This window comes from Streptomyces malachitofuscus, from assembly GCF_055571035.1.
In genome coordinates, this window is sequence record NZ_JBVIGA010000016.1 from 98,865 (window position 1) to 156,535 (window position 57,671).

Annotated in this window: 44 protein-coding genes and 2 pseudogenes (1 of these 46 only partly in view); 22 read left to right on the forward strand and 24 right to left on the reverse strand. The window is 70.9% G+C overall.

The features are described 5' to 3' along the window. Nucleotides 1–166: 166 nt before the first annotated feature. Nucleotides 167–745, reverse strand: coding sequence for a TetR/AcrR family transcriptional regulator (locus ACZ44S_RS23340; protein WP_466932033.1), 579 nt, complete (start codon nt 743–745; stop codon nt 167–169). Nucleotides 746–910: 165 nt separating this feature from the next. Between ACZ44S_RS23340 and ACZ44S_RS23345 the strand changes: the two genes are divergently transcribed. The 4 genes from ACZ44S_RS23345 to ACZ44S_RS23360 all read left to right on the forward strand — a co-directional run bounded on the left by ACZ44S_RS23345 (nt 911) and on the right by ACZ44S_RS23360 (nt 4,933). Next, nucleotides 911–1,672 (forward strand): SDR family NAD(P)-dependent oxidoreductase, encoded by a 762-nt coding sequence (locus ACZ44S_RS23345; RefSeq protein ID WP_466932035.1) that lies wholly within the window; start codon nt 911–913, stop codon nt 1,670–1,672. Nucleotides 1,673–1,884: 212 nt separating this feature from the next. Next, entirely contained in the window at nt 1,885–2,073 is a 189-nt protein-coding gene (locus ACZ44S_RS23350) for a hypothetical protein (protein WP_466932037.1), read from the forward strand. A 292-nt stretch (nt 2,074–2,365) separates the two neighbouring features. Beyond that, entirely contained in the window at nt 2,366–3,724 is a 1,359-nt protein-coding gene (gene efeB, locus ACZ44S_RS23355) for an iron uptake transporter deferrochelatase/peroxidase subunit (RefSeq protein ID WP_466932039.1), read from the forward strand. A 309-nt stretch (nt 3,725–4,033) separates the two neighbouring features. Next, nucleotides 4,034–4,933 (forward strand): hypothetical protein, encoded by a 900-nt coding sequence (locus ACZ44S_RS23360; RefSeq protein WP_466932041.1) that lies wholly within the window; start codon nt 4,034–4,036, stop codon nt 4,931–4,933. A 1,048-nt stretch (nt 4,934–5,981) separates the two neighbouring features. Here ACZ44S_RS23360 and ACZ44S_RS23365 read toward each other — a convergent pair. The 7 genes from ACZ44S_RS23365 to ACZ44S_RS23395 form a co-directional block, all read right to left on the reverse strand. Next, entirely contained in the window at nt 5,982–7,361 is a 1,380-nt protein-coding gene (locus ACZ44S_RS23365; protein ID WP_466932043.1) for a hypothetical protein, read from the reverse strand. Between the two features lie 177 nt (nt 7,362–7,538). Beyond that, nucleotides 7,539–8,558 (reverse strand): CU044_5270 family protein, encoded by a 1,020-nt coding sequence (locus ACZ44S_RS23370; RefSeq protein WP_466932044.1) that lies wholly within the window; start codon nt 8,556–8,558, stop codon nt 7,539–7,541. Next, nucleotides 8,555–9,160 (reverse strand): RNA polymerase sigma factor, encoded by a 606-nt coding sequence (locus ACZ44S_RS23375; protein WP_466932234.1) that lies wholly within the window; start codon nt 9,158–9,160, stop codon nt 8,555–8,557. The genes ACZ44S_RS23370 and ACZ44S_RS23375 overlap by 4 nt, the downstream gene beginning before the upstream one ends. Before the next feature lie 449 nt (nt 9,161–9,609). After that, nucleotides 9,610–10,170, reverse strand: coding sequence for a hypothetical protein (locus tag ACZ44S_RS23380; RefSeq protein WP_466932046.1), 561 nt, complete (start codon nt 10,168–10,170; stop codon nt 9,610–9,612). 111 nt (nt 10,171–10,281) lie between these two features. After that, on the reverse strand, nt 10,282–11,568 hold the full coding sequence (locus ACZ44S_RS23385) for an ABC transporter permease (RefSeq protein WP_466932049.1): 1,287 nt from the start codon (nt 11,566–11,568) through the stop codon (nt 10,282–10,284). Continuing rightward, entirely contained in the window at nt 11,565–12,302 is a 738-nt protein-coding gene (locus ACZ44S_RS23390; protein ID WP_466932051.1) for an ABC transporter ATP-binding protein, read from the reverse strand. The genes ACZ44S_RS23385 and ACZ44S_RS23390 overlap by 4 nt, the downstream gene beginning before the upstream one ends. Next, complete coding sequence (locus tag ACZ44S_RS23395) at nt 12,299–13,738, reverse strand: efflux RND transporter periplasmic adaptor subunit (protein WP_466932053.1); 1,440 nt, start codon at nt 13,736–13,738, stop codon at nt 12,299–12,301. The genes ACZ44S_RS23390 and ACZ44S_RS23395 overlap by 4 nt, the downstream gene beginning before the upstream one ends. Before the next feature lie 265 nt (nt 13,739–14,003). Here ACZ44S_RS23395 and ACZ44S_RS23400 point away from each other — a divergent pair, with 265 nt between their 5' ends. Together ACZ44S_RS23400 and ACZ44S_RS23405 are read left to right on the forward strand one after the other, a co-directional pair. Beyond that, nucleotides 14,004–14,726, forward strand: a complete 723-nt coding sequence (locus ACZ44S_RS23400; RefSeq protein WP_466932055.1) for a response regulator transcription factor — start codon at nt 14,004–14,006, stop codon at nt 14,724–14,726. Beyond that, on the forward strand, nt 14,713–16,464 hold the full coding sequence (locus ACZ44S_RS23405) for a sensor histidine kinase (RefSeq protein WP_466932057.1): 1,752 nt from the start codon (nt 14,713–14,715) through the stop codon (nt 16,462–16,464). Before ACZ44S_RS23400 ends, ACZ44S_RS23405 begins: the two co-directional genes overlap by 14 nt. A 68-nt stretch (nt 16,465–16,532) precedes the next feature. On the opposite strand, the gene ACZ44S_RS23410 is transcribed toward ACZ44S_RS23405, so the two are convergent. Continuing rightward, on the reverse strand, nt 16,533–20,060 hold the full coding sequence (locus tag ACZ44S_RS23410; RefSeq protein ID WP_466932059.1) for a M28 family peptidase: 3,528 nt from the start codon (nt 20,058–20,060) through the stop codon (nt 16,533–16,535). 241 nt (nt 20,061–20,301) lie between these two features. Further along, nucleotides 20,302–21,762, reverse strand: coding sequence for a helix-turn-helix domain-containing protein (locus ACZ44S_RS23415; RefSeq protein WP_466932061.1), 1,461 nt, complete (start codon nt 21,760–21,762; stop codon nt 20,302–20,304). Nucleotides 21,763–22,025: 263 nt separating this feature from the next. Here ACZ44S_RS23415 and ACZ44S_RS23420 point away from each other — a divergent pair, with 263 nt between their 5' ends. Next, nucleotides 22,026–23,318, forward strand: a complete 1,293-nt coding sequence (locus ACZ44S_RS23420) for a sensor histidine kinase (protein WP_466932063.1) — start codon at nt 22,026–22,028, stop codon at nt 23,316–23,318. Beyond that, complete coding sequence (locus ACZ44S_RS23425) at nt 23,278–23,952, forward strand: response regulator (RefSeq protein WP_466932065.1); 675 nt, start codon at nt 23,278–23,280, stop codon at nt 23,950–23,952. The genes ACZ44S_RS23420 and ACZ44S_RS23425 overlap by 41 nt, the downstream gene beginning before the upstream one ends. Nucleotides 23,953–24,269: 317 nt before the next feature. On the opposite strand, the gene ACZ44S_RS23430 is transcribed toward ACZ44S_RS23425, so the two are convergent. Together ACZ44S_RS23430 and ACZ44S_RS23435 are read right to left on the reverse strand one after the other, a co-directional pair. Next, nucleotides 24,270–24,476: a hypothetical protein gene (locus tag ACZ44S_RS23430; protein WP_466932240.1), complete on the reverse strand. Its 207-nt coding sequence runs from the start codon at nt 24,474–24,476 to the stop codon at nt 24,270–24,272. Nucleotides 24,477–24,494: 18 nt separating this feature from the next. After that, nucleotides 24,495–24,630, reverse strand: a pseudogene (locus ACZ44S_RS23435) (IS256 family transposase); the annotation flags it as partial. A 285-nt stretch (nt 24,631–24,915) separates the two neighbouring features. Between ACZ44S_RS23435 and ACZ44S_RS23440 the strand changes: the two are divergent. The 3 genes from ACZ44S_RS23440 to ACZ44S_RS23450 are packed head-to-tail and all read left to right on the forward strand — an operon-like array spanning nt 24,916 to nt 28,722. Further along, on the forward strand, nt 24,916–25,350 hold the full coding sequence (locus ACZ44S_RS23440; RefSeq protein WP_466932067.1) for a hypothetical protein: 435 nt from the start codon (nt 24,916–24,918) through the stop codon (nt 25,348–25,350). A gap of 25 nt (nt 25,351–25,375) precedes the next feature. After that, entirely contained in the window at nt 25,376–26,170 is a 795-nt protein-coding gene (locus ACZ44S_RS23445) for an ABC transporter ATP-binding protein (RefSeq protein ID WP_466932069.1), read from the forward strand. Next, nucleotides 26,167–28,722, forward strand: a complete 2,556-nt coding sequence (locus tag ACZ44S_RS23450) for an ABC transporter permease (protein WP_466932071.1) — start codon at nt 26,167–26,169, stop codon at nt 28,720–28,722. The genes ACZ44S_RS23445 and ACZ44S_RS23450 overlap by 4 nt, the downstream gene beginning before the upstream one ends. 286 nt (nt 28,723–29,008) lie before the next feature. Here the strand turns inward: ACZ44S_RS23450 and ACZ44S_RS23455 are convergent, their stop codons facing one another. The 4 genes from ACZ44S_RS23455 to cseB form a co-directional block, all read right to left on the reverse strand. Continuing rightward, nucleotides 29,009–30,109: an endonuclease/exonuclease/phosphatase family protein gene (locus tag ACZ44S_RS23455; RefSeq protein WP_466932072.1), complete on the reverse strand. Its 1,101-nt coding sequence runs from the start codon at nt 30,107–30,109 to the stop codon at nt 29,009–29,011. A gap of 6 nt (nt 30,110–30,115) precedes the next feature. Next, nucleotides 30,116–31,207, reverse strand: a complete 1,092-nt coding sequence (locus ACZ44S_RS23460) for a D-alanyl-D-alanine carboxypeptidase family protein (protein ID WP_466932236.1) — start codon at nt 31,205–31,207, stop codon at nt 30,116–30,118. 76 nt (nt 31,208–31,283) lie between these two features. Next, a complete protein-coding gene (locus tag ACZ44S_RS23465) occupies nt 31,284–32,528 on the reverse strand; it encodes an ATP-binding protein (protein ID WP_466932074.1) in 1,245 nt (414 codons plus the stop codon). Between the two features lie 15 nt (nt 32,529–32,543). Beyond that, nucleotides 32,544–33,233 (reverse strand): two-component system response regulator CseB, encoded by a 690-nt coding sequence (gene cseB / locus ACZ44S_RS23470; protein ID WP_466932076.1) that lies wholly within the window; start codon nt 33,231–33,233, stop codon nt 32,544–32,546. 437 nt (nt 33,234–33,670) lie between these two features. On the opposite strand from cseB, the gene ACZ44S_RS23475 reads away from it, so the two are divergent. Further along, nucleotides 33,671–34,417, forward strand: a complete 747-nt coding sequence (locus tag ACZ44S_RS23475; protein ID WP_466932077.1) for a molybdopterin-dependent oxidoreductase — start codon at nt 33,671–33,673, stop codon at nt 34,415–34,417. Next, complete coding sequence (locus ACZ44S_RS23480) at nt 34,401–35,114, forward strand: cytochrome b/b6 domain-containing protein (protein ID WP_466932078.1); 714 nt, start codon at nt 34,401–34,403, stop codon at nt 35,112–35,114. The genes ACZ44S_RS23475 and ACZ44S_RS23480 overlap by 17 nt, the downstream gene beginning before the upstream one ends. On the opposite strand, the gene ACZ44S_RS23485 is transcribed toward ACZ44S_RS23480, so the two are convergent. Then, nucleotides 35,060–35,740: a TetR/AcrR family transcriptional regulator gene (locus ACZ44S_RS23485; protein ID WP_466932080.1), complete on the reverse strand. Its 681-nt coding sequence runs from the start codon at nt 35,738–35,740 to the stop codon at nt 35,060–35,062. The genes ACZ44S_RS23480 and ACZ44S_RS23485 overlap by 55 nt on opposite strands. Before the next feature lie 140 nt (nt 35,741–35,880). On the opposite strand from ACZ44S_RS23485, the gene ACZ44S_RS23490 reads away from it, so the two are divergent. The 3 genes and pseudogenes from ACZ44S_RS23490 to ACZ44S_RS23500 form a co-directional block, all read left to right on the forward strand. Beyond that, nucleotides 35,881–36,651 (forward strand): siderophore-interacting protein, encoded by a 771-nt coding sequence (locus tag ACZ44S_RS23490; protein ID WP_466932082.1) that lies wholly within the window; start codon nt 35,881–35,883, stop codon nt 36,649–36,651. Nucleotides 36,652–36,714: 63 nt separating this feature from the next. Continuing rightward, nucleotides 36,715–37,116, forward strand: a complete 402-nt coding sequence (locus ACZ44S_RS23495; RefSeq protein WP_466932084.1) for a hypothetical protein — start codon at nt 36,715–36,717, stop codon at nt 37,114–37,116. Continuing rightward, nucleotides 37,113–37,407 (forward strand): annotated as a pseudogene (locus ACZ44S_RS23500) (hypothetical protein); the annotation flags it as partial. The gene ACZ44S_RS23495 and the pseudogene ACZ44S_RS23500, both read left to right, overlap by 4 nt. Nucleotides 37,408–37,589: 182 nt before the next feature. Here ACZ44S_RS23500 and ACZ44S_RS23505 read toward each other — a convergent pair. Then, nucleotides 37,590–38,774, reverse strand: coding sequence for a serine hydrolase domain-containing protein (locus ACZ44S_RS23505; protein ID WP_466932086.1), 1,185 nt, complete (start codon nt 38,772–38,774; stop codon nt 37,590–37,592). A gap of 230 nt (nt 38,775–39,004) precedes the next feature. Here ACZ44S_RS23505 and ACZ44S_RS23510 point away from each other — a divergent pair, with 230 nt between their 5' ends. Next, a complete protein-coding gene (locus ACZ44S_RS23510; RefSeq protein WP_466932088.1) occupies nt 39,005–39,739 on the forward strand; it encodes a DJ-1/PfpI family protein in 735 nt (244 codons plus the stop codon). A gap of 38 nt (nt 39,740–39,777) precedes the next feature. Here the strand turns inward: ACZ44S_RS23510 and ACZ44S_RS23515 are convergent, their stop codons facing one another. From ACZ44S_RS23515 to ACZ44S_RS23535, 5 genes are all read right to left on the reverse strand, one after another. After that, nucleotides 39,778–40,566: an ABC transporter ATP-binding protein gene (locus tag ACZ44S_RS23515; protein WP_466932090.1), complete on the reverse strand. Its 789-nt coding sequence runs from the start codon at nt 40,564–40,566 to the stop codon at nt 39,778–39,780. Continuing rightward, on the reverse strand, nt 40,566–41,666 hold the full coding sequence (locus tag ACZ44S_RS23520) for a FecCD family ABC transporter permease (RefSeq protein WP_466932092.1): 1,101 nt from the start codon (nt 41,664–41,666) through the stop codon (nt 40,566–40,568). Before ACZ44S_RS23520 ends, ACZ44S_RS23515 begins: the two co-directional genes overlap by 1 nt. After that, entirely contained in the window at nt 41,667–42,728 is a 1,062-nt protein-coding gene (locus ACZ44S_RS23525; protein WP_466932094.1) for an ABC transporter substrate-binding protein, read from the reverse strand. It lies immediately after the preceding gene. A 190-nt stretch (nt 42,729–42,918) separates the two neighbouring features. After that, nucleotides 42,919–43,605 (reverse strand): sigma-70 family RNA polymerase sigma factor, encoded by a 687-nt coding sequence (locus ACZ44S_RS23530; protein ID WP_466932096.1) that lies wholly within the window; start codon nt 43,603–43,605, stop codon nt 42,919–42,921. Between the two features lie 21 nt (nt 43,606–43,626). After that, nucleotides 43,627–44,472 (reverse strand): hypothetical protein, encoded by an 846-nt coding sequence (locus ACZ44S_RS23535; protein WP_466932098.1) that lies wholly within the window; start codon nt 44,470–44,472, stop codon nt 43,627–43,629. Nucleotides 44,473–45,306: 834 nt separating this feature from the next. Here ACZ44S_RS23535 and ACZ44S_RS23540 point away from each other — a divergent pair. The 5 genes from ACZ44S_RS23540 to ACZ44S_RS23560 all read left to right on the forward strand — a co-directional run bounded on the left by ACZ44S_RS23540 (nt 45,307) and on the right by ACZ44S_RS23560 (nt 54,096). After that, a complete protein-coding gene (locus ACZ44S_RS23540; RefSeq protein WP_466932100.1) occupies nt 45,307–47,328 on the forward strand; it encodes a BTAD domain-containing putative transcriptional regulator in 2,022 nt (673 codons plus the stop codon). Next, on the forward strand, nt 47,304–48,653 hold the full coding sequence (locus ACZ44S_RS23545; protein ID WP_466932102.1) for an RICIN domain-containing protein: 1,350 nt from the start codon (nt 47,304–47,306) through the stop codon (nt 48,651–48,653). Before ACZ44S_RS23540 ends, ACZ44S_RS23545 begins: the two co-directional genes overlap by 25 nt. A gap of 73 nt (nt 48,654–48,726) precedes the next feature. After that, entirely contained in the window at nt 48,727–49,368 is a 642-nt protein-coding gene (locus tag ACZ44S_RS23550) for a type VII secretion system-associated protein (protein WP_466932104.1), read from the forward strand. A 172-nt stretch (nt 49,369–49,540) separates the two neighbouring features. Continuing rightward, nucleotides 49,541–52,855 (forward strand): right-handed parallel beta-helix repeat-containing protein, encoded by a 3,315-nt coding sequence (locus ACZ44S_RS23555; protein ID WP_466932106.1) that lies wholly within the window; start codon nt 49,541–49,543, stop codon nt 52,853–52,855. Next, nucleotides 52,852–54,096 carry a S8 family serine peptidase gene (locus tag ACZ44S_RS23560; protein ID WP_466932108.1) on the forward strand — a complete coding sequence of 415 codons (1,245 nt, stop codon included), beginning with the start codon at nt 52,852–52,854 and terminating at the stop codon, nt 54,094–54,096. The genes ACZ44S_RS23555 and ACZ44S_RS23560 overlap by 4 nt, the downstream gene beginning before the upstream one ends. Before the next feature lie 222 nt (nt 54,097–54,318). On the opposite strand, the gene eccCa is transcribed toward ACZ44S_RS23560, so the two are convergent. Further along, nucleotides 54,319–57,671, reverse strand: the 3' portion of a protein-coding gene (gene eccCa, locus ACZ44S_RS23565; protein ID WP_466932110.1) for a type VII secretion protein EccCa. Its footprint extends 706 nt past the window's final position; the window shows 3,353 of its 4,059 coding nt (coding positions 707–4,059); its start codon lies off the right edge, out of view; it ends in the stop codon at nt 54,319–54,321.

Genomic DNA, 57,671 nt, shown 5'->3' on the forward strand with positions numbered 1-57,671 from the left:
CGCACGGAAGAAAAGACGGTCCGAGATTAGAAATTCAGGACCCAATGTCGGAAGAAAAGAAAGGGAGACCCGCACCCAATCTGTTCATTTTGGATTTCCCCCCCCCCCCCCCCCCCCCGGCCGCGGGCTCGCACGGAGGCGAGCCCGTCGGCGCTTGCGGGGGGCATCAGTCCGCCGTGCCGTACCTGAGTCCGTCGAAGGTGAGGTCGAGGAGGCGTTCGGCCTGCTCGCGCTCCTCGGGCTTTCCCGAGGCAAGGGCGACGCCGGTGAGAGCGGCGAACATGACGGCCGGGCTGACGTCCGACCGGATGGCCCCAGCGGCCCTCGCGGCGTCCATGAGCAAGGTGAGGGCGGTCATGATCAGCTCGCGGCTGTGGGCGTAGGGGTTGACGCCGGAGTCGACGACGGCGCGGAGGGCCTCTGCCATCCCCAGTTTCGCGGTGGCGTAGTCGATGAAGCGCCCCATCCAGGCGCGGAGCGCCTCGCGTGGCGGCATGGCCGCCAGGAGTTCGCCGGCGGCGTCGCACAGCCGGCTCAGCTCGTTGCGATAGGCGGCCTCGATCAGCGCCTCCCGAGTGGGAAAGTTCCGGTAGAGAGTGCCCGAGCCCACGCCCGCTTCCTTGGCGATGCGCTCAAGGTGCGCCTCCAGCCCTTCCTCGGCGAAGACGCGCACGGCCGCGGAGAGGATCTTCTCCCGGTTGCGCCGCGCGTCGGCCCGCAGCGGTCGCCCGGTGTCTGCAGTCACGGGATGGCCCTTCCTCGTCAGAAGTAAGTGGCGGCGCCTCCACTCTTGCTAAGTGGCGGCGCCTCCACTTACATTCGGAGAACCGGCGGCGCCTCCACTTACGAGTGTAGAGCACATACCGCCGTCGTCCGCAGGGTGCGGGCGAACCACTCAGAGGAGAAAACGATGAGCCTCCCTCTCGAAGGCAAGGTCGCCGTCATCACCGGCGGCGCGTCCGGCGTCGGCCTGGGCATCGCCCAGGAACTCGTGGACCAGGGCGCCCGCGTGGTCATCACCGACCTGCAGCAGAAGCCGCTGGACGAGGCCGTCGCCACGGTCGGCCCGAACTCCTCGGGCATCGTCGCCGACGTCACCAAGCTCGCCGACATGGAGGCGATGTACCAGGAGGTCATCGCGCGCCACGGACGCCTCGACGCGGTCGTGGCCAACGCCGGCATCGGCGCCCACGCCCCGCTCGGCGCAATCACCGAGGAGCAGTTCGAGCGGACCTTCAACGTCAACGCCAAGGGCGTCCTGTTCACCATCCAGCCGGCGATCCCGCTGCTGCCGACCGGCGGCACGGTCGTCATCATCGGCTCGACCGCCTCCATCCAGCCCCCGGCCGCCATGAGCCTGTACGGCGGCGCCAAGGCCGCCGTACGCGCCTTCATCCGCTCCTGGATCCAGGACATCAAGGGCACCGGCATCCGCATGAACGTCCTCAGCCCAGGCGCCGTGGACACCGAGTCCCTGCGCCGCGCCCTCGGCATGGCGCAGGGCGCCGACGCCGTTGCCGCCGCGGTCCAGAAAATGGGCGAAGGCAACCCCACCGGCCGGATCGCCGACCCCCGCGAGATGGGCAAGGCCGTGGCCTTCCTCTCCGGCGACGCCTCCAGCTTCATCACCGGCGTCGAACTCTTCGCCGACGGCGGCATGGCCCAGGTCTGAGCGGCCAAGCAGTCGCGCGCCCGGCGACCGGGCCCGCCTGGCGCGCGTCACCCCGGCCGCCATCCCCTTCCCGGGCCCCGGTTTCGACCGGGCTCCTCCCGCCGACCCGCACACGCCCGCGAGCCCCCACCCTCTCTATCGGGGTTAGGCCAGGCCTCCCCGCACACCGCTCACACTCCGCCGGCCCTGGAGGACCGGCACCGGACCCCGCCATGTGGACAACGCAGCGCTTCCCTGCCGCCGTACCGCTGACTTCGTCCGCCCAATCGCCAGCCACGCCGCAGCGCAGCAGCCGGGCGGCGTTCGGCATCATGATCGTGCTGGTCGGGCAGCTGATGCTCACCCTCGACGGCACGGTCGTCGACGCGCCCTGCCCCGCATCGGCACTGGTCTCAACCTGAGCCCGTCCGCGTCAACGCCTGCACCCTCGCCTGCGGCGGGGCTGATGCTGACGGGCGGTCGGCTCGGAGACACCTACGGCCGGCGTCGCGTCTTCTTCAAGGCCTGAGCGTCTTCACCGCTACTCGGCGGCTTCGCCGGAGTGCCGACCTGCTGATCGCCGCCCGCACGGCGCAGTGCACCGGAGACCGCCTGGTTCTGACTGAGCAGCACCGAGCCGTAGGGCACACCCCTGTCCGCCTCGGATTCAACACTCCGTGGCAGAGGAGCGTATTCCACAGTGAACGTCGTCTCATGCGCACTCGGCGGACCGTCGTCGCCCGGCGGGCCGCCGGACACGCAGATTGGTTGGCCCGCGCCGTGTCCGAACAGCCCTCACCCGTGGATCCCGACAGGAAGTCCCGTCATCCGTCCCTTCCGGTCCGTGTGAAGGGCGCGTCGGGTGTGTCACGCCGTCAGCTGCTCGGCACGGCCGGCGCCACCGGAATGCTGCTCGGCGCCGCGGGCGGGGTGGCGGGGCACGCAGCGGCCGCACCCGGGAACGTCACGCCGCTCACCGCGCTCGGCTCCGACCGGTCACCGTTTCACGGCACGTATCAGTCCGGCATCACCAGTGAACTTCAGTCACGCGGTCATCTCCTCTCGTTCGATCTCGCGGCCGGAGCCGGCCGCAGGGAGGCCGCCGCACTGATGCGCCGGTGGTCGGCGACGGCCGCGCGGCTCATGGCGGGCGAGCCGGCCGGTGACGGGAACCTCGACGTGGCCCGGGATGCGGGGCCTTCCTCGCTGACGGTCACCTTCGGCTTCGGTCACTCCTTCTTCGACCGGACGGGACTGCGGCGTCAGCGGCCCCGCGCGCTGGACCCGCTGCCCGACTTCTCCTCCGACCGGCTCGACAAGGCCCGCAGCAACGGCGACCTGTGGGTGCAGATCGGCGCGAACGACGCGCTGGTCGCCTTCAACGCCATGCGCGTGATCCAGCGGAACGCGGGCTCCGCCGCCCGTGTGCGCTGGCAGATGAGCGGCTTCAACCGTTCCCCGGGCGCCACCGTCCGTCCCATGACGGCCCGCAACCTGATGGGCCAGATCGACGGCACCCGCAATCCGCGCCCGGGCGACGACACATTCGAGAAGAGCGTCTTCGTCCCCGCCGACGGCGAGCCGGACTGGATGGCGAACGGCTCCTACGTCGTTGTGCGCCGCATCCGCATGCTGCTCGACGACTGGGAGAAACTGTCGCGCGAGGACCAGGAGAAGGTCATCGGGCGGCGCAAGTCCGACGGGGCGCCCCTGACCGGGGGCACCGAGACCACCGCGATGGAACTGGAGAAGACCGACGCCGACGGAAACCTCGTCGTCCCCATCAACGCCCACGCCCGGGTCAGCCGGCCCGACTACAACCAGGGCGCGACCATGGTACGCCGCATGTTCTCCTACCACGACGGCCATGACAAGGACGGCAAGCAGGACGCGGGCATGCTGTTCATCTGCTGGCAGGCGGACCCCTTGCGCGGCTTCGTACCGGTGCAGCGCCATCTGGACCGCGGCGACGCGCTGTCGCAGTACATCCGGCACGAGGCGAGCGGCCTGTACGCGGTTCCGGGCGGGGCGGCGGACGGCGAGTACGTGGGACAGCGACTGCTGGAGGCATGAGCCACACACAGCGTCGGACGCCGCCGTGGAACCCGCTCGCACCATCCGTAAGCGGAGTCGTCCGCTCCAGCCCTCGGTGGACCGACGCGGTACGGGAGGGCGTGTGCAACTGCGCCGCTCAGGTTCCGTGCTGGAGTACTGGCGGGGCAGGCCGTCGCGGGACGACGTCGGTTCGGCGCCGCTGCTCTGCCGCAAGGGTGGTCCGCGGCCCACGGGACTTACGCAAGCCGAGGTCGAGCGGGCTACGCCGGGGCCGGTGGGTGCAGAAGATCAGGTCAGGGAGTGATGCGTTCCTCCACGGATCTGCTGATGCGGCTGACGGACCTGCTGTGCGTGCTGCCGGACCAGGACCGCATCGCCTACCTGAACCTGTACGGCGGCGAGCCGATCCATCCGGCCGCGCCGCCGTCCGTAGACGCTGCCGGCCGAGGCTCGCGACCTCCTGCTGGACGAGCCCCCCGTCCGCTGCGGCATCCCCGGCGTGGAGAGGGGACGGCGCACGTGACGGACGCGCACACCTCCGGCGACGTGCCCCTCACCGTGCTGTTCCGGTCCGCCGCGCAGACCTCGTCCGATGTCCAAGGAAACGTGATGCATGTCTTACTGCCCGATGACCCGGTATTCCTCGCTCGGTTCTTCATGCTCGACAAGCCCTTCGCCGAACTGGACGGCCTGTACGCGGAGTGGATCGGCGCAAAGCGGGCCAACGTGGTGCGCACCGCCTACGACAGCTGGACGGACCTCGCGCGGCTCCTGCCCCCCGTCCTGCAGTGGGCATTCCCTGTCGATGGGGGAGGCCCGCAGGGTTACACCCTGGTCGACCCGCTGGGCCGTCGGCTGCCGAGCATGTACATCCTTGAGGACGGAGACGGTCATCTGGAGCGGCTGGTGGCCTGCCTGCGTATGCTGTCCGGGGCTCAGGTGTGGGACGCCGACGATCCGCTCACTTTGGCCCTGAACGATCTGGCCGAGACCTACACCGACTGGGTCGATGGCCTCCGCCGCGTGGTAGGGGTGCTGAGCCTCCATGTTCCGCCGCCCCTGCTGGAGATCTTCCGGAGTGCCGCTCCGGCCGGGCCGAACCTGGCGCTCGCTCTCGACGCCGACCAGGCCGACAGCTACCGTGAGTTGTCCTCGCGGATCGTGTACGCTCTCAGCGCCGGTGACCAACTGGGCTGCACCATGCACCAAATGCTCTACGTCCCGTGAGCTGCGGCTGTTCTCCCGCACTTCGTTACTCGACATCTCGAAGCGTGGATAACGGCCGCGCCCGGGAAGAACCGCAAGTCAGCAGGACGAGTGACCTGCGTGTTCAACGCCAGGCTGAGACGAACGTCAGCAAGGGCAAGCGCCACACCGGCCGCAGTTCCGTACTCGTTGATTCCGGTGCACGGATACGGCATCGCCACGGGGCAATGGAGGCGCGGATGCTCGACTCCCACGGGACAGGTACGGCCCCGCTGATGCCCGCCAGCGCGGCCATCCGCCACGGCGCGCGGCCGGTCCTTCTCGCCGAGACCACCGTCTACCGCGCCGCGTGAGGAGAGCACGTTGCGCTCCTGAACGACCGCTCTGCCCCAGCCGTGGCCGGTCTGAGGCACGGACGCCGCCACCCGGCCGGTCCCCGCCGCGCGCTATCGCGTCCGCGCCCTGCGACCTCTCCTACCGAGTGCCGTACTTGACCGTCCACTTCTGATTGCCCGACCCGTTGCACGGCGCAATCGACTCGACAGGCCGAGGGCAAGGGTGCCGATGTATGCGGCGGTACGCCTCAACAACGGGTTGTCCGATCTGGGATCGCCAGCGGATGTGGACGCTTCTCCCCTCAGCGGGAGCAGCTGCGCTCACCTCCCACAACGGCGCCTGACAGCAACTGGTTCGATACACAGGTGTGTCGGCGCTCCGTTGGATACCTCGGCACTGCGCGCGCAGCGGAAGGCTTCCCCGGCCTTGCACGAGGTGGCGGTGGCTGGTTCTCGAGGGCCCTCCCGGCCGGGCCGGATGTCGCGAGAGGCACCGAATCGGAGCGGAGAGTCCCGGCCCGGTCGCGTTCCCCTGTCGTCGACCTGCGCCGGTCCTGGCGTACCGGTGGTCCAACAGCTTGTCGGGGTCCGCCGGAGGGAAGGCCGGACACTGATGCGCGGGACGGCTGATGACGGCTGCTGTGCCGTCCGTGGTGCCGGGCTCGGGGCGTTGAGCCACGTGACGCAGGTCATACCGAAGACGATCCGCACGGGTGCGCGGACGCCGGTGACGGTCACGGACGCACTGCGACGGACCAGCCCGGGTTGTAGGTGCCGGGAACCTGCCACACCGGCCAGTCCTTTGCCCAGCTCGGCGGCTGCGTCCGGCGCAGCACCACGGCGTCGGGCAGGCCGAGGGCGGTCATGGCCTCCGATCCGCAGCCGGCCGTGTACGCGATGGGAATGGCCAGGCTGTTCCCTCTGATGGTGCACGGAGCACGCACTCCGTGCTCGGCGAGCACTTCCGCGATCAGCGGCCAGTCCGAGCGGGCCCGTTGCTGAATCTCGGCATGGGTGTGGGCGAGCAGCACCTGCACGATCACATGGCTGACGATCACTACGGTGAGGACAGTGGCGAGGAGTCGCGAGGTGCGAGCGCGGTCCGTCAGGGCGAGAAGGCCGACGGCGGCGGGAAGCGCCAGCAGGGCGTAGCTGGGAAACAGGAAGCGGGGTGCGGCATAGGGCACCAGGAACAGATAGGGCAGGGCCACCGCCAGGGCGACGGCCACGGCCAGCTGAAGCGGGGCCGGACGGCGCATGGTCCGCAGACCGAGGGCGGCCAGCGCGGGCAGCAGGACCCACCACAGGAAGACCGGGGAATCGATGCCGTCGCTTGTGCACGGGCGGCAGAGCAACGGGCCGTCGAGCGCCGTGAAGTGATCGTCCAGCGACAGGACGGGCTGCATACGACCCTGTATGTCGCTTGCTTCGGCAAGTCGTTGCGCAACCCCGCCGAACCGGATGTAAGCCTCGACGATCCATGGCACGGCACCCGCAGCGGCCCCTGCGGCAACCGCCGCGATGCGGCCCCAGCCGCGCCACAAGGGCACGATCGAGGCGGCGAGCACCAGCGGTACAGCCAAGGCCGCTCCGTCATTGGGGCGCATGAGTGTCACCACCGCCACGCCCGCCGCCACGCCCACGCACCGCGAACGCAGAAAGCACCCCACCGCTCCGCACGTGCCCATGGCGGCGTAATGGTTCGGCATGGCGGAATTGGCGTAGAACAGCACGGCCCACAAGCTCGCGTACGTTCCCGCCCCGGCCCACACCGCGGCAGGGCGGCGCACGACCCTCAGCCACGGGCAAAAGCCCAGGTAGAGCGCACCGGCCGCCAGCAGCGCCATCCAGATGCGCAGCAGTACCGTCGACCCGCTCCACGAGGCGACCGGGAACAGCAACAAGGGCACGCCGCGCGTCCTGGGCGCGCTGAAGGGGACGCCCGGTCCGAAGGGACCGAAGCGGGAGGCGTAGACGATCTCGTCCCAGCCGAGCGGCAGGGTGAGGGGAACCAGAGCCGCCGACAGCAGGAGGAAGGCCAGGCAGACGGCCACCAGCCTCCGGTGGGCCCGGCGGCCGGGCCGGAGCACCGTCGGAACGGGGATACTCAGCAAAGTCCTCCTCATCAGCGGCTCGGCAGTCAGCGGGAGTGGGTGCTGTGCCCACGCGGCAGGGGCACAGCACCTACGCCCTCGCGCCAGGGAACAGCACCCACTCGCACAACGGACTCCGCCGGGAACTGGTTCAGTCCACCGTTTGTCGGCGACGTCCCGGAACGCCGTACCGGGCGCTCACTCCGGAACGTCACCGGTTTTGTCGACGATGGCGGTCTTGAGGAGAGCCGAGCTGTCCAGGAGCGTTCCGGCCTTCGCATAGGACGCGTCCTTGGTCAGACGCGTGCGGTGACCGAGGTAGGCGTAGTCCTCCTTGTTGAAGACCCACTCGGTGACGACGCCGTTCTTCTCGTCGCTCCGGGCGATGCCCAGGCCCTGGCGGCCGAGGGCGTCCGCGGCCTGCGGGGCCTCGGTGACGCCGGGGATCTTCGCCGCCGCCCGATAGAGGGCGGCGGCGGTACGCGGTGGCATCACACGGTCGAGGAGATCCCCGATCTGCTCGAAGACGGCCTGGTCGCGTTCCCTGTCGTCGGTCTGCGGGGTCTTGGCGTAGAGGTGGTCCAGCAGCTTGTCGGGGTCGGTCGGCAGGGAGCCGAGCCACTCATAGGTGGGTCGGCTGAACCCGGCCGGTGTACCGGCCGTGTCCCCGAGCTCGGCGTTGAGGCGTGTGGTCTCGCCGTCGGTCCGGATGACGCCCTGCGTCCTGACGGGCTCGGGGTTCTGGGAGAGCCACAGTTCGTAGTCGTGCAGCGGGCCGACGACGGCCTTGCCACTGGAGAGATCGGCCTCGCGGACCTTGGCCATCACGTAGGAGAACTGATCGTCCCGCACAGTGGGGGCGTCACGCTTTCCAGCAGCGTCGGAGATCTGGTGCAGGAGGGCGGACACGGGCTGCATGTCCGCGGTCGTACTGGAGGACGTGCCGGCGGCCGGCTCGTTGAGGGCGATTCCCGCGGTCACGATGCCGGCCAGGGCCAGCGCGGTCACTGGCGCCAGGAATACGGGGCGCAGCAGCCGGCGGGCCGGCCGGGCGGGGGTGGTGGCCTGGTCACGGTCGATGTGTCGCATCAGGATGTCCTTGTGATGGAGGTGCTGCTCGCGCGGAAGGTCCCAGTCGGCCGGGGCCGGCAGCAGACGGGCGATCTCGTCACGCTCGTCGGACGGCTCGGGGGAAGCGGAGTTCGTCCTGCCGTTCATGTGAGTTCCTTCCGCGCGGGCACGGCCGCGAACGCGGCCGCACTTGTCATCTCTCCGCGGGCGGTGGGCGGTTCCATGTTCTCCTCGGTGAGCCGGGCGAGCTTCTTGCGGGCGCGGGAGAGACGGGACCGCACAGTGCCGACGGAGAGGCCCAGGGCCTCCGCCGTCTGCCGGTAGTCCAGGCCCGACCACACACACAGGGCGAGCACCTCCCGCTCATGGCGCCGCAGCCGGCCGAGGGACGCCTGGACGGCCCGCAGCCGGCGCACGTCGTCGATGCGCCCGACCGCCTGCGGCGCGAAGTCCTCCATGGGGGCGGGTCGGGGCTGACGGGCCAGGAACAGCTGCCGTCGGCGCACGCCACGCCGGACGTTGTCCGCCTTGTGGGTGGCGATGCCGAGCAGCCACGGCAGCAGGGTGCCACCGTCCTCCAAAACCTTGGCGCGGTTGCGCCACGCGGCCAGGAACGTCTCGGACATGATGTCCTCGGCCGTCGACCAGTCACCGGTCATCCGCAGCGCATGGTTGTACACAACGTCGGCGAACTCCTCGTACAGTTGGGCGAACGCCTCGCGGTCGCCCCCACGTACACGGCGCCGCACGTCGTTGTCTGAGTCCTTCACACCCTGTTCTCTCCGTGACACCACATGCATTCCAGTGACCTACGTCACGTGCGACGGCGGCCGGACGCTGTCTGGCGAGAGCAGTACAAGCAGTCTGCGTCGCGGTGCTTCGCCACGTCGGCCGCCCTCATGCACGACTGCCGCGACAGCCCAGGGACCCCGCCAACACCAGCTCACCCTGGTGGCGCGCTGCCACGGCAGTAGCCTGCCCGACCCTCAAGGCATACCTGTTCGAGTGCCAGCGGGAGAGTTCTCGATCAGGCGGAAACGGACGCGAACGTCACCGGGTCGATGCCGGCGAGCGGCTGCGGGGAGCCCACCGGCGTCTTGGAGACAGTGGCCTTCGAGGCGGGACGGCCTCGGCGGGACCGGCGACCGCTTCACCGTGTTGATGGAGCGCGTCGCCACCACTGCCCACAGCTGGATGGCTAATTCACGACGAACGCCTCTGCCTCGCACTTCTTGACCCACTTCGCCTTGCTTTCCGGGGGGAGCCCCTCCTCGAAGGCGAAGACGCCGGGCTCGTCGGGTGTCGCCTGGACCTTCAGGCCATGGGCCCGCATACATGCCAGCCATTTGTCGTACTTATCATGATATTCAGGGTCATTCCGGGCGGCCCGTTCGGGAAGGGTCTCGGGCTCCTTGCCGCCGCACACCTTGTTTGCGGCCCTGATCTTCGCCGGGTCCTCCTCGAGGATCCCCTTGTAGGTGCCCTCGTACTCACCCCCGTGGTTCTTCGCCATCTTCAGGCCCTGCTTCGCCAAACAGTCGTAATAGACCTGAACCAGCCTCCATTCCTCCTCCTCAGACGTGTCGGGGCGAATGAGAGGCCGTTCGGCCTTCGCCGGCTGCCCCGGCTCCTTCGTGCCGTCGCCCGGCTCGTCCTCTCGGGTCACGCTCGCGACGTCCTTGCTTCCGGCCTCGCCGGACGACTCCGAATCCCCGTCGCAGGCCGTGAGCAGGGTGAGCGAGGTCAGCGCGATGAGCACGGTGAGCACGGTGAGGCGACGGACGAGACCGGTCGGGCGGGGCCGGGTGATGGTGTGCATGGTGGGATCAACTCCTGCTGTCGGGACCTCATCAGAAGGCGGATCGGTGGTTCAGGTAGTGGCCAGCGCCGTTGTGGGCGACAGCCGGGAGGCGCGGACCGCCGGGTACACGCCGGCCATGACGCCGATGAGCACAGCGCCGCAGAATCCTCCGGCCACCGCCTCCAGGGGGATCACAGCAGGCCAATCACGGAAGGCCGCGTAGCCGACGGTCGCCAGTACGCCGACGACGACGCCGGTGAGTCCGCCGAGGCCGGACAGCACGACCGATTCGGTCAGGAACTGTCCCCGAATCTGCCCCCGGTTGGCGCCCAGGGCGCGTCGCAGTCCGATCTCGCGGCGGCGTTCGAGCACCGAGATCACCATGGTGTTGGCGACTCCGATGCCGCCGACGAGCAGCGCCAGGCCGGCCAGACCGACGAACAGTCCGGAGAACGTGGCTTCGGCGGAGCGCTTGGCCGCCAGGGCGTCCGACGGTCGGCTGACCAGGACGACGCTCGGTGACCGAGGGTTGACGGTGGCGGGGAGGACCGCGCGTACGTCCTCGATCGCGTCCTCGTCCGCCTGGATGAACAGTTGTGTCGGACGGCCGTCGAAGTTGAGGTGTTCGCGCGCGGCGTCCCAGCCGACCAGGACGGCCCGGTCGAGGTCCGGGGCCAACGGCACGGCATGCAGGATCCCGGCCACACTGAACCAACGGTCGCCGATCAGGACCAGTTGCGGCGGCTCGCCGGGGCGCACCTCGGGAAAGCCCAGGCGGGCCGCGGAGGACGCGCCGAGAACAACGGTGGGCAGTCGTTCGGTGGCTTCGGTGAGGAACTGGCCCGAGCGGACCTTCCCGTTGACCACGCGGAGCAGGTCGGGCCGGGCGGCCAGTACCGTCAGGCCGGACTCGTCGAGCGGGCCGAGCCGGTCCGAACGCCGGACCTTCACATGAGCGTTGGCCACCGCGGTAACGGCCTTGACGGGGCCGATGCGGTCCACCATCACGACCGACTCGGCCGGGAACGAGACAGGGGCACCGTTCTCACCCGCCTTCCCGTCGGCGACCGCCTGGAGCCGGTCGGTGCCCAGGGCGGTCAGTTCCGCCTCGAGGGCCGTCTGGCTGGAGGCCGGGATGCCGGTGACCACGATCATCGTGGCGATGCCGATGGAGATGCCGACGGCGGACAGCACCGCGCGCATCCGCCGGGACAGGACGCCGACCAGGCCCAGGCGGAGCAGGTCGGCCGGGGAGAGCCTGACCGGCCGGTGCCACGGGGTCTCGGGTCGGTCCGTCGAGGCGGCGGTGGTCCCGTGCCGCAGAGCGGTGGACCGGTGTCGCAGGCGGGCCCTCACGAGGTGATCCCATCGGCGTCGGTGCGGTCCGCAGGGAGCACTCCGGCCGCCACCGAACCGGTCTCGCTCTGGTCGGCGACGATGCGTCCGTCCTGGATCTGCACCCGTCGGGGCAGGCTCGCGGCGATGTCCCGGTCGTGCGTGATGAGCGCGATGGTGGTCCCCTCCTCATTGAGCCGGGTGAGCAGTTCGAGCACCGCGACACCGTTCGCGGTGTCCAGCGCGCCGGTCGGCTCGTCGGCGAGGACCAGCGCGGGTTCGTGAACGAGGGCCCGTGCGATGGCCACCCGCTGGCGTTCACCGCCGGAGAGTTGGTGCGGCAGGTGGTCCGCGCGGTGGGCGAGACCCACCCGCCCCAGAGCCGCGCGGGCCAGGGGCCCCCTGCGTTTGCTCGGTACTCCGGCGTAGAGAAGGCCCGTGGCCACATTCTCGGTGGCGGACATCCCGTCGGTCAGGTGGAACTGCTGGAAGACGAAACCGAGCCAGCGTCCGCGCAGTGCGGACAGTTGCCGGTCGGGCAGGGTGGTGACGTCGTGTCCGGCGATGACGACGGCGCCGCTGGTCGGCTGTTCAAGGGTGCCCATGATGTTCAGCAGGGTGGATTTGCCCGAGCCGGACGGCCCGACGATGGCGAGAAACTCACCGTCCTGGATCTCCAGGGACACGCCGGCAAGCGCCCGTACCCCGCCCGCGTACTCGACCACCACGTCCCGGACCGACAGCACCGCCGTCATGACGCGGTCACCACCCGGACGCCCTCGGCGATCCCGTCGCCGCTGACCTCCACCATGCCCTTGGCGATCAGTCCGGTCCGTACGGCGACCAGTGTGCCGTCGGCCCGCTGCAGCCCGTAGCCGCCCTCGCGCAGTGCGAGCAGCGCGGTCAGCGGTACGGCAAGTACGCCGGCTCGGGTCTCGGAGCCGAACTCGACCTGGACGGGGGCGGAGTGGAACCTGCCTGCCTTGCCGGGGTTCTTGAACGTGACCGTCACGGTCACACGCAGTTCCCCGGGCAGTCCCGGCTCGGACGCTCCCTTGGCCGATCTGCTGATGGAAGCCACCTCGGCGGTGGCGCTCTCGCCGCCCGGGAGCCGTACGTTCACCGCGTCTCCCCGCTGGACGTCGCCCACCTCGCCGGCGTTGATGTCGACCGTCACCGCCCTGGTGGTGGAGGTGACCCGCAGCAGGCCGCCCTCGGCCGGGTCACCGGGCTGGACGTCGGCCCCCTCCACCCGTACGGCATTCCGGAACACCACCACGTCACCGGGCTCGATCACACCGGTGGCAGGCACACCGAGGGAGGTCTGCCAGCGCTTGATGGCGTTGATCAGCGACTGGGTGAGCACGCCGTCCTCGGACCGGACCTTGACCGGGCCGGTAGCGAGCCTCTGCTCCGTGGACGTACCGGAGCCCGAGTGGCTGCCCGGTCCCGTGCCGCGTTCCGGGGACCCGGTCCCGGACGCGGGCGGGCCGGACGGACCTGTCGAGGACCGCTCCTCCGTCTCGGAGGAACTCTTTCCCGCCGCTGCGTTCCGCTCGCCGCCCGGTCCGGCAGGGCCGCCCGGTCCGGCAGGGCCGCCCGGTCCGGCAGGGCCGGTCGAAGGGAGGGGGCCGGTGACGGTCTGACCGGGGACGGGCTGCGGACCGATCTCGTAGCCCAGGGCCCGCAGGTTGTCGGCGATCACCCGGACGTCACGTCCCACGGTGTTCGGCACCTCGAGCCGCCGGTACATCGGCACGCTGCCGTAGAAGACCGTCACGGGCCGGTCGTCGACGCGGTACAGCGGCTCACCACGGGACACCTTGGTGCCCGATGCCGCCAGCCAGGTCACCGTGCCGTTTCCGATGCCGTTGACGGTGCGCGGTGTGCCGTAGCCGAGAACACCGTCGAGGATGCGCGTGTCGGTAAGGTCGGTGCGGATCACCTTGGTCGTCCTGCTCCTGGGCTCGGGCTCGGTCGTCGCGGTATCGGACCCGGACTTCCAGGGGGCCGCGACGGCGACGCCCGCCCCTGTCAGCGTCAGCACGGTCAGGGCCACCGCCGTTCGGATGCGTCGGCGGCGCCTCCGCGGGGCGGCGTGTGCCCCGCTCCGCGCCGGCTCTACAGGCTGCACGTCCACGGCCGGTCCGGTCTCCACGGCCGGTCCGGTCTCCGTTTCCCCGCCGGTCACCGAAGGGGCTCCTCAGCGCGACGGGGCGTGTGGCCGAATCCGGTGGCGGGCGCTGCGGCTCGGTTCATTTGTGGTGGCTCCCGGTCGGTGCGTGCCGCCGGGGGAGATGGAGGCACCCGGTGGCCTTCCATCACCGGAGGCGGGCCTGCTCCCGCCCGGTGACTGGAGCAGACGGTGCCAGACTGGAATCACTGAGGTTTCAACGAGATGTAGCGAAATCGTCAGCATGCCGGCCAGGTCCGGCACTCGTCCTATAGTCGCCACCATGAACGCGCACATCCTGGTCGCGGAGGACGACGTCAGACAGGCCCAGGTACTGCGCATGTACCTGGAGTCGGAGGGGCACCGGGCGACGGTCGTGCACGACGGGCGGGATGCGGTGGACACCGCGCGCAGGCTGCGGCCCGACCTGCTGGTACTGGACGTGATGATGCCGAAGGTCGACGGCCACGACGTGTGCCGGATCCTGCGCCAGGAGTCGGACATCCCGGTGCTGATGGTGACGGCGCGATCCGACGAGGACGACCTGCTGCTCGGTCTGGACCTCGGCGCCGACGACTACATGACCAAGCCCTACAGCCCGCGTGAGCTGATGGCCCGGATCCGTACGCTGCTGCGCCGGGTGGCGCGTACGCCGCCGTCGGACGACGGTGTGCTGCGAGTGGGTCCGATCACGGTGGACCCGCTTCGGCACGAGGTGATGGGCCCCTCGGGCAGTCCGGTCGTCTGCACCCGGGGGGAGTTCGCGGTGCTGGCGGCCCTGGCCGCCGAGCCCGGCCGGGTGTTCACCCGCAGGCAACTGCTCGACCGGACCCGGGGGTGGGAAACCTCGGCGTCCGAACGGGTCATCGACATGGACGTGATGCATCTGCGGAAGAAGCTGGAACCGGACCCTCGCCGCCCGGAGTACCTGGTCACCGTCCACGGGATCGGGTACAAGCTGACGCCGGGCCGTCGCCCCGTGGAGCGCGGCGTTGGACCTCGTTAGGGTCCGGCCGCGCTGGGGCCTGTTCGCCCGTCTGCTCACCGCCTCGCTGCTGGTGGCCGTGTGCGCGGTGGCCGCGACGACCTGGCTCGCCGTCACCGGCACCTCCCGGGCCCTCCGCACGCAGCAGGGACAGTCGTTGCGGGACGACACCCGTGTCTACGACACCCTCATCGAGTACGCGGCGACGCACACCGACTGGGGCGGGGTACAGGATCTGGTCGTCGACCTCGCGGAGCGAACCGGCAGGGCGGTCACCGTGACCACGGCGGCACGCACCCGCATCGCCGGCTCGGAGCCGCATGTCCGACTGCCGTACCGGCCGACCGCACTCCTCGACCCGTTGCGGCTGGACCCGGTCCTGTCCGACGCCGGGCCGATCGATCCGCGCGCGGTGGGCCCCTTCCTGCTGCCGGCGAGGGACCGCGAAAAGCTGCGGGTCACCGCGGACCGGATCGCCAGTTGTCTGCGGGGCAGAGGCGTCACCGCCGACGTCACCACCCTGCCGAGCGGGCGCCCTGCGATACGGCCCAGCCTGGCGGATGGGAGCGTCACGTGTGATGCGCACCTGCTGTGGAAGCCCCTGCCGTTGGAGCGGCTGCCGCTGGCCCAGGTCAACGAGCTCGCCACTGACTGCATGAAGCGAAGGGGCAGGGAAGGTGTCAAGGTCAACGTGGACTTCTCCTGGAGCCTTATCGGAAAGGGGCCGGAGAATTCCGACCGTGCAGCCCAGGAGTGCGTCACCGAGGCCCGGCGCGAGCAACTGGGCTCCTATGTCTCGCCGCCCGTGCTTCTGTTCGTCGGCGACCGCGACGGTCCGGACACCTCGGGCTTCCACCTGTCCACAGAGAACGTGACGCGCATCGCCGGAGCTGCGGCCCTGGTTCTCGCCGTCGCCGCCGCCGTCACCACTCTGGTGGGCCGGAGGCTGGTGCGTCCCCTGCGCAGCCTGATCAAGGCGGCCGAGCATCCCGCCGACGAGACCGTACGTGTCCCGGTGACGACACGGGACGAGATCGGCCGCCTGGCTGCGGCGTTCAATGACCTCACCGATCGCAGGGAGCGACTCGAACAGCAACGCAAGTCGCTCGTCGGCGACGTGGCGCACGAACTGCGCACCCCGTTGACCAACATGCGTAGTTGGCTGGAGGCGGGCCAGGACGGCCTCACCCCGGTCGACGGGGACCTGCTGGCGCTTCTGTTGGAGGAGGCGTTGCTGTTGCAGCACATCATCGACGATCTGCGGGATCTCGCGGCCGCGGACGCGCGGACTCTGGTGCTGCACCGTGAACCGTTGTACGTGCGGGATCTGCTGGAGCAGGTGGTGTCGGCACACCGGGGCACGGCCGATCCGGCCGGTGTCGAATTGCGCATCGAGACTGCGGGGCGACTGGAGGCGGATGCCGACCGGATGCGGCTGCGCCAAATAATCAGCAACCTCGTGTGCAACGCGATCAGGCACACGCCCAGTGGTGGTCGTGTCGTGCTGCGTGCCCGCAGGGAGGGCGGTGATCTGGTGGCGGAGGTCGCCGACTCGGGCGCCGGGATCGATCCGGCGGATCTCGGCAGCGTCTTCGATCGTTTCTGGCGGGCGGACAAGTCGCGCAGCCGGCAGACCGGCGGTAGCGGTCTGGGGCTGGCCATCGTCCGCAAACTGGCCGAGGCGCACGGCGGTTCGGTCTCGGTGGAGAGCAAACCCGGTGCCGGGTCCGTGTTCACCGTCCGATTGCCGCAGCAGTGACGCGGGGCGTGGAAGCGGGGCCCGGACCGGCTGTCCCCCTCAATCCGGGCCCCGCGTTCATCGGGCGGTCAGCTGCCCTGCAGGGTCACGTCGTCGATGACGAAGCTGGTCTGCAGATTCGCGTCCTCGGTGGAGGTGAAGCCCACCGTGACCCGCTGGCCGGCGTAGGCGCTCAGGTCGAGCGACTGCCGGACGTAGCCGCTGCTCGCGTCCGCGTTGGACTTGGTGCTGATCGTGGAGCCGTTGACCTGTACCCGCAGGAAGTCGTACGGGGTACTGGTGCGTTCGGCCGTGTCGGTGTGCAGGAAGTACTCCAGCTTCACCGTGTCACAGCCGTCGGGGACGGTCACGGACTGGCTGATCGTCTCGCTGCTGGTCCTTCCATAGCCGCCCAGCCAGCTGTAGCGGCTGCCGGTGTGCGGGGACTGGCCGTCGAACGACCCGATGGTCCGGGTGTCGCCGGCCCACGGCGACGTGCCGTCCTCGAAGCCGCCGTTGCCGATCTTCTGGCCGGTGTCGCAGTCACCGCCGCCGCCCTTCACGGTCAGCGTGTATGTCGTGGTGTGCGTGGCCGACGTACCCGTACCGGTGACGGTGAGGGTGTAGGTGCCGGGGACCGTGGACGCCGTGGTGGCGAGCCTCATGGTGGCCTGCTCGCCCGAGGTGACGGACGACGGGGCGAACTCCACCGTGACGCCGGCGGGCGGGTTCGGCGCCGACAGCCGCACGGTCTGCGCCGAGCCGTTGGTGGTGGCGGTGGAGACGGTGGTCTTGATGTCCCCGCCCGGCTCGACGCTGCCCGAGGCGGGCGAGACGGCGAGGGAGAAGTCGTCCGCCGGTGCCTCGTCGCCGACGGCCTGCTCCCATAGGGTGTAGGCGATGCCGTCGGAGGCGCGGTTGAGGCCGGTCAGGTTGATGTTGCTGATGGTGTCGCAGGAGGCGTGGTAGCAGGGGTCGTACGCCCGGCCCGCCGTGCCGCCCCACTTGGCCGCCTGCGCCGAGGTCTTGCGGGCGCCCGCACCCATGGCGTAGCCGGAGGTGGCGATGGAGTACCGCTCGAAGGAGTAGTCGTCACTGCGTCCGGCACCCTCGGTGTTCTCCTCGGGCGCGAGGTCCAGCGAGGCCCAGTACTCCTTCATCGGTGCCGCGGCCGCCGAGTTGATGTGGTTGATGAAGTAGCCGCCGTTGGTCGAGGCGACCATGTCGAAGTTGTAGTACGCCTTGATCTTCGCGCGCTCGCCGGACGACAGCGAACGGACGTAGAAGTCGGACCCGTTGAGCCCTTGCTCCTCGTCGGTCCACCAGGCGAAACGCACCCGGCTCAGCATGGTCGGGTTCTGCCGCGCCAGTTCCAGGGCGTTCTCGAGCAGTGCCGCCGAGCCGGAGCCGTTGTCGTTCATGCCGGGACCTGCGGACACGCCGTCCAGGTGGGCGCCGAACATGTAGACGCTGTCAGCATCGCCCTTGGGCCACTCGGCGATCACGTTGGGACCTGAGCCGCTCGTGCAACCGGACGTGCAGGGCTGCTCGGTGACGGTGAAGCCGGCGGCCTGGAGCTTGCCCTTGACGTAGGCGACGGACTGGTCGTAACCGGTGCCGGTCGAGCGCCGGTTTCCGCCGTTGCGCTCGGCGATGGCCTGGAACTCCTGCAGGTGCGCCTTCACCTTGTTCACGTCGATGTCGGGGGCGTCCCCGCCGGGGTTGCCTCCGCCGCCGATGGTGAGGGTGTACTGCGCGGTGTGGTCGGCCGCGGTGCCGTCACCCTTGATGGTGAGGGTGTACGTGCCCTGCGCGACGGAATCGGCGACGGTCACCTTCATGGTCGCGCTGTTGCCGGCGGTCACCGATGCCGGGTCGAAGGAGACCGAAACACCGGCCGGGGCCCCCGTCGCGGAGAGCGCGACGGTCTGGGCGCTGCCGCTGGTGACGGTCGTGGAGACCGTCGCCGTGGCCGACTGACCCGGCTCGACGCTGCCCGAGGACGGGGTGACCGCCATGGAGAAGTCGGAAGCCGGAGTGCCGGTGCAGGTCGGGTCCGCGGACTGGGCGGGAACACTGATCGCGTCCCATGCGGCCTTCGTCTTGTTGAAGAGGCTGCAGGTGGGGTCGAGGTTCTTGGCGGCGGTCAGTGTCGCCGTACGGTAGCGCTTGTGGGTCATGCCGCTGGTCTTCAGCAGCATGCCGCCGTAGAAGATCTTGCCGGCGTTCTGGATGCCGATCCCGGTCAGGGTGGAGTTGTTGCAGGTGGGGCTGTTCGGTTTGCCGTTACCGGGGTTGGTGCCCTCGGCGAGCAGGTAGAACCAGTGGTTCAGCGGGCCGGCGGCCGCGTGGACCTCGGTGTCCGGAATCGAGGACGAGTAGCAGTTGGGGTCCCGGAGCTTGGACGGGTCGTACATGTACCGGATGGGCCCGTTGCCGACGAGGTCGATCGTCTCGCCGACCTCGTAGTCGCCGGGTGTGTCGTACGGCTCCGGCTGGTTGGCGTACGCCTCGGTAAGAGCGCCGAAGATGTCGCCGGTGGCCTCACCGAGACCGCTCTCGTTGCGCGCGCCGCCCGGGGTGAACTGGTCGATGCCGTGCCCGTATTCGTGGCCGACCACGTCCATCGAGCCGATCCACTCGTTCGCCTCGTTGTGGCCGATCGCGACGCTGGAGCCGTTCCAGTAGGCGTTGACCTGGTTCAGGCCGACCTTGGTCGGCCAGGTGCCGCCGTTGCCGTTGTGACCGTCGCGGCCGAGCCAGTCGCGGAGCATGTCCGACTGCTTCTGCGCGGCGTACATCACGTCGACGCAGCCGGTCTCCCTGCTGCTCGCGTCGCCGTTGCCCCAGTTGTCGTCGGGGCCGGTGAAGACGGCTCCGCCGCTGTAGTTGGCGCAGCTCAGTCCAGGGCGTGTCGGGTCGCTGAGCCGGTACTGGCCACCGGACTGGCTGGTGTCGATGGACAGCGGATTGGGACCGTTCCACTCGCTGTGGCCGCTGCCGGCGCGTACGTCGTCGTAGGAGTCGATGACCTTGCCGTCGCGGGCGTCGACGAAGACGTGCAGCCGGCTGGGGCGCTTGTCGGCGGTGGTGCCGGTGACAACGGTCTCCCAGGCGAGCCGTGCTGTGTCACCGCGCACCGTCACGACGAGCCGCTGCGACTCGGTCTTGTCGGCCTGTTTCAGTTTCGCGCGGCTGGTGCGCGCCGCGGCGTCGGCCTTGATCTTGGCCTCGGTGTCGATGGATATCTTGACGTCGCTCGCGGCGCGCACGGCCCGTACGTCGCCCTTGCCGTCGGCCAGGACGACGGCGTCGCCGCCGACCACGGGCAGGCCGCGGTAGGTCTTTTCGTACGCGATGGAGTAGAGCCCCTTGACCCAGGGGGTGACCATGGTGCGGTCGTAGCGCTCGTCCGGTCCCTTGGCGAGTGCGTCGAATCCGCTGGCGGTGACTTTGTCGGCGGCGGCGATGGCGCGGTCGACGGGTTTCGGTTCGGCGGCGGAGGCCGCCGAACCGGCGTTTCCGGCGGCGGCCTGGGCGGTGGAGACGGTGGGCAGTGCGACGGTGCCCAGGGCCACGGCCAGGGAGAGGCCGGCCACGGCGAGTCTTCGTTTCACGAGTGCTCCTCGGAAGGTGGGGGTCGCGCGTCGTGTACGTCGAACACCCGGGCAGGAGCACGGTGAGGCAGGGCCGCCGGCGAGTGGGGCAGTCACGGACCTGCCACCCAGATCGCCATGCTCATGCCCGGGCGGCCAGAACACTCACATCACGAAGTCCAGGGGTCAACGGAGTTCACCGGCGTGACGGACAGCTGTCAAACAGTGGCAAACGAGGACCGATATGCGGTCCGGCGGGCGCTCACTCCCCGGCCGACTCCTGTGCCACCCGCATCCGGTCCCGCACGTCGCGCACCTCGCGCACTCCACCCCATCCGCCGGACAACCGACGCCACACGCCCTCCAGTTCGTGCGCGATGGTCCGGCGCCGGGCCGACACCGCCTGCTCCACCACCGGACCCACCACCTCCAGCGCCGCGTCCAGCTCCCCGGCGCAGGCATGGCAGTCCGCGAGTCGCAGGGTCAGCAGCAGCTTCGTCGGCAGCATCCCGTCCGGCACCTGTTCCAGGGCCCGTTCGGCGGATTCGGCCGCGCTGCGCGCCGTGGCCCGGTCGCCCGTCACCACCGCGAGGTCCCGCAGCCCGCCGGAGACGGCCGATTCGACGCGCAGCTCTCCCTGACCGTCCGCCAGCCAGGGGGCTTCCGCCAGATCGCGCCCGCCCAGCCGGTCGAGGCCCCGCCGGCTGAGCGCGGCCTGCCGTCTGCTCCCCACGCCGTCGCCCATCACCGCGTAACCACGCGCCTGGTACATGTGCGACAGCGTCACGATCCACCCCCGGCTGCCGTCGAGCCCCGCCACGGCCTGGGCGTAGCCGAGCGAGGAGGCGGGGTCCCCTTCGAGCCGTGCCAGGGTGCACAGGTCGGTCGTCAGGGTCGCCCGTACGGTGAGGTCCCCGCCCGCCTCCGCCCAGTGCAGCCCGTGGACGGTCCATGCCGTCGCCAGTGCTCCCTGCCCGCGCTGCATCCGCAGCCGTCCGGCGAGCTGGGCGTACCGGGCCGCGATCCGCAGCAGGGCCAGGGGCGGGCGCCCCGCCGCGTCGGCCCCCCGGGCCCAGCCGACCAGCGAGCGCAGCACCTGCTCGACGGTGCCGAGCATGGTGGTCGAGGTGGAGTGCAGCGCGGTGCGCTCGCACACGTCCAGGAGCGCGAGGACCAGGTGGACCGTCTCCGGCTCGGCCGTGGCCGGCGCCGCGGCCTCGCGGGCCGCCCGCAACCGCCGCGGTAATCGCTTCACCTCGTCCGCCGGTGGTACGGCACAGGTGGTCGCCCCGTGCAACGGGCAGGTGCCGGGCGCGAGCCGGGCCGGCCAGTCACCGGGCGGGCGGGCAGGCGCGAACGGCCGCGCCGCGCCGTCCCCCGGAAGCGGCGCGAAGAAGCCGGCGGCCAGCGGGGCGGACGGCGGACGCGGCAAGCGGGCGGCGGACGCGGCAAGCGGGGAAAGCGCGCCATGGGCGCCGAGCACCCGCTCCAGGCTCTCCACCACCCCGGCGGACGGCTCACGGACGCCGCTCTCCCACTTGCTGATCACGCTGTGGTCATAACCGACCCGATGGCCGAGCTGCCGCTGCGTCAGCCCCGCCCTGTGGCGGTAGTACCGGAGCTGTTCCCCGAACTGCGCCCAGGGGGCCGCCTGTCCGACTTCCCCACCACGTGCCCTGCTCAGGCCACCAGATCTATTGGCACTTGCGTCATCGACGGACATGGCCACTCCTGTCACGGTGATCCGGCCGACGCGGACCGGGCAGCGATGTTAGAGGCCGAGGGGCGCGGTGGCACGGTCTTCGCAGACATGGCCGATGGTGGGCCCGTGTCCGGCAACCGCCCCCCGATCGCACGGAGTCGCCCCATTCACTGTCGTACGGCGCTGTTACCTTGACGAGCATGAAGACGCCCGGCGCACGGAGGGTCGGACAGTACGGCGGAAGCGTCTCGGTTCAAGCCCTCGAGGGGGAAGGAGACGGCCGGTTGGCCCATGACACCGCGAAGCACGTGGTACCGGCGGGGGCGCTGCTCCTGACCGGTCGGCGCCGACGCACCATGGGCGTGGTGTGCGACGTCGCTCTCGCGCTGGTGGTCGTGATGGCGGCGAGCCAGTACAGCACCTTCCCCGACCTGGTTCTGGGAGGGGTGATGGCCCTGTGTCTGCTGGCCCGGCGCCGACTGCCCGGTGCGGTGCTCTCGGCCGTCCTGGCCCTCGCTGCGGCCCAGTTCGCCCTGCATGACCTGCTCGGTGTGGCCTCGGCGCCCGCCGCGTACGACGTCGCCGTGCTGTTCGCGATGATGTCGGTCGTCCACCACTCCCGCACCGTCTGGATGCCGTACGCGGCGGGCGCGGCGGTGCTGCTGGCCTCGGCGACCGGACTGGTGGGGTTGCCGGGCGCCGGCATCGAGCCGTTCCTGCATTCCGCCGAGGATCTGCTGCTCTTCTGGGGGGTGACGATCGCGGTCTGGCTGATGGCGTTCTCACTGCAGGCACGGCGGCTGTACGCCGAGAGCCAGGCGGCCCGCGCCGGACAGGCCGAGCGGGAGCGCGAGCATCTGGTCCGGATCGCCGCGGCCGAGGAGCGGGCCGAGATCGCCCGTGAACTGCACGACGTCGTGGCGCACAGCCTGGCCGTGATGACCCTGCAGGCCGACGGCGCCGGGTACGCGCTGCGCACCTCGCCGGACACGGCGGCGGCCGCACTCAAGGCGATCGCCTCGACCGGGCGGGACGCGATCGAGGACATGCACCGCATCGTCCGGGTACTGCGCGGCGGTGATCCGGACTCCGCGGACACGGGCTCCGGCCGGCGGACCATCACCCTCGACGAGATCCGCACGACCGTCGAACGCGCCCGGACGGCCGGGCTGTCGGTGGACCTGTCGGTCGAGGTCGGCGAAGGGCGTCTGACGGCGGCGGAGCAGCTGACCGCCTTCCGGATCGTCCAGGAATGTCTCACCAACGTGCTTCGTCATGCCGGAGCCGGCGCTGAGGTCGGGATCCGGCTGAGAGAGGATCGGGGCACACTGCTGATCACGGTGGTGGACGACGGGGCGGGCAGACTCGCCGGTGGCGCAAGCGGAGGCGGGGACGCAGGCGGTCGCCCGGGCTCCGGGGGCAACGGACTCGTGGGGATGCGGGAGCGGGTGGAGATCGCCGGTGGCAGCTTCACGGCCGGCCCCCGGATCGGCAGCGGATGGCAGGTATGTGCTCGGATCCCGACAAGGAAGAGTGATGACGCAGGCAAGCGGGCCGATCCGGGTGGTCGTCGTTGACGACCAGCCCTTGATCAGAGCCGGATTCTCCATGGTGCTGACCGCCCAGGACGACATCGAGGTCGTCGGTGAGGCGGAGAACGGGGCGGACGCCCTGGATCTGTTGCGGAGAGCCGGGGCGGATGTCGTCATCATGGACATCCGGATGCCGGTCATGGACGGAATTCAGGCCACGGAGCAGCTCATGCTGCGGGACGACCCGCCCCGGGTCCTGGTGCTGACCACCTTCGACAACGACGACGACGCGTTCGCGGCACTGCGGGCGGGGGCCAGTGGCTTCCTGCTGAAGAACGCCCCCGCGGCGGACGTCGTGGGCGCCATCCGCACCGTGGCCGCCGGGGAGTCGGTGGTGGCTCCGCGCATCACCCGGCTGCTCCTCGACCGGGTCGCCCGCCAACTGGGTCCGTCAACGGCCCAGAGCGAACGGCTGCGCGTCCTCACCGCCCGCGAACGGGACGTCCTCGCCCTGGTCGCACGCGGACTGTCCAACACCGAGGTCGCGGCGGACCTCCATGTCGCGCAGGCCACCGTGAAGTCGCACCTGGGCAACATCATGGCGAAACTGCACCTGCGCGACAGGGCTCAGGCCGTCGTGTTCGCCTACGAGTCGGGGCTCGTCCATCCCTCCTCATGAGACACCCTGCCGGGTCCTGAGTCAGAATTCTGCTCAGACGTGCTGGGGTGAGCGGCGGCACGCACAGGGCGGCCGACGGCCGGGTTGCTCCTGTCGGATGCGGAACGGGACGCGCTGGAGGCAGGGGCGCGGCGGCGGTCCACGCGGCAGGCATCGACGCTGCGCTGCGCAGCCGGGTCATCCCGGCATGCGCGATGCCGCTTCGGGCTCGGGGGCCGCGGCGTCGCCGACCCGCTTCGGCAGTCCTTGCCACGGGCGGAAGCGGTCGCTGACCTGCACCGCGCCCGGGGCGCCGACGGCAATGCCCTGACGGTGGATCAGCGAGCCGTCCCGGCGACCGCCTCGACATCGGGGTGTGTTCTCAGCCGGGTGGCCGGTCGCTCGGCGTCGCGACCGGCCCACAGCTCGATCGGCAGCCGGGTGTCGGCATCCACCAGCAGGGTGCCGTAGACGTCCGCGTACAGCGCGGAGTCGCCCACGCCCAACAGCCGCGAGGTCGCTGTCGGCGGAAGGGTCAAGCGCATCAGGGCCTTGACCCCTTGATCGGTGATCTCGCCTTCCAGGACGGACTCCAGGCAGCCGCTTGGTCATCTGTTGCAGCAGCCCGCCCTCGCCGGTTAGCTGCTGGTCCTCGCCCTGGGCCCGGCTCGCCGACTCGTCGACCAGCTGGTCGTCCACGGCCTTCGCCGACACAGCTGCCGACTCGACAGCGTCCTTCTCGGCCACATTCTCACCGTCATCGATGCATCCTCCATGATCGGGAGTTACACCGAACGAACGCTCCACAGTCCCCCCCGAGGTGCAGAAGCGGCACCGGGTCTGCCCCCAGGGGTGCAGGCGATGCCCCGGCCGGCGGGGCAGATCCGCCGTGTGCGGATTCGGGTCGGTGGCCGATGTGCGCAAGGGCTGAGGACATCAGGATTCTCACTGTCGCCGTCCGGCGGCCGAGACCTTATGGAGGACATGGTGGATACCTCGCCCGCTGCGACGGCCCGCAGGCGGAACCGGACCGTCATCAGCGCGGTGGCCGCGGCCCTCGCCGCGGCACTGGTCGCCGGCGCGGGCTACTGGTGGTACGAGCGGAGCCTGCCCAGCCAGGCGTCCGCCGCGGACTGCCGGCTGGCCCAGCGGATCGCCACCGAGGCACGGAAGATCGCCTCGGGCCCGGTGGCGGAAGCCGAGACCTGGGCACGGAAGATCGCCACCGAGCGCCGCAGCAAGATGAAGGACGGTTACCTCGGCTTCAGAGTCTCCCAGTACGAAGGCTGGGCGCTCCTGACCGCCCGGAAGTCCGCCGACGCACCGTCCGCCCAGGACGTGGGCGAGTTCCAGGACAAGGCGCGGGAACACTGCGCGCAATCCGGCGTCACCGTTTCCATGCAACCGCTCGGCTCCTGACGCACCGACACGAGGACCATCACCCATGAACGCGCACACCGGCGCCCTCACCGAATCGGCTGCCCCCGGCGCGTCCTCGGCACGCGGGCACACACCGGACGACGTCATCACCGCCTCCGCCGTCGTCAAGACCTACGGCCGGGGCACCGCCGAGGTCCGGGCCCTGGACGGGGTGTCCGCCGGAATCCCACGCGCCCGGTTCACCGCCGTCGTCGGCCCGTCCGGATCGGGCAAGTCGACCCTCATGCACTGCATGGCCGGGCTCGACACCGTCACCTCCGGAAGCATCGTCCTGGACGGAGTGGAGATCACCGGGATGTCCGACCGGGCACTGACCCGGCTGCGCCGGGAGCGCATCGGCTTCGTCTTCCAGTCCTTCAACCTGCTACCCCAGTTGACCGCATACGAGAACATCGTGCTGCCCGTCACCATGGCCGGCGGGCGCCCGGACCGGGAGCTGGTCGACCATCTCGTGGCAGTCCTCGGGCTCACGGGCCGCTTGTCGCACCGTCCGGCCGAACTGTCCGGCGGACAGCAGCAGCGGGTGGCCGTGGCCCGGGCACTCGTGGCCCGCCCTGCCGTCGTGTTCGCCGACGAGCCCACCGGCAACCTCGACTCCCGGGCCGGTGCCGAAGTCCTGTCGTTCCTGCGGCGGTCCGTCGACGACCTCGGCCAGTCGGTCGTGATGGTCACCCACGATCCCGCCGCCGCGCGGTACGCGGACCGGGTGCTGACGCTCGCGGACGGCTCCGTCGTGGACTTCGCCGCCCCGGACGCGGCTCCCGCTGCCGGCCCCCTCCCGGACAGGAGCCGTCGATGAGGACCCCGTGGCGCGCCACCGTCCTGGGCTCCCAGATCACCGAGCTGCTCCGCCGGCCCGGACGGTCCGTGGCGACCGGACTCTCCCTGCTGATCGCGGCGTTCGTCGTCTTCGGAGCCGTCATGGCCCAGCAGATCCTGTCCGCGACCGTCATCGAACGGTTCCGCGGAACGCCCGACGCGGTGTCGCTGGTGGTCACGTCGGAAGCCGAGAACGGTATCGACGACGCCGGGCTCCGTGCGATCCGGAACCTGCCGTCCGTCGCCGAGGCCGTCGCCCGGGTCCAGGACGGTGCCCCGCTGGGCGGCAGCGCCGTCGAACGCTATGTGCGTCTTTCCGCCGACCCGGGCACAGGTCCGCTGTCGACGGTCCGCCTGGTCAAGGGCTCCTACCCCGACGGTCCCGGCCGGTTCGCCGTCAACGAGGAGGCGGCGCGGGACTACGGTCTCGCACCGGGGGCTCCGCTGACCCTGCTGTACCCCGATCCCCGCGACCCCGACCGCACCCGGCCGGTGACGGCCGAGGTCAGCGGCGTCGTGCGCGGAACGACCACCGACGCGGGGCAGCCGACGGCATACACCACCGGACCCCGACTCGTCCGTCTTCTGAACCTGCCGGGCTATGCCCGGGTCGACGTCCGTACCGACTCGGGCGATGCGTCCCCCGACGTCGCGGAGCAGATCCGGCAGGAGTTGCCCGGAGCGGAGGTGCGGCCGGCGGACGAGGTGCGTGACCAGGAGGCCCGTGAGGCGGTGGCGGAAGCCCGTGATCTGCTGGACCTGGTCTCGGTCTTCCTCCCCGTCGCCATCGGCGCGGCCGTTCTCGTCGCCACCTCCACCTTCCGCATCGTCTTCGCACGACGCGTACGCCAGCTGGCGCTGCTGCGCGCCATCGGGGCGACCTCGCGACGGCTGGCCGCCGCGCTCGTCGCCGAGGGAGCGGCGGTCGGGCTGCTCGCCGGCACGGCCGGGGTGCTGACGGCCTGGGGCTGCGGTCGGCTCGTTCCCGCGGTGGCCGAACGGTTCGGGCATGATCTGTCCGCCTCTGCCTCCTTCCCCTGGGTACCGGCCGCCCTGACCGTTGTCGGCACCGGTCTGCTGGCGGTCCTGGCCGTGCTGGCCCCGTCCCTGACCGCCTCGCGGGTCTCTCCCCTGCATGCCCTGCGGATCGCCTCGTCCGGTGACAGCAGACCGGCCGTCAGGACCGGGCGGGTCGTGACGGGGCTGCTGTGCGCCGCCGGGGCCGTGTCCCTGGCACGGCGCCAGTACACCGGTCTGCCGGAGCCTGGGGCCAGCGACTACGACCGGTTCGCCGCCTTGTCCGTGGTGGCGCTCTCGGGCGGGCTGGCCTTTCTGGCCCTGATCGCCCTCGGTCCGTACCTGGTCCGTCCCGTTCTGTCGGCGGTGGCCGTGCCGTTGCGCCGTCTCGGCGCGGTCGGCCGTCTCGCGGTCGCGGGAGTCGGGGGCGCGCCGGCCAGAGCGGCCGCTGTCTCGGTCGTCGTGGCCCTGGGCGTCTGTCTGATCGGCACCACCTTGACCTGCCTCGCCTCGTTGGACGCCTACGACCGCTACCAGCGGGCGGTCTCGGCGGCGGCGGACTTCTCGCTGACCGACAGAGAAGGCGAACCACTGTCGCCGACGCTGGTCACCGCCCTCGAGTCGCGCCCCGAGCTGACCGGAGTGACCGCCTTCCGGACGGCAGAGTCCTCCGAGGGCCGTTCCACCGTCTCGGTCGCCGACCTCGCCCCCGACGCCGTACGCTCCGGTGGAGCACTGACCGCCCGTACGGGATCCCTCGACCGGCTGGGGCCTTCCCGGGTCGTCGTCGACGCCGGCTACGCCCACGATCTCGGTGTGCGGGCGGGCGACCGGGTGACCCTCACGATCGAGGGACACGCAGTCGACTTCACCGTCGCGGCGACGCTGCCGGGAGCCGGGCCCTACGGCGCGCAGGTTCTCATGACCGCCGGGGACCTCACCCGGATGGGAGTGGATGCTGCCCCGACCGATGTCATCGCCAACGCCGCGGAGGGGGGCGCCCAGGGGCGGGCGCGCGCGGAGCGGGCCCTCACCGAGGTGGTGGACAGCCCCGAGGGCGGCGGCCGGATCATCGCCGAAGGGCTGGGCGGGCCGGAGGGCGGGGCGGAGGACCTGCGGACGGTGGCCACGACAGTGATCATGTTGCTGGGGCTGACCGTCGTCGTCGCGGTCGTCGGAGTCGCGACGACGGCGAGCCTCACCGTCGTCGAACGCAAGCGTGAGTTCGGCCTGTTGCGGGCCCTCGGACTCGGCGCGGCGGCTGTGCACCGCACGGTCACCCTGGAGTGCGCGCTCCACGGAGTGCTGGGTGGAATCCTCGGTCTGGCCCTCGGACTGCCTTACGCCTGGCTGGTGGTGCGTGTCGCCGAGGTGAGCGCCCCGTTCAGTGTGCCCGTCGGGCAGCTCACGGCGGTCCTCGCCGGCCTCGTCGTGCTGACCGCCGGAGCGGGGATGCTGCCGGCACGCCGGGCATCGCGCACCTCCCCGGTCACCGCCGTCGCCCACGCCGAGTAGGCGCTGTCCGGGCGATCATGGGACGGCCCGGGCCCGCGTCCTGCCACTGGACGGTGACCTGGCCGCCGCCGAGCCGAAGAGGCTCCGCCATCGGCTGCCGAACGTCGTCACCCGCCTCATCCGAGTCAGCGCCGCCGCCTGCGCGTGCATATGTCCAAGCCCTGAGCGCTACGGCCCGCTTGCAAGCGTTGCCCGGTGTCGTCCGTGCCACAACGCCATCGGCTCGTTCACGGGTTCGGTCAGCACGAGTGGCCGGCGGCGGAACCGAGCAGCCGTCCGTGTGTGCTCACGGGTGGCGACTACTCGAAGGCGTCCGCGGCAGAAGATCGAGGCGGGCCGCGACGGGGAGATGGTCGCTCGCCGTCGCGGGCAGGGTCCATGCCGAGGTGGCCTTCGCACCCTTCACAAAGATCTGGTCGATGCGCACCACCGGAAATCGCGACGGCCAGGTAAAACCGAATCCGTCACCGGCCGTCGTCTGGGCCGAGGCGAAGTGCCGGGTGAGCGGGCGCATCGCGCGATCGTCGGCCGACCCGTTGAAATCACCCAGTACGACCACGTTCTGGGCGCTTTCGTGGCGAAGCTCGGCCGTCAGCCGACCGAGTGCCTCGTTACGTGCGCGCGTGGTGAACCCTGCGGAGTTGACGCGAACTGAGGGGAGGTGCACGACGTAGGCAGCCAGAGAGCCCTCGGGGGTCTCCACTGTGGCGCGCATCGCGCGTGTCCACGGCACGATGGGCAGGGCGTGCACGTCACTCAGGGGGTGGATACTCCAGAGGCCCACCGTCTCCTTGAAGTAGTGGTACGGGTAGGCGGACGCCAGCGCGCGCTCGTAGGCGGACGCCGTGCGAGGAGTCAGTTCCTCCAGTGCCAGAACGTCTGCCTTCGAGGCGAGCAACTGCCTTACCGTGCCCTCTGGGTCGGGATTCACCTGGTTGACGTTGTGACTCGCTATGGTGAGGTCCCCCCCGGGCGAGGACTTGTCGGCGAGCGTGCTGCCGAAGAGGGTGCCCCACACGGTGACCGGCAGTACCAGTGACAGTGCTGCCAGCGGAGATCTGCGGACCAGCGCCGGGACGATCAGTGCCGGGATCGCGAGGACCGTCCAGGGCAACACGGTCTCGACCAGGCTGCCCAGATGTCCCGGGCTGTTGGGGATCCGGCCGGGGACCGAAACGACCAGCGCGAGAAGGACGGCGAGGCAGGCCGTCAGTGTTCCCTTGCGCGCCGGCCGGAGCGACAGGCGCAGTCCGAGTGGCCGGGACGGGGGCTGTGACGGCGCCCGGGCGGCTTGCGCCGTGCGCGTCGCCGATGCCGTGCTGTTCGCCTGTTCCCGTCCCCGGCCCTCGCGGGCGTCCACGCTGTTGCCTGTGGAGGGCGTCGTCATCGTCGCTCAGCCCTCCGACCGCGAGGAGCCCAGTCGGCCGCGCAGTGCGTCGATCAGTGCCCGGCTGTTGTCGAGAGCGGTCCGCAGGCCCTCTCCGGCGGTGGTGTTCGCCCGCTGGTGCAGCACGGCTCCCAGCATGAGACGGTCCTTGTCGCCGATGCGCACCTCGGAGGCCCACAGGAGGTTGCCGCCCGCCGGGGTGCTGGAGCCGGTTTTGAGGCCGATGACCCCCGATGTGCCCAGCAGGGAGTTGGTGTTCCGCACGGGGCCCACGCCGGGGACGGTGACATTCCTGCTTGCCACGATGTCACGGAAGACAGGGTTCTTCATCACCTGTCGTGCCAGGTTCAGTTGGTCGGCCGCCGTGCTCCGTGTCGTCTCCTCGATTCCGCTGGCCCCGGTATACGTCGAGTGGTCCATGCCCAGTTTCCGGGCGGCACTCTGCATCTTCTTGACGAAGGCTTCCTGTGTGCCGGAGTCCCAGCGGGCCAGCAGGCGGGCGATGTTGTTGCCGGAGGGAATCAACAGCAACTCCAGCATGTGCCGCTGGGAGAACGCGTCTCCGGGCCGGACCGGAACCGTCGACTCACCGCCAACGCCCACCTCGTGCGCGGCCTGCTGATCCACCTCGATGAGCGGGCCCTGCTCATCCGGCCGTAGCGGGTGTTCGGTGAGGATGACGTGCGCGGTCATCACTTTGGCCAGACTCGCGATCGGAACCGGTTGACGATCGCCTCGCACACCCAGCGAGCCCTCTCCCTCGATCCTGACAGCGGTCTGGCCATCCTGCGGCCACGGGACTGCGGCATTCTCGACAACTTCCGCCAGGCTGCCGTCCCCGTGGATGTTCACGGCACCCTGACGGTCGTCATGCGGGGCGGACCCGGAGTCGTCATGTGTCAGAACAACGGTGGTGCCGAGTGCCACCGCGGAGAAGAGCGCGAGCACGCCGATCGTCGTGCGACAACGGTATACGAGGGACGGGAACATCGAGAACAACCTCCGTAGTCGCACGCACGACGGGTACGACAGCAAGGCTGCTCGGGCGGTTCGTCGGGACGACGGACGCGGGTGCGCCGTGAGGTCGCAGGAACGCATCGGTTCTGCATCACAGCGTGGGCGGGCCACTCCACGGCGGCTCCGGCCGAGCGCGCGGGAGGAACCGTGTGTCCGGTCACGCGCCTGACAGGCTGTCGCCGGGCAGGCGCACGACGGCCACCGCTCCTCCGTCCTCGGGGTGGTTGGTGAAGTCCAGGGCCGCTTTGATCACCTTGGCCTGGCCCAGGGCGATCGTCAGGCCCAGCCCGTGTCCGCGGCCCCGCTCCGCCACGCCGGTGCGGAATCGCTCCGGGCCGCGCGCGAGCAGATCGGGAGGGAAGCCGGCCCCGTGATCACGCACCCTGATCGTCCGGCCGGTGACGGTGATCTCCACGGGCGCGGCGCCATGACGGTGCGCGTTGACGACGAGATTGGCGAGGATGCGGTCCAATCGGCGCGGGTCCGTTTCCGCCACGACGTCGTCAACCACCGTCATGTCCACCGTCAGGCCGGTCCTCGCCACCGATTCCTCGACCAGCTCGGCCAGGACGACTGCCCTCGGCTGGAACTGCTCGGCGCCCGCATCGAGACGGGAGATCTCCATGAGGTCCTCGACCAGGTCCCGCAGCACGCGGACCCGGCCCCGTACCAGTTCCGTGGCCTCTCCCTCAGGAAGCAGGCCGGCCGAGGTGACCAGCCCCATCAGCGGAGTGCGCAGTTCGTGTGCGACGTCAGCGGTGAAGCGCTGCTCTGCGGTGATCCTCTCCTGCAGGCTGTCGGCCATGGAATCGACCGTGGCCGAGATGTCAGTGATCTCGTCACCACCGCGGCGTCCCATTCGGGTCCGCGCGTTCACATCGCCTTCGGTGATGCGGCGTGCCGTACGGGCCACCCGGCGCAGTCGCCTGGCGAACACTTCCGTCGCCAGAGCCGTCAGCGGGACCACGACGGCCAGGGTGGCCAGGGAGTACTTCCACAGGTGCCGGTCGAGGGCACGCCTGGTGAGCAGGTCCGCAGTCATATCGACGCGGGTCGCGTACAGCTGCCCGCCTTCCTTCCGCGCCGCCCAGAACACGGGTGCCGGCGGATCGTTCTCGTAAAGGGTTCCCTGGCCGTCACGCTCGACCTGCTGCCTCAGGGCTGCGGGGAGTTCACCGGGCGTGGCAAGCGGCGCAGGCTGACCCGAGTCCCGAGCCTCCTCCAGCTCCCGGTCCAGCGCCGCGACAGCCTTGACCGCACCCTCGTGCATCGATCTTCTCAGCGTTGAGGCGTGCACCAGCACGCCAACGGTGAGCGCCATCGCGGTGCAGGCCGTGGTCACCAAGATGGTGACCTTCCAGTGCAGGGAACGCAGGTTCAGCAGGGCACGCACAGTCGACATCGCTCGTTCTCTGGCTCAGCGCCGCAGCTTGTAGCCGAAACCGCGGACGGTCTCGATGCGGTCGGCTCCGATCTTCTTGCGCAGTCGCTGCACGCACAGGTCGACGACCCGCGAGTCCCCGTCCCAGCCGTAGTCCCATACGTCGCGCAGCAGGGTCTGGCGGCTGAGCACGATGCCGGGGTGCTCCGCGAATTGCAGCAGCAGACGCAGCTCGGTCGGGGCGAGCGCGAGTTTCTCGTCGTCCCGGTAGACCTCCAGCGCGGCTGGTTCGATGGTCAGGTTGCCGAAGACCAGCCTGCCGGCCTGTTCGCTCTGCTCCGTCGACACGAGCGCGGACCGGCGCAGCAGCGAACGGATGCGGGCCACCAGGACAGCGGTGTCCACGGGCTTGACGACGTAGTCGTCGGCGCCGGCTTCCAGTCCGGACACGACGTCGAGTGAGTCGCCGCGCGCGGACATCATCAAGATGGGAGCCGTGCTGCTCTCCCTGATGCGGCGGCACAGGCCGATACCGTCCAGCCCGGGCAGCATCACGTCGAGCAACAACAGATCGCAGGGACCTTCCCGGAAGCGTTCCAGTCCCGTCAGCCCGTCGGCGGCCACGGTCACGTGATATCCGTACCGCTCCAGGGCCATGGCCACGGACTTCCGGATCACCTCGTCGTCCTCGACGAGAAGGATCTTGGCAGGAGCAGAATCAGACATGGGCATCCATCGCAAGCATTACCGGTCGGTCCTTCATCATGCCCGTCCCCACAGTCGAACCGTGCACCGGACAATGCCAGGCCCGGTCACGACGGTGCGATGAGCAGGACCGATACACCGCTGACACGCAGCCGAGCGGCTTCGGACACATGGTGAGGCGCATCCGGCCGCACGACCCCGCCCGCCATGACGTCCGCTGTTCTCCAAGAGCGCCCCGTGCTCCTCGCACCCTTCGGTGGTGCCTGTCCTTGACGGCAGGCCGGTCACTGCCGCGGCAGGCACGCACGTGCGGCGGAAGGTGCCGCGGCACGGGAAGGTCCACCGAACGGGCAGCAGCGGGGGCACACCGAGCGTGCCGTCTCGCCCTTACCCACGGCTCGGTACCACCGGACGCGGCGGGCTTTCAACACAGCCCGGCAGTGGTGCGTAGTCAGGGTATGAGCACCTCTCACTCCGCGGCGCCGCCCCCGGATCCCGGCGGCCGCCGTGGCACCCCGGTGGGGCGGCGTGTACTGCTGGGCATGGTCGGACTCGGCGCCGTGGGCGTCGTCGCCGGCGGCCCGCTGCAGCGTCTGGTCTCCGACAGCATCGACACCGTTGCCGAGAAGGACCCGACCGGCCTGTCGAACCTGCTGCCGGGCAACCGTTTCCGCTACTACTCCGTCACCAGCTCCGTACCCGAACGCGACGAGACGAACTACCGCCTCACCGTCGACGGGCTCGTGGACAAGCCGATGACGTACAAGCTGTCCGACCTCGCGGGTCTTCCGCAGCACAGGATCGTCAAGGACGTGCAGTGCGTGACCGGCTGGCGGGTCCCGCAGACGCCCTTCGCGGGGGTACGCCTGTCCACCCTCCTCGACGCGGCGGGCGTGGCACCCGAGGGCAAGGCCATCCGGTTCACCTGCTTCGACGGGGTGTACACCGAGAGCCTGACGATGGAGCAGGCGCGCCGCCCGGACGTGATGGTCGCCACCAGCATGGAGGACAAGCCGATCACCCATGCGCACGGCGGCCCCGTGCGGCTCTACGTGGCGCCGATGTACTTCTACAAGTCCGCGAAGTGGCTGTCGGGCATCACCGTCACCGAGGACGTGAAGCCCGGCTACTGGGAAGAGCTCGGCTACGACGTGGACGCGTGGGTGGGCCGCTCGAACGGACGCAGCGATGCCCCCACGGTCTGACCGCGCGGCAGCCCGCGAGAACCCTTCCGGTACCGGCCAGCGGCTTCTCAGGTTCACGGCCGCGGTGCGCTGGGTCCATCACACCACCGCGGCGCTGGCCGGGGTGTGCGTCATCACCGCCGCATGCCTGTACGTGGGTCCCCTGGCCGAACTCGTCGGCCGTCGCAGGCTGGTGACCATCGTGCACGAATGGTCCGGTGTCGCGATGTTCCTGCCCGTGCTGCTGGGGCTGACGTCCCGGGCGCTGCGCTCGGACCTCACCCGGCTCAACCGGTTCGAGGACCACGACCGCCGCTGGCTGTGGGCGGCCGTGCGGCGGCGCCGCACCTCGGACATACCCTCGGGCAAGTTCAACGGTGGCCAGAAGGCCTACGCGGCGTGGACGGCGGGCGCCGGCCTCGTGATGCTGGGGACCGGGCTCATGCTCTGGTTCCCGCAGCTTTTCGCCCTGAGCCTGCGGACGGGGGCGACGTTCGTCCACGACTGGCTCGCCCTCGCGGTCGCGGTGGTCGTGGCCGCCCACATAGGAAAGGCGGTCGGTGACCCGGAGGCCCGCAGGGGCATGTGGAGCGGCACCGTGTCACGGGCGTGGGCGGACCGGGAACACCGCTTGTGGCGAGAGGAGTTGGAGGACCACTCCGCTCACTCCGGCTCCGACCGGTCGTCCGGCGTCCCGGAGGACTCCGTACGCCCGTAGGGCAGGTCACCGGCAAGGTAGCGGACCAGCATGCCGACGAGTGCACGTTCGAAGCGTTCGATGTCGACGCGTGCGGGTGCCGCCATCAGCTTGTGGGTGACGAGTTCCACGGTGGACGCGAGCAGTACGGCGGCCGTGTCGATGTCGTCGACGCGCACCTCGGGGTGCCGTGCGAGCAGCTCGCCGAACTGTGCGATCCGGCTCTCCTCGTGCCTGCTCACCTTCTCGACGAGGTCCGTGGAGCGTGGCGCCTCCTCGATCATGATGCGCAGCAGCTGGGGGTCGGCCCTGTGTGTCTCGATGGCCTCCCGCACGACCAGCCGCACGGCGGCTTCGAGGCTCCCGGCGGCCAGTGCCCGCTCGCTCTGCTCCGCGCTCGCCCTGGCTCCGTCGTCGATGTGCCGGACCAGCAACTCGGCGAGGATCGCATCCTTGTTCGGAAAGTACTGGTACAGCGAGCCGATGGAGATGCGGGCGGCTTCGGCGATCCGGTTGGTGGTACCGGCCGCATAACCGTGCTCGGCGAAAACGTGAGCAGCGGCGTCGAGGATGCGGCCCCGGGTGAGCTCTGCCCGGGCCTGCCGAGGCCTTCGACGTGGTTCGAGACGGCGGTTTCCCGATGCCAACGCGGTGCTCCCCGGATGCTCGAAAAGCGAGTGGCCAAAACGTGAGCCCTGACTCACAATAATGCCATGAGCTGGGAAGACAGCAATACAGTCAGGGACGTACGATGATTCCCCAGGTCCGTCGTCCGTCGTCTCGCACGATGATCACACTCGAGGTGCGTGGCAGCACCTTGCTCACACCGAACTTCGCACGGGTGACGCTGGGCGGTCCGGCCCTGAAGGACCTCGTCCTCGTCGGCTACGACCAGTCGGTCCGGCTGTTCTTCCCCCGTAAGGGGCAGAACGCCCTGCGCATGCCGACCCTCTCCAGCGAGGCGTGGATGGCCCAGATGATGATGACGCCCAAGTCCGCCAGGCCCTGGGTGCGCAATCTCACGATCCGCCGCTCCCGCCCCGCCGACGACGAGATCGACATCGAGTTCGCCCTGCACGACGACTTCCCCATGTCCACCTGGGCGCGCGGGGTGCGGCCCGGGGATCCGGCCGGCATCTTCGACATGGGGTACGCCTATCTCCCGCCGGCCGAGGCCGACTGGCAACTCCTGGTCGCGGACGAGAGCGCGGTGCCGGCCGTACTGGCGATTCTGGACCACGCGCCGTCCACCCTGACCGCGGAGGTCTTCCTGGAGGTTCCCACCGCCGCGGACATCCGGTCGTCGGAGATCACCGCTCGGGAGGGGGTCAGGGTTTACTGGATCAGCCGCGACGACCCGGAGGTCCGGCCCGGCACCCTGGTTCTGGACGCGGTGCGCACGGCGGAGCTGCCCCCGGGCCGCTTCTACACCTGGGCGGCAGGCGAGCACCGGCTGCCCACGACACTGCGCCGTCACCTTGTCGCCGAGCTCAATGCGGCGAAATCGGACATCGGATTCGCGGGCTACTGGCGTCAGGGCTGGTCCAGCCCCGGCTGATCGTCCGCGGGGCCCGCGCGGTCCAGCCCCGCGCGCCCTTCTGGCAGCCGCCATCATGGGGCCATGGTCTCCAGCCGGCAGCACCCCCTACCCGCACCGCCTGCATCGGCGCATCTGTCGGTCGCGGAGGCGGAAGACCTCGCGCTGTACCAGGAGAAATTCCGGCGCCGTCTGCCGGAGTCGCTGGACGAGTTGCGCGGCCCCGTCCACGGTGTTGTCGAGCTGCCCCTCCACATCGCCTGGCCCGGGCGGGCCTTCTACGATCTGGAGAAGTCCCGACAGCGCATGGGCCTGTACCGAACCGTGCTGCACGAGGGCCTGCGTGAGGATCTGTCGCGCTTCCTCAACCAGGCGTTGCTCCTGGAGATGTGGCCGGTGCTGCGCACTCTCGTAGGGCGCACCGTGCGCGGGGTATGGGAGGACGCCTTTCCCCGGCTCTCCTCCCGCGTCCGGTCAGCCGCGTGACGGACAGGCCGGAGCCGCACAGGCGGCTCCTGGCTGATGTGATCGCGATCGGCGCTCGCTATCCCCTGGTTCTCACGGGCGGGTACGCCGTCCGGGCACACCGTCTGGCGAACCGCCCCAGCCAGGACCTCTATGTCGCCACGGAGAATCAGGCTCCGATGGCCGACATCGCGGACACACTCCGTGGCGGCCTGGAGGCACAGGGCCGGCAGGTTCAGGCGCTGGAGACCGCTCCGCTGTCCGCCCGGTTCACCGTGTCCGACGGCCACCGGGCAGACGTGCGAGGTCGACTGCTCCCGCTCACCGAGGACGGCGGCGATGCGGGCGAGGTCTTCGGGGCCACCGCGCCGCTCTTCGACGACCGGACGCGCGCACCGTTCACTGCGTCCTGTAGCCGCAGAAGCGCGACGGCCTTCTCCGCGCCGCCGCGCGCGGAACATCCGGGTGCCCCGTCGTCCGGACGGGACGTCGCGTCACCGCTCGCGGTCGGCGGCGCACAGCTGTTCGTCGATCAGGGTGTTGGTGACGTGCATGGTGTCGAGGTCGGGAGCGGAGCCGTCGCCCGTGGCTTCCACGACCACCACGTGACGGCCGTCTTCGCTGACACCGGTGCGGGTCATGTAGCCGGCGATGTCCCCGGCATGGCTGTAGTAGCTCCCGCCACAGCTGAGCGGCACCTGCATCAGTCCCAGGCCGTAGCGGACGCCTGGCCAGACGGCGTCCAGCTGGGCGGCACGTACGGTTGTCCTCATCTCCGCCATCTGGGCGGGCTTCAGCAGCCGGCCCTTCATGAGTGCCGAGTAGAAACGGGTCAGATCGGCCGAAGTGCTGATCATGCCGCCGGCCGCGCCGGCCGCGCTCGGGTTGAACTCCGTGACATCGATCGCCGGCTTGCCGTCGTCGAAGGCCGAGTAGCCTTTCAGGTGGTTGCCCGGGATGCCGGGGCGGGTGGCGGGAGCGGACGTGTGGCGCAGGTGCAGCGGCCGGACGATGCGGCGCGTCACCTCACGCTCCCAGGTGTTCCCGGTGGCCTTCTCGATGATCATGCCGGCGACGATGTAGTTCGTGTTCGAGTACGCCCATCCCGTACCGGGCGCGAAGTCGGGTGCGTGACGCATCGCCATGCCGACGAGCTGCGCGTCCGTCCAGGTCGTGTATCGCTGGGCCAGATAGCCGGCCCTGGTGTTGAGAACGGGGATGTCGCGGGTGTAGCTGTACAGACCGCTGGTGTGATTCAGCAGGTGCCGGACGGTGATCCGTCCGCCGTCGTTGCCGTTGCCGGAGATCACTCCCGGCAGCCAGTCCTCGACCGTGTCGTCCAGCGAGAGCCGCCCCTCGCCCGCCAGTTGCAGCACCACCGTGGACACGAACGTCTTGGTGACACTGGCGATCCGGAACCTGTCGCCGGGCCGTACAGGACGCTTCGTGGCGGTGTCCGCCACTCCGACGGTGGCGTACCGGGAGCTCTGAGGACCGGACGACTGGGCAAGCACCCCCACGGTGCCCGTCGCCTGGATCGCGACCGCCTGCCGCCGCAGTGAGTCCACGTCCGGCTTCGGAGCGCCGACCGCCGGCACGACCAGGCCGAGACTCGCGAAAGCGGTGACCAAGCTGGTGGTCGCCGTGCGGTAGTTGACCGGGCTTCGGGTTCGGGACACGCTCGGGTGCGCCATGGTCATCTGGTTCCCTGTCGTCGGGGTGCACCGGCCGGTCCGGTGCGTCCACCACCGTAGGAACAGGCGCGGGACCGCACGATGGGGCAGGCACGACGGTTCGGAGTACAGCCTGTGCCACCTCACCGATGTCACAAGAGCGGAACCAGCCGCCCTCACGGCACGACTACCTGGACGCACGGCACACGAAGCCACCAACGGAAAGAGTCATCGGCATGCCCGAAGTGAACCGCAGGAAGGCCCTGTTGTCCGGCGCGGCCCTGGCCGCCACCGGTGCCACTACCGCACCCGCGGCTGCTACGGCGCCCGCCACTGCGCCGCAGGAACAGAGGCATCACCCCCTACGTGTCCACGTCGTCGTCTTCGACGGGGTGGAGGAACTGGATGTGTTCGGGCCGCTCCAGGTTCTCGGTGCTACGGCCGCGATGGGCTTCCCGGTCGCGTACCGGCTCGTCACGGGCGGCCGTCCCGGAACGGTCTCCGCCCGCTTCGGCACACGGATCGACGTGCCGGACACCTTCGATCCCGCGGAGGCGGATGTTCTCGTCGTGCCCGGCGGCGGCTTCCGCCTCCGCAACGGTCCCGGCATCTGGGCGGAACTCAAGAACGGGCACCTGCCCCGCCTGCTGCGTGAGGCGGCGGCGGACGAGCGGCTGACCCTGTACGGACTGTGCACCGGAGTAGTCCTGCTCCACGAGGCAGGCGTCATCAGGAACCGGCCGTGCACCACACACACCGGCGCCAAGCAGTACCTGAGGGACCAGGGAGCCGACGTGCGCGACGTACGCGTCATCGACGACGGAAACCTGGTCTGCGCGGGCGGTGTCAGCGCCGGCATCGACGGGGCCCTGCACCTGATGGAACGGCAATTCGGCTCCGAGACGGCGGCGAGGACCGAACGCTACCTGGAGTTCGAACGCAGGGGCACCGTCCTGGTCACCTCCGGGTAGACCGGTCCCGCTTCCGCCCCCGGGTGTCGGCGCTTCCCCTACGAGGGCGTTTCCGCCGCCGTGGCAGTGTGGTCGAAGGCGATCAACGGGTCACCGGTCAGCGGGTGCTCGATGACCGCGGCCCGTACGCCGAACACCTCGGCCAGGAGGTGCGGGGTGAGAACCTCGAGCGGGGTACCCGAGGCGACGACCTCACCGGCGTGCAGCACGTGCAGGCGGTCGCACACCGACGCGGCCGCGTTCAGGTCGTGCAGCGACACCAGGGTCGTACGGTGCTGGGCCCGCAACAGGGCCAGCAGTTCCACCTGGTGGCGGACGTCGAGATGGTTGGTGGGCTCGTCCAGGACGAGGACATCCGGATCCTGGGCCAGCGTGCGGGCCAGCAGGACCCGCTGCCGTTCCCCTCCCGACAGTGCCGAGAACCTGCGCCCGCCGTACCGCGTCATGCCGACCCGTTCCAGGGCGTCGGCGACGATCCACCGGTCCTTCTCGTCCTCACCGGCGAAGGCCCGCTTGTAGGGGGTACGCCCCATCGCCACCACTTCGCGCACCGTGAGTTCGAAGTCGCCGCCCCGCTCCTGTGGCAGTGCCGCCACATGGCGTGCCGCCCGGGCCGGCGCGAGGGCCGCCAGGTCGGTACCGTCGAGCAGCACCCGTCCCGCCGCGGGACGCAAATGCCGGTAAACGGTGCGCAGCACGGTCGACTTGCCGCTGCCGTTCGGGCCGATCAGCCCGGTGATCTCACCGGGAGCGGCGAGCAGGTTCACCCCGGCCACCACGGTACGACCGTCGTAGGCGACCCGGAGGCCGTCCACCTCGATACGCATCAGCCACGCTCCAGTCGGCGGTCGAGCAGGAACAGCAGGACGGGAGCGCCGATGAAAGCGGTGACCACACCCACCGGCAGCTCCATCGACGGCAGGGCCGTGCGGCAGACGATGTCGACCACGACCAGCAGGACGGCGCCGGTCAGCGCGGAGACCGGCAGCAGTCTGCGGTGGTCCCCGCCGATGACGAGCCGGCACAGGTGCGGCACCATCAGCCCCACGAAGCCGATGGCGCCGGAGACGGAGACCAGGACGCCCGTGAGGACACTGGTGACGACGAACAGTTCCCTGCGGAGCACGACCACGTCGACGCCCAGCCCGGCCGCGGTCTCGTCGCCCAGGAGCAGGGCGTTCAGCCCCCGGGCACGCGCCTGCAGGGCGACCAGTCCGAGGAGCACCGCCCCGGCCGGCAGGACCAGGGTGCTCCACTGGGCTCCGCCGAGGCTGCCCATCAGCCAGAACAGCACGCCCTGGGTCTGCTGCTCGTCGCCCACCCGCAGCACCAGATAGCTGGTGAACCCGGACAGGAACTGGCCGATCGCCACACCGGCGAGCACCAGCTTCAGAGGGGAGAAGCCGCCTCCGCGCCGGGCCACCGCCCAGACAAGGCCGAAGGACAGCAGCGCCCCGAGGAAAGCGGCGCCGGAGACACCGACTCCGAACAGCCCGCCCGTGCTCGTACCGAGCACGATGGCCGCGACCGCCCCCAGCGAGGCGCCGTTGGAGATGCCCAGCAGGTAGGGATCCGCCAGCGGGTTGCGCACCAGCGCCTGCACGGCGGTGCCCACGATCCCCAGTCCGGCCCCGACGAGGGCGGCGAGCAGGGCGCGTGGCACCCGCAGCTGCCAGACGATGAGGTCCTGGGTTCCCGGCCGCGGCTGCCCGCCGGTCACGCGGTGCAGCACCGTGGACCACACCTCGCCGAACGGCACGCCGGAGGAGCCCCAGGAGACGGCCGCGGTGAGCGACAGCAGCAGGGCCACGGCGAGTGAGGCGAGGAGCCAGACCACGGGGACGGTTCTGGGCCCCCGTTCGCCGGCCTTCGTCGGGGACGGGCCGGCCGCGCGCGCCGTGCGGGTCGGTGAGGATGCCGCCGACATCTACCGCACGTCCTCGAACTTGTCCGGATACAGGGTGCGGGCGATCTGCTCGACCGTCTCCGCGTTGGTGACGCCCGGCGTCGTCGTGCGTTCCGACCGGATCCGCAGGAACCGGTCCTTCCTGACGGCGGTCAGCCCGCGCGTGGCGGGGAAGGACTTGAGGAAGCGCTCCGCCTCGTCGAACGCCTTGTCGTCCGCCTTCTCACTCCCTCGGTTGCGTACGGCGAGCTGGATCCAGTCGGGATTCTTGTCGACGACATCCTCCCAGCCCGTCTTCTCGTAGTCGGCGTCGCAGTCGCGGAAGATGTTGCGGGCCCCGGCGAGAGTGATCACCGCGTTGGCCACCTGCTTGCCGCACACCGCGGTGAGTTCCTTGGTGCCGGCGTCGAAGTCGAAGACGAAGTAGGTGGGCCGCTGCCCCTCGGGCACGGCGCCCACCCGTTCACTCACGGTGTCCAGGGTCTCCTTCATGCCGGAGACGATCTCACGGGCCCGTTCGGACGTGCCGGTGAGCGCCCCCAGCCGTTCGATGTCCTCCGTGACCGCGGACAGGTCCTTCCGCGGGCCCGGCAGTTCGGCGGCGCACGCGGTGGAGCGCAGCTGCACCACCCGGATACCGGCGGCCTCGAACTCTTCCGGCCGAGGCCCGACATGAGCGCCGCGCGCCGGGCGGAACGTCTCGATGTACGCGTCCGCGCCTGAACCGAGCAGCTTCTCCTTGGGGATGACCGTCCTGCCCAGGACCGGCACCTCGGCCGCCTCGTCCGCAAGGTCGGCGGGCAGCGCGCCCTTGGCGGGCGGGAAGCCGGTGCCGATCGCCTTCGGTCCCGCTCCGAGCCTCAGCAGGATCTCCAGTCCCGCCGCATTGCTCGTGACGATCTTGCCGGGAGGCGCCTCGAACGTGACCTTCTCACCGTCGCAGTTCTCCACCGACACCGGGGAACCCCCGGAGCCGCCCCGCGCGGCCGACGTGTCGTCCGCGCCGCCTCCACCGCCGCACGCGGTGGTGAGCAGTCCCGCGGTGAGAACGACGCCGCTGACCGAGCGCCACATCCTGGACATGTCCTGCCTCCACGACCCGCTGTTTTCCCTGCATCCGGAAAGCCCTGTTCGCCGGGCTTCGCACAAGTAGTCGTGGAAGGGGGACTCCAGGTTCCCGGCCTGCCGCGTTTTTCACGCTGCGACAAGACAGCCGGCCGGGAACCCGGTCCGCGAACACCCCTCAGCGTGTCCGCCGCTTCCGCGCGCGTTCTCAGGCCGCCCGGACGGTGCCCGCATCCCCCTCCGCGTCGGCGTCGGCGTCGGCGTCGGCGTCGGCGTCCCGGATCATGCCGGCCAGTGCGGAGCGGGCACGCGCCACGCGGGAGCGCACCGTACCGACCGGGCAGCCGAGGACGGTGGCGGCCTCGGCATAGGGGAACCCGAGAAGCTGGGTGACCATGAAGGCCTCGCGGCGTTCCGCCTGGAGCGTCGACAGCATCTCGGTGAGGGCGAGGCCCTCCTCGAAGCCGGGCAGGTGCCGCGGCTGGGCCTGCTCGGCGGCGCCGCGCCAGTCGGGCTGGTCGGCGCGCCTGGGTCGGGCGGCCGCGTACCGGAAACTGTCCACCACCGTGCGCCGGGCGATGGACAGCAACCAGGTACGGGCGGAGGAGCGGCCCTCGAACCGGTGAAGGCCGGCCAGTGCCCGCAGGAAGACGTCCTGGGTGAGGTCGTCGGCGGCCTGCGGGTCGGCGCTGAGGTGCGCCACGTAGCTCCACACGTCCTGGTGCAGTGCGCGGACGAAGAGGTCGGTCTTGTCGGCGTCGCCGCCCCGGGCCGCCAGGGCGAGCCGGGTCGTGGCCGCGTCGGAGGCAGGAGTGTGCCATCCCGGTACGCTCCCGGCGGGAGACCGCGGGGCAGGGGAGGGCCGGTGGTCGGGGGGTTGGTGGGTAGGCGTCATCGCCACGGGTCCTTACGTCGGTCAGGTGAAGTCTGGCGGCGCGCGGCCGGGACGGGACGCGGGCACCTCGGGTGCGCCGAAGGGGGCGCCGGTGCCCGCGCCGGTGGGGAACCGTCGGCGCGCGTCCGGGGAACCGGCTGTCACCACAGGACAGCGGTGCGCGCCCGGTGGACCTCGCGTGGGGTCGCCGACGTCGGGCAGCGTCCGCCGCGGTACGGGGTTGTCGCGTCGCGGACGTACGCGCGGACGTGCACATCGCGGGGGTGCGGTGCGAAGTGACGCGCGCCGCAACGGCGCCGCCAGCCATCCGGCGAGGGCTCGCAGTACGCGGAAGACGGCCCGTTCCCCGTGAGCGAGCCACACCCCGCACAGCATGGCGGCCGCCACGTGCGCGGCCGCCATGCCCAGGGGCGCCATGGCGGACATGACGTGCACGCCGTGCGCGGCCGTGCCGGCGGCGGCGGACATGTCGTGCGCCGTGGCGTGGGCGTGGCCCGGCACACCGGTGACGGTCCGTTCCGGGGTGCGTGGTGGCATGCCCACGCACAACAGATGCTCGGCCCACCGCCGGACGAAGGAGGTACCCGCCCGGGCGTCGGCACGGGCCAGGGTCTGTGCGAGTGAGAACCCGGCGTGCAGTGCCGCCTGTGCCGTCACGGTCGTCGCGGTGACGGCGAGCGGTCCCCGCTCACGGCCCGCGAGGGCCCAGGCCGCCGCGGCCGTACTCACGAAGGCGGCGACCGTCGCAGGGGCGGGGACGGCCTCTCCCGACATCAGGATGTGTCCGGTCGCGGCGAGCGTCACGCACACCGCCCCGAAGGCGACGGCCCGGACGGCTCTGGAGAGGGAGAGCACATCCGGTGTCATGACGGTCCTGCGTCCACAGTGGTCCTGCGGTTCAGGGGGCAGTTCGGCGGCGGCCGGTGCCGGGAGTCGCGCGCCTCGGCGTACGGAACCATGGCGCGACGGCACATGTACCCCGTCGGCCCATGGAATCCTTCCCTCTCCGTCGTGCCCCGGTTCCTGCGCACGGCCGGCCCGGTGTTCGCTGGGGTGTACGCGGTGCGGCGGGGAGACGTTGAAGACGAGGCTGCATCCTGCGGCGCACTTCCGGCACGGGCAACGACCCCCATGGCAGAAAAGGTGGGACATACGTCCGCAGCGGGGCGCAACCCCGCTCTCGCACGATCCGTCATACGCCCATGACCGCAGGACGAACCCAGGTCGAGGCGGGAACGTGAACGCAAGGCGGTATCGGAAGCTCTGGTACCGGTGCGGGCGGGCCGGCAGAGCACGTCCGGCGCGGCGGGCGGCAGCGCGGGCTCGCGGCCGGGCCCGTGTGGATGTCCCGTACGACGTCGGTGTGCGGACCACGCGCACCGGCTCCGGCACCAGGCCCGCACCGGAAGGGCCCGGAAAGCGATCGGCACCGGACTGCCCCGGGCGCGGAGAGAACGGGCAGGCCCCTGCCGACGGCAGCGGCCGGGATGACCATGGATCACTGCGAGCGGGACACCGTCCTCGTCCACGTCAGCCCCTGCCGCACCTGAGTTCCGGTGGACAGCGGTCTTCCCCCTTTCTTCGACTCCTTCAACACTGGCACCAGGAGCCGCGTATACCCCGTGTGACCAACACGTCATCACGGGGGACAGGAACGAATCCGGGCTCCCGGGCGGTCGCGGCTGGAGGTGAGTGGATCCGATGAACTCCCGTCACTTCAACGGCATGTGGTACAGCGTGCTGGGCCCCATAGAAGTACTGCGCGACGGATGCGCACTGGACCTGGGCCCCCGGCAGCGCAGAGTGATCCTCACCCGCCTCCTCGTCGAGTACGGCCGGCCGGTCTCCCTGGCGGAGCTGTGCCGTACCCTCTGGCCGGAGGACCCGCCGGCGGCCGCCGTGCCCTCCGTCCGAGCCCACATCAGCCGACTTCGTGCGGCTCTGGAGCCGGGTCGACAGGGCAAGTCCTCGGTACTGGTCAGCGGAGCGTACGGCTACGCCTTGAAGATCTCCCCTCAGGCCCGGGACACCTCCGCGTTCGAGCAGTCCGTCGACCAGGCTCGTGGAGCACTCAGGCAGCAGGACCTCGCACGCGCCCGCCAGGAGATCGACGCCGCCCTCGAACTGTGGCGGGGTGAGGCACTGGGTGAGGCGGCCGAGCACACCTTCGCCCTGCGGGAGGCATCGCGTCTGAACGCGGCCCGTCAGGACGCGCGGGAACTCCAAACCACGATTCTCCTCCATCAGGGCGACGTGGAGCGCGCCGTCCACGTCGCCGAGCACCTCACTGTCACCGCCCCCCTGCGGGAAGTCTCCTGGGCCCTGCTCATGCGTGCCCTATACGGAGCGGGACGGCCGGTGGAGGCGCTGCGCCAGTACGAGCGGTTCCGCGGCATGCTCTCCCGGGAGCTCGGTCTCGATCCGAGTCCTGGCCTGCGCAAACTGCACACCGCCGTCCTGCGCCACGACACCGCGGTCCTCGGATCACCCCGGCCGTCCCGCTCCGTCACCACGCTCACCACCCCACCCGGAGCCGCCTCCCCCCTCACGACACCTCTCGTCGGGCGCGGCAAGGAAGTGGCACAGCTCCATGCCCTGCTGGAGGCGGCGGTTCCCGGACAGGTCCAGTGGGCCGTCGTCTCCGGCGATCCGGGGTCCGGCAAGACCAGACTGCTGGACGAGGCCGCCGCGCAGGCCACCAGAACCGGGTTCGACGTCATCTGGGCGGGCGGAGGCAGGGGCCCGGGCACTGACCGCACGGCCGCCCTTCACTGCCGCGACACCCGGCCGGCGGACGAACCGCGGCCGCACGGTGAGGTCGACGGCGCACCGGACGGTACGGGAACGGACCCGGTCACCGCTCTCGTCCGCGAGGTGACCCGGGCCCCCACCCTGTGCGTCATCGACGATCTCGACCGGGCGAACCCAGTCGTTGCCGAGCGGCTGAGCCGGCTCACCACGCTCCTTCGCAACGAACCGGTCGTCTTCCTCTGCGCTCTGCGGGACCCGGCGGCCACCACGGTCAGCGGACTGCTCGCCGAGCTGGCGCGGCTGGACACCACGTGGCTGCAGCTTGAGCCCTTGACGGTCGCGGACGTGCGCGAGCTGCTCGCGGAACGCGGCGAGACGGCCCCCGATGCGGAGGCGCTGCATCGGCGCAGCAGGGGAAACCCCTTCACGCTGGGCGAGTTGCTCAAGCTGCCGGCGGCGCAGCGATGTGGCCCGGACGCCCGCGTGCCGGTCACCATCCGCGCCATCGTCCTGGCCCGGCTGAACGAAGTGGCGGCGCCGGTCAGGATGATGCTGTCCCACGCGGCCGCCGACGGGGGTCGCCTCGACATCGCCCTGCTCGCAGACGTCCACGGCGTGAGGCACGAGCAACTGCTGCGGCTGGTCGACGAGGCGGTCACCGCAGATCTGCTCCTGTGGCATGAGGACTGCGACGACCCGGCCTCGGGCCACTACGATCTGCCCGAGCTCGTCCGCGACGTACTGCTCGGCACCATGGCCGTACCGTCTCGGCAGTTGCTGCACGCCGCGATCGCGCGTGAGCTCCTCGACCGGGGCTGCACCAACCCGACACGGCTCGCCCGCCATCTCCAAGCGGCCGGCCCGCTGGCCCCGGTCACGGAACCCGTTCCGGGTTTCCGATCCCATGAAATGACCGCTTCCGACCACACCACGAGGATAGGATCCACATGCCTGACCAGCAGCGGGCCGTGAGCGAGAGCGCCGCCCAGGGCGAAGAGTCCGGCGTTGCCACCAACGCCTCGACCGGCGCAACCCGCTCCACCGGCAACGCTCGCGACACGGCAGTCACCATCCCAGGCGAGAGCACGGCCCCGGACGGCACGAGTCCGACAGTCGCGACCGCCGGAGACACGAGCACGGCCGGCCGAACGGCGACCGTCTCCGGAGCCGGCCCAGCCGCACCTGCGGAGGGTACGGGCGCGGCAGCTTCGCAGGCTTCCGGAGCAGCCGGAACTCCGGCCACTGCCGCCGGTGGCACGACGGGCGACACGACCGCAACCACCGCACATGCCGCCTCCGCGCCCAGGGCGCGCTGGAGCGCGCGCGCCCTGTTCCGGGGTTCCTCGGACGGACACGCGGAGGGCGCCACGGCAACCGCCCCGGCCTCCTCGGACGACTCTGCGGACGCCGGCGTCCCCGGCCGTCCCAAGAAGCCCGTACTCGCCGCCGCCGCCATGGCGGGCGCCGTTCTCATCGCCGTACCCCTGCTGGTCCTGGTCACCAGCGGCGAGGACGACAGCGACAAGGTCACTTCCACCGGCTCGGCCGACACCCTTCTCGGCAGCGGCGACGGGCCGCCCGGAGACTTCGTCGCGGCGACACCTACCGCCGGAAAGCAGGACACCGTGAAGGACGGGGGCCCGCAGAAGGATGACGGGAAGAAGCTGGGCAACCCGGAGGTGAACAGCGCCCAGGCACCCCCTGCGACGGGGCAGAAGAGTGCCACCAGAGATCCTGCCCCCACCATCACCCCCTCGCGCGACAGCGCCCGGCACGTGCGCGAGAAGGACGCCGTGGTGCAGAAGGCACCGGCCAACGTACCCGCCGTCCTGACCAGGGTGCTGATCAAGAACAACACCAACGGCACGTGCGTGGACATTCCCGGTGCCGGCAGCGGCACTCGGGACGGGCGCATCGTTCAGTCGACCTGCAACAGCCACCCCAGCGACAACCAGTTGTGGAACGTGGAACAGCGGTACGCCAATGCCGGGCCAGGGGGAGCGCCGCTGTTCCAGATACGCAACGTCGTGGACAGCATGTGTCTCGACCTGCCCGGCTACACGGGTGTGGGCGGCGGCACCAAGGTGACGGAATACCCCTGCAACGGCACGACCGCCGACAACCAGTTGTGGTGGTTCGACAAGCAGCCCGACGGAAAGTTCTGGATCCGCAACTACGCCAGCAACAACCAGTGCCTGGACTCCTACGACGCCAACAACAGCGTGCGCGACCTGTTGATCTGGCCCTGTGCGCAGGAGAACCGCAACAACCACGAATGGTTCACCACGCTGCGCTGAACGGACCGGCCTGCATCGGTATGCGCCCGTGCCGGACGGCTCCAACAGACTTCGCACCAACCGGAGGGCTCACGTGGACATACGTCCCGGTGAACGGCAGGAGGAACCAGTCGACACGCCCGAGGTGCCCGAAGCCGTACGGGCCGTCGCACGCACGGCGCCGGGGCACTGGATCGGCGTGGTGGACCCGGAGTGGACCGGAGAAGGGGCGCCGCCGGAGTGGGCTGTGGTGGGCGAATGGCAGTCCGACGGAAGCGGCGGTGTGGGGAACTTCCGCGCCAACCCGGCCTACCGGCCATCGGCCCGTGTGCTCGGCTGGCCGGAACCCACCGACCCGGTGGACGCCGCGGCACAGCGGGCCGTCACCGGCTACGGCTCGGTGGACGAGGCACTCGCGGCGCTCGTGGAGGCGGACATCACGGTCGTGCGCGGACCGGACGGCGGACCGCTCACGGCCATGGGGCGGGACGGGGCGCCGGTGGTGCTGTTGTTCACCTCCCCGGCCCATGAGTTCATGTCCTCGTCGCTGTGGCACGACAGGATCCCGGCACGGGAGCTGGTCCGTTCGCTGGGTGCGGGCACCTTGTTGATGGTGAACGCCGGGGCCGTGGCCCCGCTGCTGGTGCCGGTGGACGGCCTTCCCGGTCCTCCGTCGGTGCTCCGCTCCGGAGAGGGCACCCTGCGGGCGGACGAGGACGCCGGGAAGCCTGTCTGATCCGCCCTCGCACGCCTGCGCCGGAGTCCCGCGCCCGGTGGAACGGCGGCAGTTCACCACCGGCCCCGCGGGAGCCGCGCGCAAGGCATGATGACACCGTCGGCTCTCCGGCAGACGCCCCCGGCAGCAGGGGCGCCCGCCGAAGACTCCGCCGTGACGAGGAGGTTGGTGCGTGTCGCGCCAGGTACTGACGGTCGGTCCGGGAGACCGGGACGGCTACCGAACGATCGGTGAGGCGCTCTCGGCCGCCCGTACCGGCGCGCTCATCAGCGTCCGGCCCGGGACGTACGCCGAGAACCTCGTGATCCACACTCGGGTCACGCTCACCGCCTCCGAGGGACGGGGAACGGTGGAAATCCGACCACGCTCGGGCAGTGTGCTCACGCTGCGTGCCGACGCGGTGATGCTGGCCGAGCTGACCCTGCGCGGCTTCGACGCCGAAGAGCCCGCCGTGGACGTACGGGTCGGGCAGGCCGCGTTCGACGGCTGTGAACTCGTCGGCGCCGCCTGGACCGCGCTGCTGGCCGGCGGAACCGGTTCCTTCGCGCTGCGGGACTGCCGGGTGGCCAACCCGCAGGGCGCGGGCATCGTCATCACCTCGGCCACGCCCACCACCGTGGAGTCCTGCACGCTGGAGCATCTGGGCAGCAGCGGACTGGTCCTCTCCGAGCGGGGTGAGGCGCGCATCCGCGGCTGCACGGTACGCGACGCCCGCGGCAACGGCCTGCTCGCCAACGGCGATGCCCGGGGCACCCTGGAGGACTGCGACATCTCCTCCACCGACAAGCCCTCCATCGCCCTGGAGCAGAACTGCGCCCTCACGGTGGTCCGCACCGTGGTGCACGACACCAGCACCGGCGTGCACCTGAGCAGCGCGGGCCGTACGACGCTCGAGGACGTACGCGTCACCGGGGCCTCGGCGAACGGGATCACCCTGGCCGGGGGCACCGACCCCGTGCTGCGCCGCTGCCGCGTCACCCGCACCCGCGGCCATGGCGTGCTGGTGACCGACCGGGGGCGCGGCACGTTCGAGGACTGCTGGGTGGAGGATGCGCAGGGCGCGGCGCTGCGGGTCTCCGGGGCCGCCTCCCCCACGTTGACCGGTCTGACCATCCGCGACTGCGACCAGGCCGGACTGCTCCTGGAAGAGAACTCGGCTCCGGAACTGGACCGCCTCGAGGTGATCGGCGGGTCGCCGGCGGTCGCCGTGCGCGCCGGTGCCAACCCGCTGCTGCGCCGGGCCAGACTGGTGGAGCCCGCCGGCGACGGCATCACCGTCACCCAAGGCGCCCGTGGCCGCGCCGAGGACTGCGAGATCATCCGGCCGAAGGGCGCGGCCGTGCGGGTGGCCGCCGACAGCACTCTCTACCTGGCCGGCGGCGGGGTCTCCGAGGCCGCCGCCAACGGACTGGCCGTGGAGGACGGCGGCAATGTCACCGTGCGCGACTTCCGCGTCGAGATGTCCGGCGAGGAGGGTGTGCTGGTCGCCGCGGGCGGCGAACTGACCGCCAACCGCGCCACGGTGCACGCCCCGCAGGGGCACGGCTTCCTGCTGCGCGAGGGTGCGCTCGCCTCGCTCAGCGGCTGTGAGGTCAGCGGCGGCGCCCAGGACGGCTTCCGAGTGGAGTCCACCGCACCGGTGTCGCTCCTGAACTGCGTCGCCCGGGAGAACGAGGGCGGTGGCCTGGTGCAGACCTCACCCGGCGAACGGCTCGCCGTCGAGGGGCTGAACAGCACGGGCAACGGCAAGCGGGACGCCTGGGGTACCGGCAGTGCCGAGAACACCGACCCGGCCGGCTCCGGAGCCGCGGACGCGCCTGCCCCGGACCGCGCGGACGGCCCGCTCGGCACCCTCGACGCGCTGATCGGCCTCGAGAACGTCAAGCAGCAAGTACGCACCCTGGTGAATCTGACCCAGCTTGCCCAGCGCCGCGAACAGCTCGGCATGTCCGCACCGCCGATGAGCCGGCATCTGGTCTTCACCGGCCCGCCCGGCACCGGCAAGACCACCGTCGCTCGCCTCTACGGGGCGATCCTGGCCGAACTGGGTTCGCTGCGCAGCGGACACCTGGTGGAGGTCTCCCGCGCCGACCTGGTCGCACAGATCGTCGGCGGCACCGCGATCAAGACCACCGAGACCTTCGAACGGGCCCTCGGCGGTGTGCTGTTCATCGACGAGGCCTATACGCTCACCGCGGACAGTGGCACCGGCGGCGCCGACTTCGGCCGCGAGTCGGTGGACACCCTGCTGAAGCTGATGGAGGACCACCGCGACGAAGTGGTCGTCATCGTCGCCGGCTACACCGACGAGATGGAACGCTTCCTCGCCTCCAACCCGGGCCTGGCGTCCCGATTCTCGCGCACCGTCGAATTCGAGAACTACTCGGTGCCCGAACTGGTCGCCATCATGGAGAACATGTGCGTCCGGCACCAGTACGAACTGGGCGAGGGCACCGCGGACGCACTGGCCGCGCACTTCGAGGCGATGCCGCGGGACGCGGGCTTCGGCAACGGCCGTGCCGCGCGCGGGGTGTTCGAGGAGATGGTGGACCGGCAGGCGGTCCGGCTCGCCACCCAGGCGCAGGTGGGAGAACACGACCTGCGGCTGCTGCTGCCGGAGGACGTCTCCCCCGCCGCCGCGCAGGCCGCCCTGGCCGCCCCCGCGGACGACGACCCGCTGACCCGCCTCGGCGACATGATCGGCCTGGCCGAGGTGAAGCGTGATGTGGCCGACCTGGTCAACCTCATCACCACCGCCCGCCACCGCGCCGCCGCGGGGCTGCCGGTGCCGTCGCTCAGCCACCACCTGGTGTTCACCGGTCCGCCCGGCACCGGCAAGACCACCGTCGCCCGTCTCTACGGTGAGATTCTGTCCCGGCTCGGCATTCTCGAGCGGGGACAGCTCATCGAGGCGGCCCGTGCCGACCTGGTCGGCCGCTACGTCGGCCACACCGCCCAGCTCACCCGCGAGGTGTTCGAACGCGCCCGCGGCGGCGTGCTGTTCATCGACGAGGCCTACACCCTCACCCCCCGCGGTGGCGGCGTGGACTTCGGTCAGGAGGCGGTGGACACCCTGCTGAAGCTGATGGAGGACCACCGCGACGAGGTGGTCGTCATCGTCGCCGGCTACACCGACGAGATGGAACGCTTCCTCGCCTCCAACCCGGGCCTGGCGTCCCGATTCCCGCGCCGTATCGCCTTCGCCGACTACTCTTCCGAGGAACTGGTCACCATCGTGCGCGGGCAGGCCGCCGGTATGGGTTACGAATGCGCACCCGGCACCGGCCCGTTGCTCAGGGAGTACTTCGACTCGCTGCCCCGTGACCGGTCCTTCGGCAACGCCCGCCTGGCCCGCCAGGTGGTCGAGTCGATGATCACCCGGCAGGCGGGACGGCTCAGCTCACTGGCCGTACCCACACTCGACGACCTGCGGATCCTCCTCCCGGAGGACGTCACAGCCGCCGCTCCGAAGAGCGTGGGCCGGTGAAGCGGTACGCACGCCTGCTGTCCGGCGCCGGCCTCGTCGCCGTCCTGTCGCTGTCCCCGGCCGTGCCGGCCGGGGCGGCGCCCCTCCCGGGCGGACCCGCGGCCGGCGGCAACCGCGGCCAGGAACTGCCCGCCATCCCCTCCGCGCTCAAGGCACGTGCGGATGCGTGCACCCCGGCCTCCGGCAAGAAGGCGGAGAAGGAGGACTGGTCACGCCAGCGTCTCGACCTCGAACAGCTGCACCGGCACAGCACGGGCGCGGGCGTGACCGTCGCCCTGATCGGCACCGGCGTCGACCCCGAGGCGGCCGGGCTCAGCGGCCGGGTCTCGGTACGGGGTGCCGCCGGTGACGACTGCGTCGGCCACGGCACCTTCCTGGCCGGGCTGATCGCCGGGACCGGCGGGGACAGCCCGTACCTGGCCGGGGTCGCGCCGGAGGCGAGGATCCTCGCCTTGCGCGGCACCGACCGGCGCGGTACCCCCGCACCCGGCCCGGTCGTGGAGGCGCTGCGCGAGGCGACCGCGGCCGGAGCCGAGGTGATCGCCGTCACGGTGGCCCTGCCGAGCCGTGACGCGGAACTGACGCGCGCGGTCGCCGAGGCGCGCCGCGCGGGCGCTGTGGTGGTCGCGGCGGCCGCCCCGGACCCGCCCGTGGCCGGGTCCGGCGAGACGCCCTCGCGCATCTACTGGCCGGCCGGCGAACCCGGGGTCCTCTCCGTCGCCGGCATGCTCCCCGACGGCACCCTGCCGGAAGGCTCCCTGCCCACCGCGGGCATCGACCTGGCCGCACCGGGCGCCGGCGTGGTGTCCGGCGGCCCGCGCGGCGACGGTCACTACCTCGGCGGCGGCGCGCCGGTGGCCGCCGCGTACGCCGCCGGCGCCGCCGCGGCGGTCCGTGCCGCGCGACCCGGCGACTCCGCCGACGCCGTCGCCCGCCGCCTGAGGGCCACCGCATACCCCGCCGACATTCCCCAGCTGGATCCGTATGCCGCCGTCACCACGGTCCTCGGCGGGCCGACCGCCGGTGACGGGCGCCGCGCCGCCGGCCCCGTGACCGTCCGCGAGACCGAAGCGGCCGACCGGGTCGTGGGCCGCGCCACCGTGCTCGTCCTGGCCGGCTCCGCCGCCGTTGCCGGGTTTCTGTGGGCCGCGTACGCCGTCCCCCGTGCCCGCGCCCGGCGACGGCTCGCGGCGGGAGCGGACGACCCGGGCAGGCCCGGTGGTGCGATGCCGCGGACATGACCCGGGCCGTACCGGTGCCCCTGTTACGGCCTGCGTAGCCGGGCGGCGTCTCGGGCCGGAGGGCACCGGCCGCTTCCCGGGGACGCGTAACGTCACCACGCTGGCCGCGAGGCGCCCCTTCCCGGCCCCATGGCCGTGGCGGGCGCAGCCGCCCGAGGGGGAGCCGGGTCGTCTGCCGCAGCCCGCCCCAGCGGTCATCCCCGGCCACGACGGGACAGGCGTTCACCTCTCCCCGGGCTCCTCCACGAGTGCCGTCTGCATCAGCCGTGCCCGGCGGCGGGCGATGTGCAGGGCCCTGCCGGGAGGCAGGTTGAGGGGTTTGATGTTGCCGAACAGACTTCCTTCCGTGGGCGGGCAGGACAGGAGGACGGCCGGGTTGTTGGCCTCGTCGAGGCGGCGCATGAGGGCGTCGCCCAGGCCGCGCCCGGCCCCCATGGCGCCGCGGGCGACGACCAGGTGCAGGCCCGTCTCGAAGCCGAGCGTGAGGGATTCGAAGAGCGGCTCGAAGGGGCTCTGGAAGGAGTTGGAGGAGACCATGTCGTAGTCGTCGACCAGGACGAACAGCCGTGGTCCGGTCCACCAGTCGCACTGGCGCATACGGGCCGGAGCGATGTCCGGGCCGGGCACGCGGGTCCTGATCGCGCGGGACGCACCGTCGACGGTCTCCGTGAGGTTGTCCAGGGAGATCACATGCCCGATGCGGTACTCCTCGGGAACGGTGTCGACCAGGGTGCGCCGGTAGTCCACCACGATGATCTTCGCCTCGTCCGGCGTGTAGCGTGCGGTGATGCCCGCGGCGACGCGGCGCAGCAGGTTGGTCTTACCGCTCTCCGTGTCGCCCACCACGATCAGGTGCGGGGTGCGGCTGAAGTCGTGCCAGACCGGTTCCAAGGCGTCCTGGTCGATGCCGAGCGGCATGCGCATGCCGCCGCCCTCGGTGAGCTCGGGTGCGGGAAGCTGGGCGAGCGGGAGCCGGTGCGGCAGCATCCGGACCTGCGGGGCGGCCTGCCCGGGCCAATGCCGGGAGATTTCACCGACCAGGTGGGCGACGCCGTCGCCGAGGTCGTCGAGGGAGCCGCTGCCGTCCAGCCGGGGCAGGCCGGCGAGATAGTGCATCTTGCTGTCGGCGGTGATGCCACGGCCGCCGCTGCGCGGCACGGAGCGGGCCTTGCGGGTGTCGACCTCGGAGTCCATCGGATCGCCCATCCGCAGTTCGAGCCGGGTGGCGGACTGGTCACGGACCTGGGCCGTCAGCTCCACCCAGCGGGCGGTGGTGACCAGCAGATGAATGCCGTAATTGAGTCCGCGGGCGGCGAGTTCGTTGAACTTCGGGATCAGGTCGTCGTAGTCCTGACGGACCGTGGACCAGCCGTCGACCACCATGAAGACGTCGCCGAAGGGCTCGTCGGGAAACTCCCCCGCGGCGCGGCGACGGCGGTAGGACTGCATGGAGTCGATGGTGTGGTCCACGAAGAACTGCTCGCGGTGGGCGAGCAGTGTCATGACCTCCGCGACGGTCCGCTGCACACGCTCCGGGTTGAGCCGCGCAGCGACGCCGCCGACATGGGGCAGTCCGGAGAGCTGGGACAGGCCACCGCCGCCGAAGTCGAGGCAGTAGAACTGGACTTCGACGGGGGTGTGGGTGAGGGCGAGGGCTGCGATCAGGGTGCGGGTCAGGGTGGATTTACCGCTCTGCGAGCCGCCTGCGACGGCGACGTGGCCGCCCGCCCCGGAGAGGTCCACGACCAGCAGGTCGCGCCGCTGTTCGAAGGGCTTGTCCACCAGGCCGACCGGGACCCGCAGCCCGCCGGTGCCGGGCCAGGCCGCGGAGGTGAGACCGCGCTCGGGGTGGGGGGCGATACCGGGCAACAGGGCGTCCAGCGAAAACGGGTCGTCCAGCGGCGGCAGCCACACCTGGTGGGCGGCGGGCCCGGAGCCGCGCAGCCGGTCGAGGGCCACGTCGAGCAGGGTCTCCTCCTCCCCCGTCTCCCCGGTCCCCTCGTTCTCCGGTTCCGGATCGGGCGCGGCCGGCGGCGTACGCGGCACCACCCAGCCGCTGGTCCACGGCACCACCTGGCTGGCCACCCGGGCCCGCACGACCGCTGCGGTGCGGCGCCGGTACGTCCCCGAGGAGTAGGCGGCGCGGAACCGGGTCAGGGACTCCACGCCGGACTTCAGATAGCCGCTGCCCGGCTGGGCCGGCAGCTCGTAGGCATCCGGTACGCCGAGCACGCCGCGGCTCTCCATGGCCGAGAAGGTGCGCAGCCCGATGCGGTACGAGAGGTGACTCTCCAACTGGTGCATCCGGCCTTCGTCCAGACGCTGCGATGCGAGCAGCAGGTGCACTCCCAGGGAGCGTCCCAGACGGCCGATCATCACGAACAGGTCCATGAACTCCCTGTGCGCGGAAAGCAGTTCACTGAACTCGTCGACCACCACGAACAGACTGGGCAGCGGGGCGAGGTCCGCCCCGGCGGCGCGCGCGCGCTCGTACTCCAGGGCGGAGGTGTGGTTGCCGGCGGCGCGCAGCAGTTCCTGCCGGCGCATGAGTTCGCCGTGCAGGGCGTCCTGCATGCGTTCCACCAGGGCGACTTCGTCGGCGAGGTTGGTGATGACGGCGGAGGTGTGGGGAAGTTCTTCCAGGCCGAGGAAGGTGGCACCGCCCTTGAAGTCGACCAGGACGAAGTTGAGGGTCTCTGAGGAGTTGGTCAGGGCAAGACCGAGGACGAGCGTGCGCAGGAGTTCACTCTTGCCGGAGCCGGTGGCGCCGATCAGCATGCCGTGCGGGCCCATGCCTCCTTGCGCGGACTCCTTGATGTCGAGTTCCACCGGTCGCCCGTCCACGCCGACCGCGATGGGCACCCGCAGCCGTGCGGAACCGCTGTGCCGTTCGAAGAGGGTGTGCGGGTCGTGCCGGTGGAGGTCGGGGATGTTGAGCAGGGTGGTCAGCTCGACGTCGGTGTCCAGCGGTTGCGCGATGTCGGTGCCCAGGCTGATCCGGCGGGGGCTGAGCAGCCGGGCCAGTGACTCCGCGCCGAGCGGACCGAGCCGGTCCGGCCGGCCGAGCAGCACGGAGCGTTCCTTGCGGCTGCGGTCGGTACGGACCAGGCTCACCCGCTCGGGCCCGACGGTCAGCCGCAGAGTGTTGCGGCCGGGTCGCCAGCGGAGCGCGCCGGACACGTCGAGGGCCAGGGCGTTGCGGTAGCCGTGCCCCTCCCAGCGGTGGCCCTCGGGGACGGTGACGCCGTCCAGGACGACGACCGTGTAGGGCTCGTCACGGCCGGGGCGGGCCTCCGGGTCGAAGCCGGGACGCTCGGCGAACTCGGCTCCGAGCAGGTCGTCCAGTTCGGTGAGTTCGGCGGTGATCCGCCGGACCTGGCCGGCGCCGTCCTCCTCGTGCGGGTGCAGGGCGTGCGGCAGCCACTTGACCCACTCCCAGTCGGGTCGCCGCTCGTCACTGACGCAGAAGGCGAGCCACAGTTCCTCGGGCGCGTGGAACACCGCGAGCTGGCCGAGCACGGCGCGCACCAGGGCGCGTACCTCGTCGGTGCCTTCGGTCCGGGCGTTTTCCCCGC

Coding starts and splice junctions, on each gene's coding strand:
- ACZ44S_RS23415 (WP_466932061.1), bottom strand. CDS start 21,762: ATGTCCGTCGATGACGCAAGTGCCAATAGATCTGGTGGCCTGAGCAGG.
- ACZ44S_RS23525 (WP_466932094.1), bottom strand. CDS start 42,728: ATGTCCAGGATGTGGCGCTCGGTCAGCGGCGTCGTTCTCACCGCGGGA.
- ACZ44S_RS23425 (WP_466932065.1), top strand. CDS start 23,278: ATGACGCAGGCAAGCGGGCCGATCCGGGTGGTCGTCGTTGACGACCAG.
- ACZ44S_RS23515 (WP_466932090.1), bottom strand. CDS start 40,566: ATGCGTATCGAGGTGGACGGCCTCCGGGTCGCCTACGACGGTCGTACC.
- ACZ44S_RS23475 (WP_466932077.1), top strand. CDS start 33,671: ATGAGCACCTCTCACTCCGCGGCGCCGCCCCCGGATCCCGGCGGCCGC.
- ACZ44S_RS23535 (WP_466932098.1), bottom strand. CDS start 44,472: ATGACACCGGATGTGCTCTCCCTCTCCAGAGCCGTCCGGGCCGTCGCC.
- ACZ44S_RS23495 (WP_466932084.1), top strand. CDS start 36,715: ATGGTCTCCAGCCGGCAGCACCCCCTACCCGCACCGCCTGCATCGGCG.
- ACZ44S_RS23465 (WP_466932074.1), bottom strand. CDS start 32,528: ATGTCGACTGTGCGTGCCCTGCTGAACCTGCGTTCCCTGCACTGGAAG.
- ACZ44S_RS23510 (WP_466932088.1), top strand. CDS start 39,005: ATGCCCGAAGTGAACCGCAGGAAGGCCCTGTTGTCCGGCGCGGCCCTG.
- ACZ44S_RS23345 (WP_466932035.1), top strand. CDS start 911: ATGAGCCTCCCTCTCGAAGGCAAGGTCGCCGTCATCACCGGCGGCGCG.
- ACZ44S_RS23545 (WP_466932102.1), top strand. CDS start 47,304: ATGCCTGACCAGCAGCGGGCCGTGAGCGAGAGCGCCGCCCAGGGCGAA.
- ACZ44S_RS23480 (WP_466932078.1), top strand. CDS start 34,401: ATGCCCCCACGGTCTGACCGCGCGGCAGCCCGCGAGAACCCTTCCGGT.
- ACZ44S_RS23520 (WP_466932092.1), bottom strand. CDS start 41,666: ATGTCGGCGGCATCCTCACCGACCCGCACGGCGCGCGCGGCCGGCCCG.
- ACZ44S_RS23370 (WP_466932044.1), bottom strand. CDS start 8,558: ATGAACGGCAGGACGAACTCCGCTTCCCCCGAGCCGTCCGACGAGCGT.
- ACZ44S_RS23445 (WP_466932069.1), top strand. CDS start 25,376: ATGAACGCGCACACCGGCGCCCTCACCGAATCGGCTGCCCCCGGCGCG.
- ACZ44S_RS23350 (WP_466932037.1), top strand. CDS start 1,885: ATGTGGACAACGCAGCGCTTCCCTGCCGCCGTACCGCTGACTTCGTCC.
- efeB (WP_466932039.1), top strand. CDS start 2,366: ATGCGCACTCGGCGGACCGTCGTCGCCCGGCGGGCCGCCGGACACGCA.
- ACZ44S_RS23530 (WP_466932096.1), bottom strand. CDS start 43,605: ATGACGCCTACCCACCAACCCCCCGACCACCGGCCCTCCCCTGCCCCG.
- ACZ44S_RS23450 (WP_466932071.1), top strand. CDS start 26,167: ATGAGGACCCCGTGGCGCGCCACCGTCCTGGGCTCCCAGATCACCGAG.
- ACZ44S_RS23490 (WP_466932082.1), top strand. CDS start 35,881: ATGATCACACTCGAGGTGCGTGGCAGCACCTTGCTCACACCGAACTTC.
- ACZ44S_RS23390 (WP_466932051.1), bottom strand. CDS start 12,302: ATGACGGCGGTGCTGTCGGTCCGGGACGTGGTGGTCGAGTACGCGGGC.
- cseB (WP_466932076.1), bottom strand. CDS start 33,233: ATGTCTGATTCTGCTCCTGCCAAGATCCTTCTCGTCGAGGACGACGAG.
- ACZ44S_RS23400 (WP_466932055.1), top strand. CDS start 14,004: ATGAACGCGCACATCCTGGTCGCGGAGGACGACGTCAGACAGGCCCAG.
- ACZ44S_RS23540 (WP_466932100.1), top strand. CDS start 45,307: ATGAACTCCCGTCACTTCAACGGCATGTGGTACAGCGTGCTGGGCCCC.
- ACZ44S_RS23440 (WP_466932067.1), top strand. CDS start 24,916: ATGGTGGATACCTCGCCCGCTGCGACGGCCCGCAGGCGGAACCGGACC.
- ACZ44S_RS23455 (WP_466932072.1), bottom strand. CDS start 30,109: ATGACGACGCCCTCCACAGGCAACAGCGTGGACGCCCGCGAGGGCCGG.
- ACZ44S_RS23360 (WP_466932041.1), top strand. CDS start 4,034: ATGCGGCTGACGGACCTGCTGTGCGTGCTGCCGGACCAGGACCGCATC.
- ACZ44S_RS23460 (WP_466932236.1), bottom strand. CDS start 31,207: ATGCGTTCCTGCGACCTCACGGCGCACCCGCGTCCGTCGTCCCGACGA.
- ACZ44S_RS23430 (WP_466932240.1), bottom strand. CDS start 24,476: ATGCGCTTGACCCTTCCGCCGACAGCGACCTCGCGGCTGTTGGGCGTG.